This window comes from Actinoplanes campanulatus, assembly GCF_014647795.1.
Lineage (GTDB): Bacteria > Actinomycetota > Actinomycetes > Mycobacteriales > Micromonosporaceae > Actinoplanes > Actinoplanes campanulatus.
On record NZ_BMPW01000004.1, the window covers coordinates 172317 to 229987 of the forward strand.

Below are 57671 nucleotides of genomic sequence, written 5' to 3' on the forward strand. Positions count from 1 at the left end.
TCGTCGGCCGGGTAGCCGGTCATCTGCGACCAGCGCTCGTTGGCGCTGAGCACCCGGCCGTCCGGGGCGAGCGTCACCACCCCCTCGATCAGGGCGGTCAGCACGATGTCGTTGAAGTCGCGCTGGCCGCGCAGTTCGGCGATCACCGCCTGCCGGCGCTGGTCGGCCTCGTTGAGCATGTGGCCGGATCGCAGCAGCACCAGGTAGAGGGTGAGCAGCAGCAGGCTCACGATGATGTCGGCCCCGACGCTTTCGACGTCGACGCCGATCCGGGCCATGAGCGCCGGTGACAACGCGATCAGGACCACCACGGCCGCGACCGCCGGCGCCAGGCGGCGCACCGCCCGGCTGCCGAGCCACCGGCCGCCGAAGACCTGCACCGCGAGCGCGCCGGGCCGGCTCACCGTCACCCCGAAGGCCAGCAGCAGCACGCAGACCTGCGCGGCGGGCGGGGTCACCCAGACGAGGGTGTCCGAGTAGAGCGCCACCAGACCGAACAGCGACGCCAGCTCCGCCACTCCCATCACCAGCGCGGCGGCCGCGGCCAGCAGTTGCGAGGCCAGGTATCCGTGGCGGGGCCCGACGTCGAGCAGCACCAGGCTCATGCCGATCAGCAGGTATGCCACCAGGGCACGTATGGGCGGCGGCCCGGTGGGCGGCAGCATCGCCGTACCGGACAGCCAGTCGACGAGGGTGGCCGCACCGGACAGGGCCGCCACCAGCGCGGCGAACGCGATCGCCACCATCAGCAGGGCCAGGAAGCGGCCGGTCCGGGGGCGCCATCCGGCGGCTTGGACCGGGCCGGAGAAGAGCAGCGCGGCACCGCCGGTGATGGCCAGAACGGCACTGGTCGGCGACATCGACCACCATTCGAGGACCTGCGCCACATGACCGGCCAGTGTCGCCGTGCCGATCCCGGTGGCCGCCACCGCCGTGATCCGCCAGATCAGCACCCGGTGCCGCATGCCGGTCACCGAAGAAACCATCACAACGTCCAGCGTCACCAATAAAATGCGAATACAAGCCGCATCTAGGAAATTACCTCGCGGAGAAGATGTGGACCAGACAGCCGCCGTCGTGGCGTTGCCGGAACCCGGCGACCTGTTCGCCGGCAACGCCCTGTCCCGGCTCGGCCACGAGCTGCGCGGACCGCTCACCGGCATCATCGGCCTGACCGGCCTGATGACACGCAAGGCCGCCACCGGCACGGCCGATCCGGCGCAGCAGGCCCGTCAGCTCAATATGATCAACAACAGCGCGGCGGAGCTGCTCGGCACGGTCGAGCGCATCATCGCCTTCGCCCACAGCGCCACCCCGGCCGATGAGCGCCGTCTCGAACCCGTCGACTGCGTCACGGTCGCCGCCGACGCCGTCGCCGCGACCGAGGAGATCGCCGCGGCGAGAAACCGGCACGTCATCGTACGGACGCCGGCCGGCCCGGTCCGTGCGCTGGCCCATCCCGACGACGCCCGCCAGGCCGTGACCGAACTGCTCGCCAACGCCGTCCGGTACGCCGATCACCCGGACATCCACGTCACCGTCCGCCCCGGCGACGCGGCCACCGGCCCGGCTGTCGAGATCGCCGACCACGGCCCCGGCCTGTCACCCGCCGATCAGCAGCGGGTCTTCCTGCCGTTCGAGCGCGGCACGGCCGCCCACGACCACGACGAGCACGGCACCGGGCTCGGTCTGTGCCTGGCCCAGCACCTCACCCGCCGCTGCGGCGCCACCCTGACCGTACGGACCTCGCCGGCCGGAACCGTCTGCACCGTCGTCTTCCGGCCGGGTCCCGGCGTGGGGGAGCTCTGATGGCCACCGTGCTCGTCGTCGACGACCGCGCCACCAACCGCGAGGTCGCCCGCCTCACCCTCGACGACGGGGGCCACCACGTCATCGAGGCCACCGGCGGCCCGGAGGCGCTCGACCTGGCCCGGCGCCTGCACCCCGACGTGGTCCTCGCCGACGTGGTGATGCCCGGCATGGACGGCTACGAGTTCGTCCACCAGTTGCGGGCCGACGCCGGCACCGCCGACATCCCGGTGCTGCTCTACACCGCCAACTACCGGCCGGACGAGGCGTTGCCATTGGCAGCCGCGTACGGGGTCACCCAGGTTCTCGCCAAGTCCGCGGACCCGGACGCCCTGCTCGCCGCGGTCGAGCGGGCACTGCACGCCGAACCGGTCACCGCTTCCGCCTCCGTAACCGCCGGCGACGTGGGCGCCGAGCATCTGCGTACGGTGAACGCCAAGCTGTTGGAGAAGGTGCTCGCCCTCGACGCTAGCGAGGCCCGGTTCCACGCCCTCGCCGACGTCTCGCCGGTCGGCATCGTCTCCGGGCACACCGAGCTGCACGCGACCTACACCAACCCGCGCTTGGCCGACATCACCGGCTACGGACCCGAGCAACTGGCCGGGCACGGCTGGATGTGCTGCCTCGACCGGCCGCACCGTGAGGAATTGCTGCACGACGGCCTGCCGGTCGAGCCGGTCAGCTTCTACGGCGAGCAGGACCTGCCCGGCGGCCGCCGCTGGCTGCACACCACCATCCGGCAGATCACCGACGAGAAGGGCGGATTCGTCGCCACCGTCGACGACGTCACCGCCGTGGTCGAGCACGAGATCGCCGAGCGCCGCCGAATCGCCGAGCGCTTCGAGAGCCTCGCCCGGCTGTCCGGCGCCGTCGCCCACGACTTCAACAACATGCTCAACATCATCCTGTCGTTCAGCGAGTTCACCGCCGAGGCGCTGCGCGACGCCGTGGGCACCACCCTGACCGCCGAGCAGGCCGGCGACATGCTCGACGACCTGGACCGGATCAGCCAGGCCGGCAAACGCGCCGCGCACCTCGCCCACGAACTGCTCTCCTTCGGCGGGCGTGAGGTCGTCCAGCCCACCGTGCTCGACCTGCACGCCGTCTTCGCCGAGGTGACTGAACTGTTCGAACCGGTGCTCGGCCGGCACGTCACGGTCAGCGTCGACCTGCACCCGGACCTGCGCAACATAGTCGCCGACGGCGGCCAGCTCACCCGGATCCTGATCAATCTCGCCAGCAACGCCCGCGACGCGATGCCCGACGGCGGTGCGCTCACCCTGACCGCCGACAACGACGGGGACAACGTGCACATCGCCGTCCACGACACCGGGCACGGCATGAGCCCCGAGGTGCTGGAGCGCGCCGTGGAGCCGTTCTTCACCACCAAACCCAAAGGTCACGGTACGGGTCTGGGGCTCGCCACCGCGTACGGCATCCTCCGCCAGGCCCACGGCGAGCTGGTGCTGGAATCCTCGCCGGGCAACGGCACCACGGTGCACCTCTACCTGCCCGCCACCGACGAGCCCGCGGCCGGATCCACGCCACCCGCGGCCGCGTCCGCCGGCACCGGGCAGACCGTCCTGATCGCCGACGACGAGAACGGCGTCCGCGAGGCCGCCCGGCGCATCCTGAACCGGGCGGGTTACACGGTTCTGGCCGCAGGCGACGGGCGTGCCGCGCTGCGCGTCGCCCGCGACCATCCCGGCACCATCCACGCCCTGCTCACCGACGTGGTCATGCCGCACATGAACGGGCCGGAACTGGCCGCGGCGCTGACCGCGGAACGGCCCGGCACGCCGGTGCTCTACATGTCCGGGTACGCCGACCCGCTGATGACCGACCAGGGGCAGCTCGATCCGGACGTGACCGTGGTCGGCAAGCCGTTCACCGCCGACCGGCTGCTCGCCGCCCTGCACGCCACCCTCACCGCGGCCGCGCGACGGTAGGCGCCCCGGACAGCGCCTCGCCGACCGTGGTCAGCAACTCCACCGCGGTGGACACGGTCCGGGCCGCCGCCGGACGGCAGCCGCGTCACTCCGCGTCGAGCTGCCCCTTCGCGTCGTCGTAACCGGCCGGCGCGGGCGCCTCGGTGGGCGCGTAGATCACCCGGATCACGCCGGTCGGGTACGCCTCGGTGGCGATCACCCGCAGGTGGTAGGCCGCGTCGCCCTCGTCGAACAGCCTGCGCCCCTTACGGGCGGCCACCGGGTGCACCAGCAGCCGCAGCTCGTCGACCAGACCCGCGGCCAGAAGCTGCTGCACCACCGAGATCGAGCCGGGGATGAGCACGCCCTTCACCCCGGCGTCGGCCTTGAGCGCCGTCACGGCCGACAGCAGGTCGCCGTCGATCAGCTCGCAGTTGCGCCAGGAGAACTCCAGCCGCTGCCGCGATGCCACCACCTTGCGGGTGTCACCGAGCTGCTTGGCGAACCCGGCGTCCTCGCCGCCGGCGGCCTCCCGATCCGGCCAGGCGCCGGCGAAACTGTCGTACGTCTCCCGGCCCAGCAGCAGCACGTCGGCCGTCTCGTAGTCCTCGGTGACGGCCCGGCCCATGTTCTCGTCGAAGTACGGGAAGTGCCAGTCCGGGTCGATCTCGGCCACACCGTCGGCCGAGATGAACAGGGTGGAGATGACCTTAGCCATGGTGGCGCCTCTCTCGCGTCGTGTGTCTATCGATGGGTGGACCGGCGGACTGGCCGGAACTCATCGGCGGTTCAGATCTTTTTTCTGATCCAGGCCACGCATGTCTTGTCGACGACGGTGAAGGGCTTCCCGAACGAGGCACGTGACGCCGCGTCGACTTCCTCACCGCGCCGCAGGACCCGGTAGGCGAAGTCGAGCAGCTTGCGCTCACCGTACCGATCGGCGAGGCAGCCCGTGGCCATGTGGCTGTGCGCGTACATGGTGTGGACGGTCAGATCGTCACTCTTCCCGGTCAGCCCGGGCAGGACGATCGACTTCGGGGCGCCGCGCCTGGCGAAGGACCGGCGCAGCACCGAGGCGCTGCCGGTGTTCGGCGCCTCGGCCGGTGCGGACCCGATGTACTCGGCGATGCCCTCGACCAGCCAGTCCTCATCGTCATCGGCCCAGTAGACGGCCGGCAGCAGGGTGACGGCGTGCCCCATCTCGTGCTGGATCGTCTCGCGCAGCTGGCGGTCGGAGTCCAGCACCCTGCCGGCGTTCAGGACGAGGTCGCTTCCGGTCTGGTTCAGAGACTTGTGGTAGCCGGCCACCCATTTCCTCTTCTCCCCGCCGTACCAGGTCTTCCAAGCCTTGTCGTCGGCGAGATAGACCCGGTAACGCTTCGGCGGGGTGCCGGTGGCGGCCGCGAAACGGTCGGCAACCGCGGCGGCCTTCTCGGCGAGGCGCAGCACCCGCGGCAGCTGCTTCGCCAACTTGGCCGGCGCCGCGACGATGACCCGCGAGCCTCGGAGGAACCGCAGATCAGCGCTTTGCCAGGGGGCCGGTTCCAGATGATTGAGGAGGGGCGACTTCTCGACGGCGGTCGCGATGTAGGAGCCGTCGCGGCGCGCCATCGACAGCGTGTAGAACATCTTCGGTGGGCCGGAGCCGGCGCCGGAGACCCAGGACGCGCACTCGACAGCGCTCAGGCAGTAGCCGAGCTCCACACCGACGGACACCTGAGACTCGCCGTACTCCCGGAAGAGGAAGTCGATTTGGGCGTGACTGACCTCGAGGGTTCGCAGGTTGCGATAGAGCATCCGGAACCTGCCGTGCAGGGCCGGGTCGAGCGGCGCCAGCCAGCCTCGCTCGTCCCCGGCGACCAGCGCCTTCGCCTGTGCGTCGAAGGCCTCCTTGATGTCGGCCCGCGCCTCGGCCTCCGGGCTGTAGTAGGAGGGGCTGGCGCTCGGCTGCGGCGTCGCGGTGGCGGGCCGCTCCCGCTCCGGCCAGAACACCGCGGCCCCGGCGACGACGGCCAGCACCGTGACCGCGAGGGCGGCCGCCTTCTTCGAAACATGCAGATCCGCCATGATCGAGGATCTAAGCATCTACTCCCGCGGATTCACCGACCGGGTCAGTGGGGTGCAGCGCGTGCTCCACTGAGTCACCATCTGCGAATTATCGCCGGTCAACCTTTGTCAGGCGGCGTCCGATCCGGGGCCCGGCGGCTGTCAGGGACGGCAGACTGGGCGGGTGTACCGATCGGTAGGACAGGCGACGGCCCGCTGGCAGGCGGGCCGTCGAGTTGCTCGGTACCGGAAACGACCGTGCGAGGACCATCACCAGGGGAGCAACATGAGTACGTTATCCAATCGGCCGGGCCGCCGACAGGAGAGTCCCGATCATCGGGCCGGGGTCATCAAGACCTCGCTCACCGTCGCCGGGGCGTCCGCCGTGGGGCTGACCGGGATCATCGGCGCCGCGGCCTACGGGGCGATCCCCGCCGGTCTCGCGTACTCCGCGGTCGGGGCCTTCGCGTTGATCATGCTGTGTGCGCTGGGCGTGGTGACCGTCTACATCCGCCGCGGCTGAAGATCGTTCGTGGTCGAGGTCCGCGTTTGATTCCTTTTGCGGTACGCGTGACCTCGTCCCGCCTCATCTGGACCGTCCCGTCCGGTCGGCGCGAGCCCGGTGCCCGCTTCGGCCTTTGCCGCGCCCGCCGGGCTGAGTCCCTGCCGCTCCGCTGCGCGAAGCGGCCCTAATCGGGAGGAAGTAGGTCTACTTTCGAGTTAGATCGGTGCCCGGGCAGGCCGGGCGGGTTGCCACGTCCTCATGTGCCGCCGGTCCCGGCCCGTCGTCCCCACTTTCGGTCGCGCCGGGCGGGTGGTCGCGGTCCTATTAGGGCGGGCGGGTACGCACGGTGGCAGTGTCGTGGTCGCCTACGTGGCCTATCGCCGCGATGGCCGCTCACGTGGCGGGTTCCGTACGCGCCCACCTTCGAAACCCGACCGGCCGGAGCTCCGCGTGAGCGACGACCCCTTTCACCAGCTCATGTGGAATATCGACGCCGCCGGAGAGTCTCTTTCTCGGTTGTTGCCTGGGCGTCGATGTCAAGTCGCCTGCGCGCGTGTTTCCCGCCTTCGCCGCGAGATCCGGCCGGTCACTGCCGGCCGTTGGAGCCATCCCGCAATGATCGACGTGAATCTTGGGAAATCGCCGCCGGACGGCGCGATCTTGGCCGTCCGGGAGCCTCTTTCTTGGCTGTCCGCGCCCATTTCCGCGATCCGTCAACCGAGGGAAGGGCGGTGGGGCCGATCTTGGTGAGTTGCCCACCTGGGGAGGTGGTCAACTCACCAAGATCGCGAAAAGATGCCGGGCAAAGCACGCAAAACGGACTCCATGAGGTGCTGAAGTGAGGAAAAGAGGCGCTTTCAACGCAATATGCCTCCTTATTGCCTCGGCGGCGGTTCACCCGATGCGGTGCTTGACGTCAGACCGCGGTCAATCAAGCAAAGACTCCGGGCACCCAAGGCGTGCCAGGGAAAATAGATCATGGGCGATGATCTTCCGCCGGACGACAACCAGGAATCAGGATCGCCCCGAACGCAAATCACCCAAGATCGCCAGCGAGTCGGGATGACGCCGCAGCCATCCGAATGCGCGACGCGACATCGCGGCCACCCGCAACCAAGAAGCAGGTTCCAGTAACAAACCGGATTTACCGCGTGCCCTCACGCACCCACCATCACGGTCACCGCGAGTGACTTTTCGACGGGTTTCCCGCGGCGCGACCGGAGCGAGCGGCGTGACGGCCGGAAGCAGCGCCCCGGGTGCCTGGCAAGCACCATCGCAACCACCCACCCGGAGCGAGCGGCAGCACGTGCGGCGGTGTCCAACCGATCTGAGCCCGGCGGGGCGGCACAGGACGGGGTAGGCGGCAAGCGTGCGCCGACCGGACGGGCCGGATAGATGAGGCGGGACGGCGTCACGCGTACAAGAAAAGAACCGGAAGCGAAACGCGGGCCTCGACCACTATCCCGCCGGGAAACGGTCGCCGTGCGGGCCGTACAGGTGGAGGATCTCGGCGGGTGAGTCGCCCGCCGGGCCGAACCAATGCGGCGAGCCTGCGTCGAAATCGGCGTTGTCGCCGGGTTTCAGCAACCGCTCGCGGTCGCCGAGCAGCAGCCGGACCGTGCCCGCGAGCACGTAGAAGAAGGCGTGCCCGGGGTGCGTCACCAGCGTCGGCGTGGCGGTCGTGGGGCTCAGGATCTGTTTGAACACCTGGATCCGGCCAGGGTAGGTGGTCAACGGGATCACCACGCTGTCGATGCCGGTCCGGGTCTCCCGGTGGTGCGGGGTCAGGTGGGCGCGCGGGTCGCCGGTCTGCGGGGCGCCGATCATGTGCTCCAGCGACATCCGGTAGACGCGGGCCAGCGGCAGCAGCAGGTCCAGGGTGGGCCGGCGCTTGCCGGACTCCAGCCGGGACAGCGTGCTCACTGAGATGCCGGTGGCGCCGGCCAGTTCGTCGAGGGTCAGGCCGCGATCCTGCCGGACCCGGTTCAGCCGGGGGCCGATGTCGCCGATCAGTCGTTCCAGTTCCGCGTCCACCCGAGCATTTTGCGGCCTTCGCAAGACCACTGGGCCGGGGAGGGGTGCCGGCATGACGATCGGCGCCATGAGAGAGCAACGATGGCTCGTGCTGGCGATCTGCGCCACCAGCATCTTCCTGGTCGGTCTGGACACGACGGCCGTCAACGTGGCGCTGCCCGCCATCGGCGACGACCTGCGGCTCGCGATCGCCGACCTGGAGTGGGCGGTGGACGCGTACGCCCTGGTTCTGGCCGGCTTGATGATCACTTCCGGTGCGCTGGCCGACCGGATCGGCCGGCGCCGGGTCTTCCGGCTCGGGCTGGTGCTGTTCGGCGCCGGGTCGGTGGCGTGCGCCCTGGCCCCGTCGATCGGCGTCCTGGTGGCGGCCCGCGCGTTGCAGGGTGTCGGCGGGTCGATGCTGAGCCCGGTGGCGCTGGCCATCGTGGTAAGCGTGATCACCGATCCACGGGAGCGGGCCCGGATGATCGGCGTGTGGGCGGCGGTGTTCGGCCTGAGCATGGCGGCCGGGCCGGTGCTCGGCGGGGCGCTGATCACCGGGCTCGGCTGGCGGACCGTGTTCTGGGCCAACCTGCCGATCATCGCGGTGGTCCTGGTGCTGACCGCGCTCTTCGTGCCGGAGTCGCGTGCCCCGAAGGCCCGCCGGCTCGACCTGCCCGGCCAGATCCTGCTGGTCGTGCTCCTGGGCGCCACCGTCGCGGTGCTGATCGAGGGCCCGCGCCTTGGCTGGACGTCACCGGCGCTGCTGGCCGGATACCCGGTGATCGCGGCGGCCCTGGTGGCGTTCGTCCGAGTCGAGTCGCGGACTGCCGAGCCGCTCATCGACCTGGGCCTGTTCCGGCGGCCGCCGTTCGCCGCGGCGATCGCCGGCGCGGTGGCCGTCTTCGTGGCATTCAGCGTGACCCTGCTGCTCGGCACCCTCTACCTGCAGCAGGTACGGGGTCTCCGCCCGATCGAGGCGGGCCTGTTCACGTTGCCGATGGCCCTGGCCACCACGGTGTGCGCGCCGTTGTCCGGCCATCTGGTCGGCAGGCTCGGACCGCGGCTGCCGTTGCGGCTGGCCGGGACGTGCACCGTGATCGGCGGGGCGCTGCTGGTCGGGCTCGGCGACCGTACCGGGACGGCTCATCTGCTGGTCGCCTACCTGTTCGCCGGGATCGGGCTGGGGTTCGCGAACGCGCCGATCACCAACACCGCGGTCAGCGGCCTGCCGCCGGAGCGCTCCGGGCTGGCCGGGGGCATCGCCTCGACGGCCCGGCAGGTCGGCGCCGCGCTCGGCGTGGCGATCGCCGGGGGCATGGTCGCGGGGCTGGGGCCGGACCGGCTGGCCGGGGCGACCCGGCCCGGATGGGTGCTGGTCGCCGCCTGCGGGCTGGTGATCCTGGCCGTGGCCCAGGCGTCGCCGTCCGGCGTGGCGAGAACCACCGCGGCGCAGCCCGGCCCGGTCGCCGCACCGGCGCGGTGAACGAGGGGTGGCGGGACCGTGGTGGAGCTCGGTCCGGTTGCCGGGCCGGTGCGGTGAGTGGGAGGTGGCGGGAAGGTGGCGCAGCTTGGTCCGGTTGCCGCACGGTGCGGTGAGTGAGGGGTGGCGGGACCGTGGTGGAGCCTGGTTCGGTCGCCGGGCCGGGGCGGTGAAAGAGGCGGGGCACGCCGTCCACGACGGCGTGCCCCGCGGGGTGTGCCGCCCCGCCGCCTGGCGAAACGGCGGGGCGGCACACGTTCGGTGGATCAGCTGGCGAAGGTCTGGAACTCGGCGACCTTCGGGGTCGCCGTCGCGCCGGTGATGCGGAAGGTGACCTTGGTGGTCGAGGCGGCGGTGAAGGAGATGGAACCCGCACCGGTGCCCGACTTCAGCACCGCCCCGGTCGCGCCGTTGAGCACCTGCCACGCGCCGATCGCGCCGGTCGAGCCGGACGCCTCGACGATGTTGATGCGGCCGACCGTGGTGGCCGACGACCACTTGATCGAGATGTCACCGGTGGTGCCGCTCGGCGACCAGTACGTGCTGACGTCGCCGTCCTTGACGTTGCCGTAGCTGGTGCCGCTGGCCTTGCTGGAACCGTCCGCGCCGGCGCCGATGCTCAGGTTGGTGCCGGACGTCGCGGTCGGCGACGCGGTCGGGCTGGAGGTCGGCGAGGACGTGGGGCTGGAGGTCGGCGACGAGGTGGGCGAGGCGCTCGGCGACGACGTCACCGAGCAGGTGCCGGTCGACACCTTCAGGCCGGTGTTCGCGCCGGCGGTGGCCGCGACGATCGACGGTACGCAGGACGCGTTGTCGGCGGTGAACGAGTACGGGATGCTCACGCTGGTGTTGGACACGACGTTCGGGCCGGCCGGGTTGTTGTCGGTGCCCTTCGCCGACCAGGTCACGTTGTCGAAAATGTTCCCGGACACCTGCCAGTAGCCGGCCGCGTCGGTGTAGAAGGTGCCGAGCACGTCCTTCGAGTCCTCGAAGTAGTTGCTGTCCACACGCGCCTTGGCGCCGGCCCGCGAGTTGATGCCCGACTCGTTGAGGCTCACGTAGTGGTTGTTGTAGATGTGGGCGATCCCGCCGCGCAGCAACGGCGTACGCGAATCGATGTTCTGGTATTTGTTGTGGTGGAAGGTGATGTTGCTGTTGCCGGTGTCGGTCTCGCTGGAGCCGATCAGGCCGCCCCGGCCGGAGTTGCGCAGGATGCTGTAGGACAGCGTCACGTACTCGGTGTCGTCCTTCATGTCGAACAGGCCGTCGAAGCCCTCCGACTCGCCACCGGAGGCCTCGAGGGTGGCGTGGTCGACCCAGACGTTGCGGACGGTGCTCTCCATGCCGATGGCGTCACCGCCGTTGGAGGTCGGCGAGCCGGACTTCTTGACGTTCTTGACCGTCACGTTCTGGATGATGATGTTGCTGGAGTCCCGGATGTGGATGCCCAGCTGGTCGAAGGTCGCACCGGCCCCGACGCCGACGATCGTGACGTTGCTGATCTCCTTCAGCTCGATCTTGTCGGCCGCGGTGTTGCAGCTGTCGCCGGACACCTTGGTCGTGTTGCCGTGGTTGATCGTGCCCTCGACCTGGATGATGATCGGCGTGTTGCTGGCCGCCCGGGTGCACAGCGCATTGTGGATCTGGGTGCCGGTGGTGGCCTTGACGGTGGTTCCGCCCGCGCCGCCGGTGGTGCCGCCGTTCTGGCTGGCGAAACCGGTGGCCGCGTTCGCCGCCGCGGAGGCCTCGTGCTGCGGCAGGCCCAGGGCGATCGCGCCGGCCGCGCCGGCCACGCCCAGAACCGCGGAGAGTCGCAGAGCGACTGATCGTCTCATCTCGCTTCACCTGTTCTCGCGCATCGGGGTGCGCGCATGGGGGATGGGCGGCGGGTGGAACGCTGGGGATGACCGCCGCGGAGCGCCTCTAGATGCGGGAAAGCGCTTTCCTAGTGCGAGAATATAGAGCGACCCGGGTGAATGTGGCAAGCGCGTTACGCCGACCGGACAGCGCGACGCCCCAGCCGCAGGGGGACCGGCTGGGGCGTCGCTGTTCGGGTGGGGGTCAGTAACCGAAGTCCTGGGTGTAGTACGGGGTGCCGTGGGCTCACCGTTGACTTCGGCCTGGCGTGTGTGGGGGTGATCGCCGGGCCGGTGCGCGTGGGTCACCGTCCGGTTGCCGCAGCGCAGGCGCGATGTGTGTCAGTTCAGTGACGTACGGCAATCCGTCGGGCCGTTGGCCGCGAATCCCGTTCGCCAGCCGAGTTGTGATCGGGCGAAGGGAAGCCGACATGGCGGACAAGGGGAACCGGGGATCACTGGCCGTGATGGCCGGGGTCGTCGTGCTGTTGCACCTGGCCGGATTCTGGGCACTCGACGGACTGCCGCCACAGTTCCCACTCGGGGTCTTCGTCGTCGCCTACCTGCTGGGCATGCGCTGGGCCTTCGAACCGGGCAACACCGCCGCCGTCGACCGGGCCGGTGATCGCATCGCCGGGCTCGGGCGAAGCGCCACCATGGCCGCGTTCTGGTTCGCGCTCGGGTTCGCGACCACCGTCTACGTCCTGGCCGTGCTCTTCACGATCGGCCTGCAGATGCTCGCGTGGCGCGACCGGCCGGTGATCCTGGACGGCTCCTTCACCGGCGTCTTCCTGGGCATCTTCGGCATCCTCCAGTTCGTCGCCCTGATCGGCGCCGTACGGATGCGGCGTGACGGATCGTCGCCGCCGGTCCGCCTCGAGGGCTTCCTCGGCCGGGTGAGCAGCGCCTGGCAGCTGTTCCCGGTCGGCCTGCTCCTGGGCTTCGGCCTGTTCCTCGCCGTGGAGGTGGGCCTGCTGGTCCTGGCCGCCGGACAGTTGGCCCTGGTAGCGCCGATGTACCTGACGTGGGTCCTGCCGATGGTCTTCGCGGCCGGCATGTCCCTCGGAGCGACCCTGCAGGGTGCCGCCGGCGCCCGCATCGATGGCAGGCTCCCGGTTCTCAACATCGCGTTCACCGCGGCCGCCGCCGTGGTGGCGCTGATCGCGAGTGCCGTGCGCGTGCTGGGTCCCGTGCCCGACGGATTCCTCGGCCGGCTCCTCGGCTTTCTCGGCGACGTGTTCGTGGCCCTCTTCCGCCTGCTCCGCCGCCTGCTGAACTACCTGCTCGACCGCCCCGGCCTGCTGCTGCTCCTGCTGATCGTGCTGGTGGTCGTGGTGGCCCTCCGGCGGCGCAAGACCGACTCGGGGAGCGGCGCCGCGCCGGCCAAACCCGCCCGCACGGCTGCGTCTCCCGGCCCGGCCAAGCCCGGCCGGGCCGACCGTGTCCGAACCGCCCTGCGCGACCGCAAGGAGGCCGGCGCCCGCAAGAAGGCCGTCCGCGAGCAGGAGAGGCAGGCCCGGGAGCGGGAGAAGGCGGCGCAGAGGGCCCGTCAGGAGGCGGCCGCCCGCAGCGCCGCCGCCCCGCGCCCGGCCGTGGCCCCGGCCACCCAACGGTCGGCCCCGGCCCCGGCCACCTACGCCCGCGGTCGTGCCACCACTGCCGACCGCCCCCAGCCGGCGCGCGCCACCGCGCGCCCGGCCCAGGCCGCGCCGCCGCCGGTCGTGGCCGCAGCGCCGCCTGTGCGCGCCGCCGCAGCGCCGCGGCCCGCGCGAGCGACCGCCACCCCGCCCGCCCAGCCGGTGGCGGCCGCGGCGGTCAGCCCGGTGGTGCAGCCGGTGGTGGTGCAGCCGGTGGCGGCCGCCCCGGTCAGCCCCGCGGTGCAGCCCGTCGTCTACGGCCGGCCGGTCGTGGTCACCGACCCCGACTACACGGAAACGATCGTGGCGGAGTCCCTCCCGGGAGGACAGACCGGCATCGCCATCGTCACGGGAGCCGGCGCCGGCCTGGGCCGGGCCATCGCGCTGGGCCTGGCCGGCGCCGGGTACGGGATCCTCGCCGCCGACCTGGACGCCGACAGTGCCGCCGCCTGCGCCACGCAGGCCCGCGGCTACGGTGTGCCCGCCCAGGCCGTCCGCCCGGATGTCCGCCAACCCGGCTACCTGGAGCGGATCGTGGCGGTGGCCGACGAGTGGGGCGGCCCGGTGGTCCTCGTGAACGCGGGCGCCGGCGGCTGGCCCAGCCCGGTGACCGGCCGGACCGCCGAGATGCACCTGACCGACCTGACCAGGGAATCCATGCGGATCCGTGGCGGCGGCGCGATCCTCAACGTGGTCCCGTCGGCCTCCGCCGACACCCCCGCCCTGGTCCGTTTCACCGCCGACCGGTCCGCGGACCGCGACGGCGTACGGATCATGTGCCTGACCACCGACCAGCCGTTCACGACACCGGACGAGGCGGTGACCGCGGTGCTGGACCTGATCCGCCACGGCCGGGCCGGCACGGTGGTGGCCCTCCAGAGCTGGAACCCCACCCCCGGGACCGTCCCGCTGCCCTGAACCCCGGCCGGCCGCCCGGCGTGGCGGGCGGCCGGCCGGCTACCTGGTGAGTGGCGACAACTTCGGATCGTCGGCGTACGCCTCGGCCGCGTTGGTCTTGGTCACGATGACCGGCGGCAGCAGGTAGGCCGGAACCACCTTGACCCCGTTGTCGTACGACTTGGTGTCGTTGACCGTCGGCTGATTCCCGGCCTGCAACGTCTTGACCATGTTGACGGTCTCCGCGACAAGCTTGCGAGTGTCCTTGTTGATGGTCGAGTACTGTTCACCCGCCATGATCGACTTGACCGATTCGACCTCCGAGTCCTGTCCGGTGACGATCGGGATCGGCTTCCCGGCCCCCTTGATCGACGTGATGATCGCGCGCGCGAGCGTGTCGTTCGGCGACAGCACCCCGTCGAGCGTCTTGTCGCCCGCATAGGTGGAGTTGAGCAGCGAGTCCATCCGGCTCTGCGCGTTCTCCGCCTTCCACCCCTGGGTCGCGGTCTGCTTCACGTCGGTCTGACCGGAACCGACCACCACCTCGCCGCGTTCGATCAGCGGTTTGAGCACGTCCATCGCCCCGTTGAAGAACACCCCGGAATTGTTGTCGTCCGGCGATCCGGAGAACAGTTCGATCGTCCACGGCCCGGTGGCCTTGCGCGACTTCATCCCGTCCAGAAGCGCCTGTCCCTGCAATTGCCCGACCTTGAAGTTGTCGAACGCGATGTAGTAATCCACGTCCGGCGTGTTGGTGATCAGCCGGTCATAGGCGACGACCACGGCACCGGATTGTTTGGCCTGCGACACCTGTGTGGACAACTGCGCGGCGTCGGTCGCCCCGATCACGATCACCTTGGCGCCCTTGGTGATCATCGCGGTGATCTGCGCCTGCTGATCGGCCACGGTGGTGGACGCGCCCGCGTACTGCACGTCCGACTGGAAGCCCGCCTCTTTCAGACCGTCGGTGAACAGGTCACCGGCGAGCACCCAGTTCTCCGACGTCTTCGAGGGCAGCGCCACGCCGATCAGCGCGTCGGCCGCGAACCCCTTCTCGGGCGCCGTCGAGCCCGATTCCGAGCGTTCCGATCCACAGCCGCTCGCCACCAGGGCCGCGACAAATCCAACCGCCAAAACCTTGTGAAGAGGGGTACGCATGAAGCGATCACCTTCCTGGCAGAAATTCGGCTTCACGAGTCGAGGTGTCCGGCGCGGGGATCCGCGGCGGCTCGCGGCGGAACGGGCGCATCAACGATCCGATGACCGAGAAGCGCCCCTGTTTCTTGTTGTAGACGTCGAGCGCGACCGCCCCGAGCAGGAACAGCCCCTTGATGATCTGGACCATGTCGGCGCCGGTGCCGATGAGCTGGAGCCCGTTGTTGAGCACCGCCATGACCAGGCCGCCGACGATCGACCCGCTGACCGTGCCGAGACCGCCGGAGACCGCGGCCCCGCCGATGAAGACGGCCGCGATGGCGTCGAGTTCCCAGTTCAGCCCGTCCTGCGGCCCGGATGCCGCCGACCGGGCCACGAAGATCATCCCGGCGAGCGCCGCGAGGATCCCCATGTTCGTCATGACCAGGAAGTTCACCCGGCGCAGCTGCACACCGGACAGTTCCGCGGCCCGCGCGTTGCCGCCGACCGCGTAGATGTGCCGGCCGCCCGCCGTGTTGCGGGTGTAGAAGGAGTAGGCGATCACCAGGACCGCCAGGATGATGCCGGAGACCGGGAAACTGGTGCCGACCCGCCCGCCGGCGAAACGGAAGGTGGCGAACAGGATCACGCCGACCATGACGGCCAGCCGCACGGCGGAGACCCACAGCGGGGCCGGTTCGGCGCCCTCCATCCGCTGCCGGACCCGCCGGGCGTGCCATTCCCGCCAGACCACGGCCGCGCACAGCGCCAGCCCGAGCAGCAGGGTCAGGTTGTTGTAGCCGGTGTCCGGGCCGGTCTCGGGCAGATATCCGGCGCCGATCGTCCGGAATCCCTCCGGCACCGGAACCGTGTCGGCGTTGCCGATGTACTGGTTCCCGCCGCGGAACAGCAGCATCCCGGCGAGCGTGACGATGAACGCCGGTACCCCGATGTAGGCGACCCAGAATCCCTGCCAGGCGCCGATCAGCGCGCCGACGAGCAGGCCGAGGGCGATTCCGGCCGGCCAGGGCAGGCCCTGTTCGCTGATCGCCTTCGCGACCACGATTCCGGTGAACGCGGCCACCGATCCCACCGACAGATCGATGTGCCCGGCGACGATCACCATGAGCATGCCGATCGACAGGATCGAGATGTACGCGTACTGCTGGGTCAACGCGATCATGTTGCCCGACGTCAATGTCAGCCCGTCGGTCATGATCTGGAAGAACACGATGATCGCGACCAGCGTGAAGATCATGCCGAATTGACGGGCGTTGGAGGTCGTACCCCCGAAGAGGTTCTTCTGCAGGTCTCTGCGTCGGCTCATGCCGTCACCTCCGCTTCGCTCCGGCGCCGCCATGAGTTCATGGCTGAGCTGAATGATTCGCTCGCAAGCTCGCTCATGCGCTGCGCATCCTCTTGGTGGAGGTCATCTGCTTCATGAGCAGTTCCGGGTCGGCGTCACGCCGGTCGATCTCACCGGTGATCGTGCCCTCGAAGACGGTGTAGATGCGGTCGCAGAGCCCGATCAGTTCGGGCAGTTCCGAGGAGATGACGATGACGCCCTTCCCCTCGTCGGCGAGCCGCTGGATGATGCCGTAGATCTCGTATTTCGCGCCCACGTCGATGCCCCGCGTGGGCTCGTCGAGGATCAGCAGATCCGGATCGGTGAACATCCATTTCGCCAGGACGACCTTCTGCTGATTGCCGCCGGACAGCCGGGTGACGCCCTCGTCCACCGACGGCGTCTTGATCCGCAGAGTGCGCCGGTAATGCTCGGCCTCGTGATACTGGGCCGCCTCGTCCAGCACACCGCGCCGGGTGATCTTCGACAGTTTCGCGGCGACCACCGACGTCTTCACGTCGTCGAGCAGATTCAGGCCGATCGCCTTGCGATCCTCGCTGACATAGGCGAGACCGTTCCGGATCGCGTCGGCCACGCTTCTGATCTCTATCTCCCGGCCGTCCTTCACGATCCGGCCCCCGAGATGTACGCCGTACGAGCGCCCGAAAACGCTCATCGCCAACTCGGTGCGCCCGGCGCCCATCAGTCCCGCGAATCCGACGATCTCCCCGCGCCGGACCGTGAAGGAACTGTTCTTGCAGACCAGCCGCTCGGCCGAGACCGGATGCCGGACCGTCCAGTCCCGCACCTCGAAGAACACCTCACCGATGTTCGGGACGTGCTCCGGGAAACGGCTCTCCAGATCGCGGCCGACCATTCCCCGTACGATGCGGTCCTCGTCGGCGCCGGAGTCCGCCACCGTGATCGTCTCGATGGCGCGCCCGTCCCGGAGAATGGTGATCGCGTCAGCGATCGCCTCCACCTCGTTGAGCTTGTGCGAAATCATGATCGAGGTGATGCCGCGCTGTTTGAAACCGCGCAGCAGGTCGAGCAGGTGCCGGGAATCGGTCTCGTTGAGCGCGGCTGTCGGCTCGTCCAGGATCAGCAGCCGCACGTCCTTGGCGAACGCCTTCGCGATCTCGACGAGCTGCTGTTTTCCCACGCCGATGTCCCGGGCCAGGGTGTCCGGATCCTCGTTCAGCCCGACCAGGCGCATCAGTTCCAGCGCCCGGTGGTTGGCCCCCCGCCAGTCGATGCGCCCCCATTTCCGGGGCTCGTTGCCGAGGAAGAGGTTCTCGGTGATCGACATTCCGGGAACCAGCGCGAGTTCCTGATGAATGATCACGATCCCGGCGTGCTCGCTGGCCCGGATGTCGGCGAACCGGCATTCCACGCCCTGATAGAAGATCGTTCCCTGATAGCTGCCGTACGGATGAACCCCGCTGAGCACCTTCATCAAGGTCGATTTCCCGGCGCCGTTTTCGCCGCAGATCGCATGGATGTCGCCCGGCCGCACCACCAGACTGACGTCCGACAGCGCCGTGACGCCCGGGAACTCCTTGGTGATCGACCGCATTTCGAGCAGCGCGTGGCCCACGAATACCCCCCGAGTGCGTCTCCGTAAAGATCCACATCGATAAGTGGGATGTTTCCGCACTGTAAATCGAATTGTCAGCAACCGCCATGGTGAAGCGGCCGATCACGGTTCCGGAACTCCGGAAGGGCTGCGACGATGAGCCGGTGACCGACGATCCGGAGCACGACGAGCGCTGGGCCGGGGAACTGCTGCGCCAGGGCATCGAGGACAAGGACGTCGAGGCGGTGCGCCAGTCGGGCGCGCTTCTGGTCGAACTGCGGGACACCACCTCGCTGGCCGATCCGCGACAGCCGCACTGGACCCGGCGGCTCCTGGAGGTCTGCCGAACCGCCTATCAGATGACCGGTGACCCCGCCTACGGCCAGATCGCCCTGCACCTCGACCGCCAGATTCGTGCCGCGACCAGGGTGGCCGGTGACGAGCGGCTCCAGCGGCTCACCACCGCGGCGCACACCCTCCTGCGCCGGTACGACGAGGGCGGATCCGTGGTGGACCTGGAATCCGCCGTCGAGTCCGCCACCCAGGCGCTCTCCGACGAGGACCATCCCGGCCGGGCGGAGCTCCTGCACACCCTCGGCGTCGCGCTGCACCGCCGTTTCACCCACCGCGGGGACCTGGCCGACCTGCGGAAGTCCGTCGAAACGTTGACCGCGGCGGTCGCGGCGGTGCCCGGGGGCAACCCGGACGAGACCCGGTTCGGCGTGAGCCTGCGAGCCGCCACGCGCGAGCTGCACGGCCACGATCCGTCGCAACCACCCGAACCGGCCACGCGACGGCCGGCCGCCGACGACCCGCCGGAGCCGCCGGCCACCGCGGCGACCGGCGCCGTGGCCCTGCTGGAGCGGGCAGACCGGACCGGGGACGCCGAGGCGCTGGCCGCCGCCATCGAGTTGCTGGAAGTGTCGGACGAGCCCGGCGACCTGACCAACCTCGGCATCGCCCTGCGGATGCGGTTCGAGCACACCGGAGACCCCGCCGATCTGGACGCGGCGGTGGACACCGGGCACCGGGCCGTCGACCGGATGCCGGCGGACGACCCGATGAGGTACGTCGCGTTCGCCATGTACGGCGCCGCGCTCGGCGCCCGCTACGAGCACACCGGCTCGGGCGCCGACCTGGTCGCGGCCGTCGACGCCGGACGGCAGGCGGCGCAGATGCTCGACGAGGAGGACCCCGCCCACACCAGCATCCTGTTCGGCCACGTCCGGACCATCCAGACACAGCGCCCCGGCGGATACACCAGCCCGCCGTCCACCGGCCGGATGCTGCCGCCCCTGCCCGATCCCGCCGCCGAGTCCGAACGACGGGTCCGCACCGCCGTCGACCTGCTCACCCGGGCCCAGGCCATCGGCGACGTGGCCGTTCTCGAACCCGCCGCCGAACTGGCCCGCACCGCGGACAATCCGCACATGCTCAGCGCCGTCCTGCACACCAGGCACCGGATGGCCGGCGACCCCGCGGACCTGACGGAGCTCGTCGACGTCACCCGGAGCCTGGTGGCCGGGCTGGATCCCGGCGATCCGAACGCCGCGGGCCGGCACACCAACCTCGCGGGCGCCCTGTACAACCTGTTCGAGGCCGGTGGCGACCCGGCGGTCCTGGACGAGGCGGTCGCCGCCGCCCGCCGCGGCGTGGAACTGGGCGACGGCAGCGGCCAGTTACCCGCGCTTCGGCACAATCTGGTCAACATGCTCTACCAGCGCTACCGGCGCGGCCGGTCCGGCGCCGACCGGGACGAGGCTCTCGCCACCGCGACGGGCGCCGTCGCCGATCCCGCGCACCGCACCTGCGATTCTTGCCTGGAGTTCCTTGCGAGCCTGTACTTCGACCGTTTCGAGGATTCCTGGGATCCGGCCGATCTGGACCGGCTCGTGATCGCGCTCGGCGACCGGTTGCGTGGCGTCGAAGAACTGTCCGAGGAGGACCGGGCGCGTACCACCCTCAACCTGGTCGCCGCCCTGCGGATGCGCTACCAGCGCCGGGGCGCGCTGTCCGACCTGACCACCGCTCTCGACCTGCTGCGGGACCCCGGCGCCGACCATGAACACCGGGCCATGTACCTGGTGGAGACCGCGATCCTGTGGCGCCTGCGCCTGGAGGCGGGTGACGTTCCCGACCTGGATCGGCTGGACGCGGCGGTGCGGGACCTGCGGGAGGCGTTGCGGTCCTTCCCGCCCGGCTCGGCGCGGTGGGAGGGCACGCTCGCCACGCTCGGGCTCATGCTGATGCGGCGCTTCGAGTACAGCGGGGTCCGCGGTGATCTCGACGCGGCGGTGACCGCTTTCGACGCGGCCGCCCGGGTCGGCGCGCTGCCCGGCAGCCACTTCGGGCGGGCGCTCGTGCTGATGGCCCGGCACCGGGCGGGCCACGACCCGGCCGACCTCGACGCGGCGATCACGGCCGGGCGCCAGGCCGTCGCCCTGCTGCCGGACGGGCATCCGGAGCGGACCTCGGCGCTGTGCAACCTGGCGGTCAGCCTGAACCGGCGGGGCATCGACGGGGATCGTGCCGCGGCGCTGGCGGCCTGGGAGGCCGCGGCGTCGGCATCGACCGGGCTCACCTGGGCGCGGCTGCGCAGCGTGTACGGATGGGCCACCTGCCTCGCGGAGCGTGACGGACCGGCGGCGGCCGTGGACGTCTACGCCCTCGGCGTCGACCTGCTCGGACTGCTGGCGTGGCCCGGGATGGCCCGCGGCGACCAGCAGCACCTGCTGGAACAGGAGGAGTCCGGGCTCGCCCGGGACGCGGCCGCCACCGCTGTGGACGGAAGTGACCCCGGCCGGGCGACCGAATTCCTCGACGACGGGCGAGGGCTGCTCTGGGCCCAGGCGCTGCGGCTGCGTACCCAACTGGATCTTCTGCATCGTGTGCGGCCGGAGCTGGCGACGGCGCTGGCCCGGACGCGGGCCGCTCTGGAAGGCTGACCTCGTCAGCCGCAGTCGAGGCCCAGCGCTATTCGGCCGCGTCGCGTCTCGCCGAGGCCTCCGCTCCCTCCCGTGCCCCATCGGCGACCGCCGGGCCCGGATTCGCGACGGCGGCCGGTGTGCGCCTCGACCTGAGGACCGCTGGACCGAAACCGATCAGCGCGGCCGCCAGCGCGAGCCCGGCCGCGACGGCCGGCGTGACATAGCCCTCGCGCGCGCCCGCCGTCTCCACCGCCCAGCCGCCGATCGACGCGCCCGCTGAGACACCGATCAGCAGGCCGGTCACGGTCAGGGTCATACCCTCGTTGATCCGCGCCGGCGGCACCAGCTCGTGCACCAGGGTCATGCTCGTGATCATCGTGGGGGCGGTGGCCAGCCCGGCGACGAACAGCACCGCGGCCAGCGCCCACAGATTCCCGGCGAGCAGCACCGGCTGGATCAGCACGGCCATCGCCGCGACACACATCAGGAACCGGGCGGCCGCCGCGCCGCGAACCCGCAGCGTCCCGAACGCCAGCCCGGCCACCGCCGACCCGCCGGCGAACAGTCCCAGGATCACACCGGCCGCCGACGGGTGGCCGAGCGATTCCGCGTACGCCACGGTGACCACCTCGACGCTGCCGAAGACCGCGCCGGTGAACAGGAACGTCACCACGATCTCCGGCACGCCCCGCTGCCGCAGCGGCGACCGGCCGCGTTCCCGCACGCCGTGCACCGCGGGCTCGGTGCGCCGTTGCGCCGCCAGCGCCACCGAACCGGTCACGAACAGCACGATCGTCACGGTCAGGCCGGCCTGCGGCGCCACCGCCGTGCACAGGAGGGCGGCGATCACCGGACCGGTCATGAAACACAGCTCGTCGATGGTCTGCTCCAGCGCGTTCGCGGTGTGCAGCAGATCCGGCCGGTCCCGGTGGAGGGCCACCCATCTGGCCCGGACCATCGCGCCGACGTTCGGGTTCGCGGCCGCCACGATGTTCGCGGCGAACAGCGTCCACGCCGGGGCGCCGGCGCCGGCGCAGATCACCAGGGCCGCCGCGCCGGACGCGGAGAACAGGGCGGTCGGCACCACCACGCGGGACTGCCCGTACCGGTCCACCCACCGGGCGATCCACGGCGCGAGCAGGGCGGTCACCGCCAGGCCCGCGGCCGAGACCGAGCCGGCCAGGGCGTACGAGTCCCGCAGCGACGCCACCATGATCACGACGCTGACCCCGAACATCGAGATCGCCATCCGGGCCGGCAGCGCGGCGAGAGTGAAGGCGGCCGCGCCCGGAACAGCGAACAGGCGGCGGTACGACGAGAACAAGTGATCCCCCTCCAACGGTCCGGGCCCGCCGATGCTCGCCGCTGTCCGCCGGGGTGTCATCCGAATTTCCGCCTAGGATGAGTCAAATCGATTTGATGGAATGGGGATCTGATGTCCGGCACCCTGGCACGACGGCTGGGCACGAGGGACGCCGTCGTCATCGGCCTCGGCTCGATGATCGGCGCCGGCGTCTTCGCGGCCTTCGGTCCCGCCGCCCGCGCCGCCGGCAACGGCCTGCTGATCGGCCTGGTTCTGGCCGCGTTCATCGCCTACTGCAACGCCACCGCCTCCGCGCAACTCGCGGCCGTCCACCCCACCTCCGGAGGCACCTATGTGTACGGGCGGGAGCGTCTCGGGCACTGGTGGGGCTTCACGGCGGGCTGGGGTTTCGTCGTCGGCAAGACCGCGTCGTGTGCGGCGATGGCGCTGACCGTCGCCACCTACGCGATCCCGGGGCCGTGGTGGTCCCAGCGGGCGTTCGCGGTCGCGTGCGTGGCCGGGATGGCCGCCCTCAACTATCGCGGCGTCACCCGTACCGCCCTGATGACCCGCGTCCTGGTCGCCGCCAGCCTCACCGCGCTGGCCGTGGTCGTCGGCGGGATCGCGGTGGGCGGCCAGGCCACGGTCACCAACCTGGGCGACTGGCGGCATGCCGGCGCCTACGGCGTCCTCCAGTCGGCCGGACTGCTCTTCTTCGCCTTCGCTGGGTTCGCCCGCATCGCCACCATGGGGGAGGAGGTCCGCGACCCGGCCCGCACCATTCCCCGCGCCATCCCGCTCGCCCTGTTCCTGGCCGTGGCGGTGTACGCGGTCGTCGGCGTCGCCGCCCTGCTCGCCGCCGGTCCCGCACGCCTGGCCGCGTCGAGCGCCCCGCTGGTCACCGCGGTCGAGGCGGCCGGCGTGGGCTACCTGACCCCGGTGGTCCGCGCCGGCGCGGTACTGGCCTCCCTCGGCGCCCTGCTCGCGCTGATCGCGGGCATCGGGCGTACCGGTCTGGCCATGGCGCGAAACCGTGACCTGCCCACCTGGCTGGCCGCCGTCCATCCCCGATTCCGGGTCCCGCACCACGCCGAGATCGCCCTCGCGGTCGTGGTCTGCGCCCTGGTCGCGACGGTCGACCTGCGCGGCGTGATCGGCTTCTCGTCGTTCGGCGTCCTCGTCTACTACGCCATCGCCAACGGGTCGGCCTTCACCCAGCCCGCCGCCGAACGCCGCTGGCCCCGCTGGCTCAACGCCGTCGGGGTGGCCGGCTGCCTCACCCTGGTCGCCACCCTGCCCCGGCAGTCGGTGCTGGCCGGAATCCTGATGTTCACCATCGGTCTGGCCGGCCGCGCCGCCGTCCTGGCGGTCCGTTCGGGCACACGGCTGGGCTAGGCTCGGCTCATGGCGGGGTTGCGGGGCCGGCGGACCGACGCCGTCCTGGTGCCCGTGGTGGCCTTCATCGGCGTCGCGGGGCTGGTCGTGCAGTCGGGCGGACTCGGCACCGCCGCTGAGTTCGCGGCGCTCCTCGCCGTACTCATCTCGTCGGGTCTTCTGTTCCTCCGTCGCCGTTTCCCGGTCGTCGTGGGGGTCGTCGCGCTGGCCGCGGTCACGGCCTACGGGTTCCTGCTCCAGCAGCCGGGCCCGATCATGCTGGTCTTCGTCGTGGCGCTCTACACCGTCGTGGACGAGGGGCATCTCGCCGTCGCCATCGGGCTGGGCGTCGCGTCGGTGCTGGCCTTCGCGGCCGCCGACAGTCTCACCCGGACCGGCGTGTCCGGAAACGGCGCCACCTTCCTGCACGCCGGCTGGCTGGTCGCGGTCATCGCCGGCGTGACCCGCAATCGCCGGGCCTATCTGGCCGAGGTGGAGGCGCGCACGGCCGCCGCCGAGCTGCGGGCCGCCGAGCAGGCTCGGCACCGGTCCACCGAGGACCGGCTGCGGATCGCCCGGGAGCTGCACGACGTCCTCGGCCACCATCTGTCGCTGATCAACGTGCAGGCCGGCGCCGCCCTGCACCGGCCCGATCCGGTCCGGTCGGAGCAGGCGCTCGCCACGATCCGGGAGACCAGCCGGGAGACGCTGCGCGAGCTGCGCGCCGCGCTGAACGCGCTCCGGCAGGACGGTGAGGCGCCACTGACCCCGCCGCCCGGCCTGAACCGGCTGGGCGAGCTGACCGCTCCCGGCCTCGCGATCCGCGTCGAGGTCACCGAGACCAGGCCGCTGCCGTCCGAGGTGGATCTGGCCGCCTACCGGATCGTCCAGGAGGCGGTCACCAACGTGACGAGACATGCGGCCGCGAAGGAGGCGGTCGTCCGGATCCGGCCGGACGGGCCCGACGTCCTGGTGGAGATCGACGACGACGGCCTCGGCCCGCGCGGGGACGCCGGCCCGGGAAACGGGATCCTCGGGATGCGGGAGCGGGCGCGGGCGCTCGGCGGAACGCTTGCCACCGGCCCGCGGCCCGGTGGCGGGTTCCGGGTCAGCGCACGCCTTCCGCTGAGCCCCGACCGGGTGCCGTCATGATCAGGATTCTGCTGGCGGACGACCAGACGCTCGTCCGGGCCGGTTTCCGGTCGATCCTCGACGGAGAGGACGGCCTGGAGGTGGTGGGCGAGGCCGGTGACGGGGCCGAGGCCGTCCGCCTGGCGCGGGAGCTGCGGCCGGACGTGGTGCTCATGGACATCCGGATGCCGCGGCTGGACGGGCTGGCCGCCACCCGGGAGATCACCGGCGCCCGGGTGATCATGCTGACCACGTTCGACCTGGACGAGTACGTCTACGGGGCACTGCGCGCCGGCGCGAGCGGCTTTCTGGTCAAGGACACCGAACCGGCCGAGCTGATCCACGCCGTCCGGGTCGTCGCCCGCGGGGACGCCCTGATCGCGCCGGCCGTCACCCGCCGCCTGATCGCCGAGTTCACGGCCCGCGCCACCCACCCGGAGCCGGGGCCGAGGCTGAGCGCGCTCACCGGGCGGGAGCGCGAGGTGATGGCCCTGGTGGCGGCCGGCCTGTCGAACGACGAGATCGCCGCCCACCTGGTGCTCAGCCCGGCCACCGCGAAGACCCACGTCAGCCGGATCATGACCAAGACGGGCGTGCGGGACCGGGCCCAGCTGGTGATCCTGGCGTACGAATCGGGTCTGATCGTCCCGGGCTGGCTGGCGTCTACGGACCGCACTCCGAGCAGTGGACGTCCGCCGGCGGCCCCTCGGTGACCAGCTCGCCGAGCCAGTCGACGAACCTGACGCCGTTCACCTCGATCTCGTAGAACTTCTCGAACTCGAACAGCCCGTGGTCCGCCCCGGGCGCCGTGTAGCTGTGCAGGGTCACGCCGGCCGCCTCGATCGCCGCCTCGTTGCGGTCGATCGTCTCCAGCAGGCTGCCGCTCGCCCACGGGGTCAGCTCCACCGCCGCGGACGGGTCGTAGGCGAAGTCGAACCGGGACAGCACCAGCTCCGGGTGCCGCTTTCCGGCCTCGATCCAGAACCCGGGAACACCGGCCGCCGGCACCGGGCCGACGCCCCAGCGGTCCCGCAGGATCCGGGCGCTGAAGTCGGCGTTGTCCGGCCAGGCGCCGGACTGGGCGCCGAACACGGTGACCTTCGCCTTCGGCAGCCGGTCCGCGATGAGCCCGCCGTAGTACGGGGCGGCCACCGAGCCCGCCGTCTTGCCGATGAGGATCACCTGCTCGGCGCCCGGATAGTTCGCCGCGAGGTAGTCCATGGCCGCGGTGCCGTTGGCGAGGCCGTGGTGCTCGACGGTCAGCCCCGGCGCGTACTCCTGGGTCCGGTCTCCCAGGTGGGCGTCGCCGGTGCAGGAGCTGACGTACAGGAACGAGTGCTCGGCGAACGGGTTGCCGTCGTGGGTGAGGTCGAACATGCCCTCCCGGTTCGACGGCTCGACGCCGCTGATGCTCCAGTCGTAGAAGTCGTTCTCCCCACGGTCACCGGTGAACTCGCACATCGTGGCGTCCCAGCAGACGCCGGCGCCGTTCAGGAAGACGACGACCCTGGCCGTGTCGGCCCGCCGTTCCCAGAACGCGAACCGGCTGCCGTCGGCGCAGTGGCAGTCGCCCGCCGGCACGACCTTCGTCCACTCCATGGTCTGCGATGTGTCCTCGAAGTTGCATGCGGCCGTCGGCAGCGCCAGCAGGGCGGCCGCCAGCGCCGCCACGAAACGCGGAATCCTCATGGCGGGAAGCATCGGGGGCGACAGGTTTCCGCCCGGTCAACGCCTACACGCCGACCCGCCGCGAGCGGGCCAGGGCCAGGGCACCGACCACGAGGCCCACCACGCCGACCGCGATCGCCACATACGCTCCGCCGCGCCCGTTGCCGGTGCCGATGCCGCTGTCCGACGTGGCCGCCACGAACCCGCCGCCCACCAGCGCGACCAGGGCCGCGGCCAGCGCGAACAGGGCGGGACCGCGGGCCGGGCGGGCCAGGGCACGGCCGCCGGCGATCACCGCGGCCAGCCCGGCGACGGCGGCCACACTGGCGACGATCCGGCCGCTGCTCATCGTGTACACCCCGGCGGCCAGCACCTCTTGAACACCCATCACGTTCCCCTTCCACGAAACCGATACCGGGGAGCGTAGGAACGCAGAGGGTCACGGATCGTCAGGCCGGAGTTGGGACCTGGTGTACCACCACGGAGGTAGGGCGCGCGGACGGCGTACCCCCGTGGTTGTCCTCTAGGCGGGAACCGCCTGGTCGGCGAGAATGCGGACCTGGGCCAGCAGATCGCCGGGCGGGGCGGTCAGGTCGAGCGGCCGGCGGATGATCTCGATCCCGGTGTTCCGGACCGGCAGCGGGCCGGATGCGGCGCCCTGCGCGTAGACCAGCCAGCCGCGGGTCAGGCCGAGCGCCGTGCAATAGGCCAGCATTTGGTAGGCGTCCTCGTTCGGATAGGACATTTTGTACTTGGCGTCGAACACCGCGACCGGCCGCCCGCCGGCCAGATGCACCACGTCCGGCTTGATCAGGATCTTGCGCGAGGTGTCCAGATGGGTGTGGTATTGCCCGGCGGTGTGCCCCGGCCGGCCGGCCAGAGCCTCCCGCAACGCCGTGGTCAGGAAATCCTCGAACACCCGCGCCATGTCCACCACGAAGGCCGCCATGCTCTGACCGCCCGGGCCCGGCTCGGCGCTGTGCTGCCGCAGCACCAGGGCGGCCAGCCGCAGCGCCGGCAGATAGCGGGCGTTCAGGCGGGACGGCCGCCACTCCGGCGGGATCGCGCCGTGCGGCAGCACCGCCACCCCGTCGAGGCGCGCGTCCAGATGGCCGAGCCTGGCCCGCGCCGACTCGGGCAGCCGCGGCACCGCGCGCATCCGCCGCAGCGCCGTCCGCAGGATCCGGTTCTCGGCGATGTCCGGCGAATACTCGTCGTAGCGGACCTCGACCGGCAGCGGCAGCCCGGCCCGGTGCGAGATCTGATCGGCGAACCGGATCCGGCCACGAATCAGCGGCAGCGCCTCGTCGACCGAGACATACCCCTGCAGGACCCCGGCCGCCAGCGCCCGCTCAGCCTGCCGGGCCAGCGATTCGGCCAGCGCCGGCCACAGCTCCGTCTCCGCCTCCGCGCCGACGTCCTCCGGCCGGAACCCGGGATCACCGGCATAACCGAGCAGGAAGAGCAGCCGCGCGATGCCCACCTTGGGGTGCACTTCAACATCAAGACCATCGATGCGTACGGCGCCCGCGTACCCGTTCGGCCACAGGCGCCACCATCCACCGCCCTCCGGCCGCGGCTTCACCAGGCCGGTCGCGTCGAGCGCCGCCGCCTGATCGTCGGAGAGCTCGCAGCGGGCGCCGGTCCTGTCGAGCTCACCCAGGTCGACGCGGGTCACGGCAGTTGCGCACGGATGGCGTCGAGCCCGAACCGGTCGTGCACCTGCCGACGCGACATCCGGCCGTAGTAGTGCTCCTCCAGCAGCGGCAGCAGGTCGTGCCGCCACACCCGCTCCAGCGCCGCGTCCTTGCGCATCAGATAGGACGGCCCGATCTGGAAGTCGCGGTCCGCCTCGCCGATCGCCGCGTTGAGCGCGTCCAGCAGGACCGCCCGCTGGTCGCCCTCGGCGCCGTGCTCCTTGAGCCAGGCGGACAGCAGGCCGGACACCGGCGCCTCACCCGGATGCAGTTCGAGGAACGCGAACCGCCGCCGGATCGCCGCGTCGACCATGGCGATCGACCGGTCCGCGGTGTTCATCGTGCCGATGATGAACACGTTCGGCGGCAGGTTGAACGCCTCCGACGGCGAGTACTGGAGAAGGACCGCCTCGTCCCGGTACTCCAGCAGGAAGTACAGCTCGCCGAAGATCTTCGCGAGGTTGCCGCGGTTGATCTCGTCGATGATCAGCACGTAGGGGCGGCCGGGATTGTCCCGCGCCTCGGCGGCGATCGCCCGCAGCGGGCCGGGAGTCTTGGCGAAGGCCACCGACCCGGCCGCCCCCTCGGCGGGCCGGAAACCCTCGAAGAAGTCCTCGTACGAGTACGACGGATGGAACTGCACGAGCCGGACGGCGTCCCGTTCGGCGATGTGGTTGGCGACGGCCCGGGCCAGGAAGGTCTTGCCGGTGCCGGGCGGCCCGTGCAGGATCACCTGCCGCCGGTCCCACAGCAGGTCGACCAGTTCCTGTAGCCAGAACCGGTCGAGGAACAGTCCGTCCGCCAGGCCGGCGGTCACCGGGGGCAGGCCGAGCAGGGCGGGACGGGCGGCCACCGGCTGCGGCTCGTCGACCGGCTCGCTGGAGTCCATCAGCGCGGACAGCGCGTCCAGGGAGCCGGTCAGGTCGACAACCGTGCCCTGTTTGTCCAGCTCGGCGGGGAGCGGAGCGGGCAGCGACCCGATCGGGACGGGCGGCGTGGTGAGCCAGCCGACCGAGCGGCGCAGCTGGGCGTCGTCGTACTCGGCATCGCCGTCGACGACACCGAGGTACAGCTGATCGTCCACCAGGGTGACGACGATGTCGTCGCTGTCCATCCGGGACAGGACCGCGTGGAACTCGCTGACCAGGGCCACCTGCCGGGCGTAGTCGAGGTGCTGGTACCCGGCCTCGACGGCGGCCCGGACGTCCGGAACCGGGGCACCCGCCGGGATCCCGCCGAGGTGCGTGGCGGCCAGCGAGACGAACGAGTGCTCCCGCCACCGCGCGGCCAGCTCCGCCCCGCCCGGGCGCGGCCGGACCAGCCAGGCCCGGCGCTCACCGGGCGGCCGGGTGATGTTGCGCCACTGCGCGACGAACGGCGGCCGGTAGTAGTCGACGGGCTGCCCGGACTCCCGTTGCAGGCGCACGGTGATGTCGAAGAGCTCCCGGTCCAGGTCACCGCCGGCGGGGGCGCCCGGCTTGAAGAAGACGTTCCTGATCGCCTTCCGGTGAGCGGTGTTCAGGATCGGCAGGAAGTGGTCCGGATAGGCGAGGTAGAGCAGCGACGCCCGCAGCGACGGCATGATCCGGTAGTGATCGACGGCGGCCTGCCAGGCCCACGCCCCGGACAGGGCCTCCCGCCGCTCCGGCTCCGGGCGCTGGAACCAGCCGCACAGCACGTCGACCGCGTCGGCGAGCCACCGCCACAGCATGGTGTGGGCGCCGGTGCCGCCGTTCCAGGAGCCCTGGTCGAAGGCCGGCCGCACGTGCGCGGGGACGACGACCGGCCGATCCATCCAGCCGAGCACCGTGGTCACGCGCTGCTGGAGGGTGCCGCCGGACAGGTTCGACAGCGGCAGCCCGTGGAGCGTCAGCAGCTCGGCGAGCAGCTGTTTCGCGTCATCGGACGCCTCCTCCAGCTGCCGGGACAGTTTGACCAGGAAGGTGTCGGAACCGAGGTCGGGCCGCTCGTTGTAGCAGCGCCGCAACTCCAGGGCGGTCTCCAGGCGCCACACCGCCCGGTCCGGGGTGAACAGGGACGTCCCGTCCCGGAAACCTCGTTCGATCAGTTCCCGCCCCGCCTGGCGGACACGCTCGTCCTGACGGGCGGGAATGATGACGTCGTCGCTCACGCCGGCTATTCCATCACGGCCGCCCGGCCCGCTTCACGCGCCGTAGAGGTGGCCCCGGACCAGGTCGTCCTTCTCCAGGATGGTGTCGACGATCTTCCAGAACTCGGCGATCCGCGGGTGGGCGAGCCCGTCCGTGCGGCTCAGCTTCCGCCCGAACATCGGGTCGTCGGGCGCGGCCGAACCCCCGTCGACGAGCGTCGCGGCCGGTGTGGTCTGGCCCTCGACCGGGCCGACCCGGCAGCCGAACGTGATGTGGTCGTCGGTGCGGCCCTCACCCCAGGTGCCGAGGATCGCGTCGATCCACGCCTCGTGCACCCCGTTGTGGTGGTAGCAGCTGGCGAAGTAGACGGCCACCGCGTCGTTCTCGTCGTGGACGAACGCCCACGTCCGGTCGGCGGTGCTGTCGCAGCACTGGCAGACGAACTGTCCGCCGTTGCGGCTGTTCTCGTCGATCACAAGAGTCACGGGCGCCACCCTACGCTCACCAGGGCGACCCCAGCAGCGGGCGGACGATGTCGTCGACCAGGTGGACCACCCAGGCGTCGTCCAGCGGCAGGCCGGTGAGCAGCAGCCGGTGCCACAGCATCGCCTTGCACACCTCGACGACGACCCCGGTGTCCGGGGCGGCCGGCAGATCGCCGCGGCGGACGGCACGGTCGAGGACGATCTCCGCCTCGGCCGTGCCGGTCGCCAGGACGTGCTCGTGCAGCAGCCGGCCCAGCGACGGGTCGGCCCGGATCGCCGACAGCAGGGCCAGCACGTACGGGTGCTTGCGCTCGTACACCCGGCAGAACATGGTCAGGCCCGCGATCAGGTCACCGCGCAGCGTTCCGGTGTCCGCCAGCGCCGGGTGCTCCCGCATCATCCCGTGCAGGGCGGCGGTGACCATGTCGGGTTTGCCGGCCCAGCGACGGTAGATGGTCGCCTTGCTGGCCCGGGCCCGGCGGGCCACCTCGTCGATGGACATCCGGTCGTAGCCGACCTCGGTCAGCAGCTCCCGGATCGCGTCGAGGATGGCCTGCTCACGCGCCGGATCCAGACGGTGCTGGGCGGCGGGGGACTGGGGCAAACCGCCCTCCAAGACGGATCAATGCTGGACGAACGTACCGTACCGTACGCCGGTCAGCTCCTCGGAGATCGTCCACAGGCGGCGGGCGGTCTCCTCGTCGAGCCCCTGCTCCGCGACCTCCAGCCGGGCCGGCTTCCCGCGCCGCTCGCCGGGACCGTCCGGGCCGTAGAGTTCGCCCCCGCGCACGTCCGTGGCGATCGCGGCGTGCACCAGCGGAAGCGCGCCGTCCTCCGCCGACTGCGCCCCCACCCGGGCCGCGGCGATCAGCAAGGACCGAAACCTGTTTCCGGTACGGGCGAGATCGGTGTGCGCGACCCCAGGGTGAGCGAGCACGCTGGTCAGCGGAGTCCGGCGGCCCAGCTCCAGGGCGAACAGCACGTTGGCGAGCTTGGACTGACAGTAGGCGCGGAACTTGCCGTAGCGGCGTTCGCTCATCAGGTCGTCGAGGGCGATCCGGCCACGCCGGTGCAGGCCGCTCGTCACGGTCACCACCCGGGACCCCTCGGTGGTGAGCAGGGCGGGCAGCAGCAGGCCGGTCAGCGCGAAGTGCCCGAGATGGTTGACGCCGAGCTGCCGCTCGAAACCGTCGGTGGTCACCGAGCGGGGCAGCGCCATCACGCCGGCGTTGTTGATCAAGAGATCGAGACCATCGTACGCGTCATGGAATCTCTCGCTGAACCGCCGGACCGAGGCCAGATCGCCCAGATCGAGCTCCCACCAGGCCGTTTCCGGGCTGTGCCCGGCCGCCTCGGAGCGAATGCGCTCGGCCGCCGCCTCGCCCCGCCGCCGGTCGCGGGACGCGATCAGCACGCCCGTCCCGCGCCGCGCCAGACCGAGCGCCGTGTGATAGCCGATGCCGCCGGCCGCGCCGGTGACCACCGCGATTCCCGCCATGCCCGCACCCTCCTCGATAGCCGCTGTACGAAACGGTACCGTACACCTCGCGGCCATCCTTCGACCACCCGGCGGCGACCGCCATGCAGTGACCGGAATCAGGCGGGCACCCGCCCGAGATGCACGACGGCCGGACTGTCATCCGGTCATCGTGCCCGCAGGCTCGTGGCCAGCACCTCACGGGCCACCGCCCGGCCGATCTCCAGCCCGGCCCGGTTGCTGAAATCGAAGTGCAGGCCACCGAGGACCCGCGACCGTCCCGCCTCGGCGGCCGCCGCCGAGAAGCCCGGGTACGAGCGAGCGGCCCCACCCGGCGCCGAATCGGTGGCGTGGGAGAACGCGATCCGGTCGGTGTGGAAGAAACCGGCCAGCACCGTGGCGCCCGCCCCGCTGTACGAGCTGTGGCCCGACACGTACTCCGGGGAACTGCCCACACTGCCGGCCCGCGACACCCAGGCCGGATCCGGGGCGGTCGCCGACTCGTGGATCGCGGTGGTCGGCCGCCAATGCCGGTACGTGTACTTCGTCCCCACGGTCGCCACCGTCGTGTCCGCCAGCGCCATCGAGATCAGCGCGCCCAGGCGCACCTCATCGGCGAGACCGAGATCCCGCTCGGCCGCGACCGTCGACGCGATGCGCAACCACTCACCCGGCGGTTGGCTCGTCCCCGCCGGCAGCGACCAGAACTGGTAGGTGGCCAGCGACTCGGGCGCCGGAATCCGGCCGTCACCGACCACCGCGACCTCGGCGAACGCGGACGCGTAGGCAGCGCTGTCCAACGCCGGTGGCGGTCCCGGCACATACCGCCCGGGATTCGCCACCGCGAACGGCCGCACGTTGCGGTACTGCACGCCGGACCAGGCCGCCCGGAACACGCCCGCCCCGGACCCGGCCGCCTGCGACTCCACCGGCGTCGACCCGTCATCGGCACGCGCCGCCACGACCGCCTCGCCGACATGCCGTCCCCAGGCCGCCCCGTCGTTCACCCCGTGGCGCAGACTCCCCAGGTCGGCGGCGAGCTCGCCGTCGTAGGCCGCCGTCCGCGCCGGATCCGTCCGGGTCAGCACCGCGTGCGCCGCCGCCGCGGCGGCCGCCTGCCGATTCGCGTGCCGCGGCCCGTGACCGCCGATGAGCGCCGGCTCCCGCCGGCCGCCGATCCCGTTGACCGCATCGAACATCGCCACGTTCACCAGCGCGTACAGTCGCGCCGCGTCGGCGTCCGTCGCCCGCGCGGCCCGGACCGCGTCGAGCGCCAGCCCGTTCCAGGAGGCGACCACATCGATGTCCGGCTCCGCGCTCTGCGCCGCCGTGGGCGTGCCGGCCCCGGCTCCCACGAGCCCCACCAGGACGCTGATCAGTAGTTTTCGCATGGCTCTCGCCTCCCGTCGCTCAGCGTCCTCCACAAAGGAATCGCCGAACGTCCATGTGTAAGAGACCCGACTCGCTCCTGATAGAGTCCGGATAGTCGTTCGGACCCGCCTTGGCCCGAGCCGAGATCTCATCTCCGCCAGGCGATCGGGCCCCGTCCCTCCCCGACTTCGAGTGCCCGTGGCAGGTCCGGGCCGCGTCTTTCATTCGCGTCGAGGGACAGTCGTCCGGCGGCGACGAAGGACTCCCATGTCGTCCGCCGCGTCCGGCTACCGCACCCTCCTGCGCCTTCCCGGCGCCGCCGCCTTCTTCCTGGCCGCCGCGATCGGCCGGGTCGGCATCGGCATGACGGGCCTCAGCCTGATCTGGCTGGTACACGCCCGCACCGGCTCCTACGGCGCCGCCGGCCTGGCCGCCGCCGGATTCACCCTCGCCGAGGCGCTCATCGGCCCCTTCGCGCCGGCTCCGATGGCCGCCGTCATCCTCCTCCTGCTGGCCGTGACCGTCCGTCACCGCTCGGCGCGCAGTGGACTCACATAGGCCCGGACGAAGAAGTCACGCACGGTCGCCCGATGCAGATGACCGGCGACCAGGATGTCCTCCCCGGCGAGAGTGACGTGCAGGTGCACCCCGCCGTCGACCACCTCGCCGGTGCCGGTCAGCTCGAACGGCTGGTCATAGTCGCGCAGCCGGTCGATCATGGGGTCCTCCCGGTGCATGACGCTGACCGTCGCCGTCTGGACCGCCCCGATGAGCGTGATCGAGGCCGCTGTGACGCCCCGCTCGCTGACGGCCGCCTGGATGGTCCCCACGACCTCCTCGCCGCCGTCAACGGTCACCAGAAACATGGTCTGCTCCAGTCCTCGGCCGGGTCGGGAAGAGGGTGAGCTGCTCGGTGTGCGGGAAGGCCGCCAGCTCGTCGGCGCCCTGTTTGCGCAGGCAGCGGCGGCAGGTCACCGCAGCCGCGGTGGGCCGCAGCGCGGCCAGCTCGCCCCCGCTGACCCCGACGTGGCAGAGCGGGGCCGGCACCTCCAGCTCGCCGAGCCAGCGAACGGTGGCGACGGCGTGGACCGCGCTGCCGCCACGCACGAACGCGTTGCGGCCGGCGAAGTCCGCGACGGCGCGGGCGACGACGGCGGCGAGCAGATCCCCAGCTGATGGCGTCACGCCGTCATTCTGCCCGTCCGGTATGACAGAAACCGCCGCCCGCCCGGCTCACCGCCGGCTGCCCGGAAAGATCAAATCCCGACCGGATCCGGTACGCCGTCCGCGAACCGTCCGTGGCGGATGCCCCGATCACCGCTCCCTCCGGCGGGGAAGCAACCGGGCCACACCGAGCAGCACGCGCCAGAGCAGCGGTGGACGGGAACCGGACCATCCGTCCCCGTTGCTGCCGGTCTCGTAGGAGACGGGCGACTCATGCACCCACGGCGACCCGGTGCCGCGTTCGTAGGCCTCCGAAGCGACCGAGAGCAGCAACTCCGCCTCCCACTTCGCGAACCGCCGCAACTGCTTCGGGTCGTCGAGAACGGCCTGGTAGACGGCTTGTCCGGAGGCCACAGCCCGGCACCGAACGTAGAGGAACCAGTCGCCCCGAGCCCGCGCGGCCCGGGCATGAGCCTGGGTGTCCAGGGCGTGGAGCAGATACGCCAGGTGATCCTCGAACGCGATGATGTCGGCGACCGGCCGGGTGGCGAGCCGCTCGGTCAGCGCCTTGAACTCGTCGTCCTCGGGCGCCGGCCCCATGCTTTCGATCAGTTTCCAGAATTCCGCGAGCTCCATGATCAAGATGATGGCAGCCACTGCCCATCCACACGCCACCAGCAGCCATGACATCCCGCCGCCAGGCTGCCCGGTCGGCGCACACGCGGAACTCAGCGTGCTTCCTTGCGGGGCTTGTCGCCCGGGTGGCGCCGCACGTCATGGCTTCCGTGCGACCTCGCCCGTGTTGCGGGGTCTGAACACCTGCACGCCCCGTCTCGGATACGCCTGAATGGCGCGGCTCGGGTGGGATCACGAGCGCACACCCCGATTCGTGCCGCCCAGCGTCGTGCCGGGCGCCGAGTAGGAGAGCGGGGCGAGGCTCTCTGGACGTCAGTCGGGTAGGAGGGCGGGGCTGGTCTCGGAAGCGAGAGCGGGCCGGGAGCCAGGCCGGGCAGTGGGCTGGGAGGTACGGACCGCGCCGACGCTCGCGGCGATCACCAGGGCTACGGCGACCAGTTCGAGGGCGGACAGGCGCTGCCCGAGGACGGTCCAGCCGGCCAGTACGGCCAGCGCCGGGCCGAGGCTCATCAGCACCGCGAAGGTCGAGGTCGGCAGGCGGCGCAGGGCGCGAAGCTCCAGCGTGTACGGCAGAACCGACGACATCAGCGCCACCACCGTGCCCAAACCGAGGGTGACCGGCTCCAGCAGGTGGGGCCGGGCGCCCAGCGGCAGGCTGAGCAGCGCCGCCGCGCCCATCGCCAGGGCCAGCCCGTCGGCTTTCGGGAAACGCCGGCCGGCACGGGCACTGAACACGATGTACCCGGCCCACATCACGCCCGCACCCAGCGCGAACGCCGCCCCGGCCGGGTCGAGCCGGTCGAAGCCCTGACAGCCGAGCAGGGCCACCCCGGCCAGCGCCAGACCCGCCCACAGCCAGCTCGCCCGGCGCCGGGCGGCGACCACCGACAGGGTGAGCGGGCCGAGCACCTCGAGGGTCACCGCCGGCCCCAGTGGGATCCGGTCGATCGCCTGGTAGAACAGCGTGTTCATGCCGGCCAGCGCGATCCCGAAACCGGCGGCCACCGCCCAGTCGCCCCGGCTGTGCCCGCGCAGGCGGGGACGGCACACCACCAGCAGCAGCACGGCGGCGATCAGCAGCCGCAACGTGACCACCCCGGCCGCCCCGGCCCGGGGGAACAGCAGCGCGGCGACCGCCGACCCGAACTGCACCGACATCGCCCCGCCCAGCACGAGGCCCACTCCCGCCCTCATGACGCTGACGTTATGCGCCCGCCCGGCGGCCCGGAAATGCTGATCGAGCAGTGGTTATGCTTCCTGGTTATGACCGCCGAGTTACGGCATCTCCGCGCCTTCCTCGCGATCGCCGCCGAGGGCAGCATCACCCGCGCCGCGTCCCGGCTGCACCTCACCCAGCCCGCGCTGTCCCGCACGTTGCGCCAGTTGGAGGAGCATCTCGGGGTCGGGCTCGTCGACCGCTCCACCCATCACCTGGAACTCACCCCGGCCGGGGAGGCCTTCCGGGCGCGGGCGGCCGCGGCGGTCGCCGCCGTCGACGAGGCCCTCGACCCGGCGCGCGCCGGAACGTGGCCGCTACGACTCGGTCATGCCTGGTCGGCTCTCGGCGAACACACCACCACCCTCCTCCGTGCCTGGCAGCAGACGCATCCACACATCCCGCTGCGGTTGTTGCGGGTCGACGACCGCACCGCCGGGCTGGCCCAGGGCCGAACCGACGCCGCGGTGCTGCGCGACCCCGGCGAGACGCCCGGCATCCACACCGAACTGCTGACCACCGAAGAGCGGGTGGCCGCCGTCCCGGCCGACAGCGACCTGGCCCGCTGCCTCAGCCTGACGCTGACCGACCTGGCCGGCTGGGCCATCGCGATCAACACGGTCACCGGCACCACCAGCCTCGACCTGTGGCCACCGGCCACGACCCCGGCCGTCACGGTCGAGGTGGCCAACACCGACGACTGGCTGGCTGCCATCTCGGCCGGCCGCACCGCCGGGGTCACCAGCACCGCGACCGCGGCCATGCATCCCCACCCGGCGGTCACCTACCTCCCGCTGACCGGCGCGCGCCCGATCGAACTGCACCTCGCCTGGCGCGAACCACCGACCCATCCGGCCGTCCCCGCCCTGGCCACGCTGCTGCGCGATCTGCTGCGGCGCTGAGCGGGCGCACGCACTGTCCGCCGGGCCGCGGCCCGGTGGCTGTCTGCTCAGGGGTGGCCGGCCAGGGCACCGCGCCGCCGGTCGATCGGGGATGCCGTGAACAGTGACCATGCCGGGGCCAGGCTGCGCCGCTGGCGTCTGCGCCGGGGCCTCACCCAGCGAGTGCTCGCCGAGCTGGCCGGTTTCAGTCAGGGCTACGTCGCCCAGATCGAGAGCGGCCTGGCGCCCCTGGAACGACGGGCCACCCGCGAGGCGCTGGCCCAGGCTCTGCAGATCTCGGTCGGTGAGCTGACCGGCCGCCCCGGCGAGGAACATCCCGGTTCCCCGGTGAGCGCCGAGGCGATCGAGCGACTGCGATCGGGCGTCATCGCCATGGCGGTCCCCGAGGTCACGGCCGGTGACGAGGGCGGCGACGTCGACACGACAGTGCTGGACCGGTACTTCGAGGCGTGCCGGTACGACCTGCTGGTTCCCGCGCTGGCCGAGATGCTCACTGTCCTCGCCGCGCGGTCGCGGACCGTCACCGGCCGGGCGAAGCGGCTGCATCGGCGCCGCATCGTGGAGGTCTGTCACAGCACCGTCTGCACCGGCGTCCAACTGGGTCATCCGGATCTCACCCTGGCGGTCGCCGGAGTGGGCATGCGCGCCGCGGAGGAACTCGGCGAGCCGGAGTACCTGGGCCTGGCCGGCTACGCCCGCATCCGGGCGGTTTCCGCCGCCCCGGGCGCCGGCCGGGTCGCCGACGACGGCATCGACCGGCTCTCCCCGTACGTCGGCGCCGATCCCGCGGCCGCCAGCGCCTACGGCATGCATCACCTGATCAGCGCCGAGATGGCGGCCCGCTCCGGCCGTTCCGCGGTGGCGCGGGCCCACCTCGACGAGGCCGCCGCGGTCGCCGCGCACACCGGGGAGCGGCGCGACCGGTTCAACTTCGGCCCGACCAACGTGGGGATGTGGCGTCTCGCCGTCCTGGTGGCACTGGGGGAGGGCCGGGCCGCACCGTGGGACTTCTGCCCGGAGGCGGTGTCCTCGGCGCATCGCCGGTCCTCGTACTTCATCGATCTCTGCCGGGCCCTGCTCCAGGGCCGGGGGAGGGAGGACGAGGCGGCCGGCGCCCTGTACCGCGCCGAGACGATCGCGCCGCAGCAGGTGGCCACGTCCGCCGGCGCCCGCGAAGCCCTGCGCCTTCTGCTGTCGCGTCCCCGGTTCGGCCGGGACAGCCGTCTGCGAGGGCTCGCCGGCCGGGCCGGAATCCGCGATTGATTGCACTAATCCTCCCGGCCGCCGGGCGGGCTTACCGTTCCCGCATGATTCAGATTCCGAGCGGAACACCAGGGGAGCCGCCGTACCGCACGGTGGCGTTGGCGCCGGACCCGGACGCCGCGAGCCTGGCCCGCACCCTGGTCGCCGACGCGTGCATGGTCTGGCAACTGCCCGGCCTGCTGCATCCGGCCCGGCGGGTGATGTCCGAACTGGTCCTCAACGCCGTCGAGCACGCCGCCACCGCCCTCGTCGTCACGGTCACCCGCCACGGCGACGGCCTGCACCTCGCGGTCTCCGACGGCGACCCGCGCCTGCCCCGCCTCCGCATGATGGCCCGCGTCCGCCGCGGCGTCCCCCTCGACGAACGCGGCCGCGGCCTCCAGTTGGTCCAGGCCGCCGCCACCCGCTGGGGCGCCGACCGCACCGCCACCGGCAAGACCGTCTGGGCCGTCCTTCTCCCCAAACCCGCGCGGCAACCCCGGCCGACGATCGGCGCCATGCCCGTGCCATGACAACCCCCACAACCCATTCCCGGTACGGCCACGAGCACCCGATCACGGAGCCACCCGGACAGCGGCTGGCGGGCCGTCATCGCTGAGCGCGAGCCGAGTGGTTCGGCCGGCTGTGCGGGGGCTGCCTCAGGCGCTCCGAGACAGCCCCCGCAGTCAGCCGGACAAGATCGGCCAGCCTGCCGGCGGACGCCTACTGATCAACGTGGGACCGGCCGGACTAGGGTGACCACCGTGGACTCCCGCCCCCTGCTGGCCGACGCGCCCCGGCCGGTCCGGGAGGCGGTGGCCGGCCTGCTCGGTGGCCGCGTCACCCGGGAAGAACCCGCCACCGCCGGCTTCACACCGTCGATCGCCTCGCTGGTGACCGGCGGCGACGGCCGCCGCCTGTTCGTCAAGGCCGCCCCCGGTGGCGAGGGCCCCGCCGTTCCGCTGGCGGGTGCGGCCGGCGACCTCGGACCCCGGCTGATCGCCGCCCGGACGGTGGGGGACTGGTCGATCGAGGCTTTCGAGGTCGTCGGCGGCGACACCGTCGCCCATTGGACCGGCGACGACCTCGACCACCTGCGGCGGGTCGTCGAACGGATGCGTGACCGCATGGACCCGTCCCCGATCGGGTGCACCACCCCGTACGCCGAAGCCTTTGTGCCGTTGATGGCCGACTGGCGGGTCCTGGGCGCCGCGAAGCCGCCGCCGATCACCGTCCCGGTCGAGCGTCTCGCCGAGCTGGCGGACCGCTGGCTGGACGTTCTCGCTCCGGGGACCGCCCTGCACCACGGCGACCTGCGCCGCGACAACGTGATCCGGGAGCCCGGCGGCCGCCTGTGGATCGTCGACTGGACCCACCTGTGGACCGCGCCCGGCTGGATGGACCTGATCCGGCTCCTGCCCGATCTGGCCGCCGACGGGCACGACCCGGAACTCTTCCTGAAGAGCACCTGCTGGCACGACACGCCCGCCGACCACATCGATGTGGCCCTGGCCGGTCTCGCGAGCCGTGCCTGGCGCGACTGTCACCTGCCCGGCCCGTACCGCCTGCGCCGCATGCAGCAGGAGCAGGCCCACCACCTGCTGACCTGGCTGGACAGTCGCCTCAGCCGCGGCTGAGGCCGGTGGCGACCGAGGTCAGCTCGGCCGCCGTCAGTTCGGCGTTGCCGCCCACGTCGATCACCGTGCCGTCTGCCGTGGTGATGAGTACCTGATGTTTCGGCCCGTCCGTGGTCTGCCCCCGCATCAACCGTGCGCTCCCGGCCGGCACGGCGAAATCGCCGCCGACCTGCTCCATCCCGATCGTGGACCAGGCGGACAGCCACCGGGTGATCGTCGCCCGGTCGGCCCGCGGCGTGGTCCCCAGTGGCTGTAGGACGGTGATGAACAGGGAGTTTCCACCGTTCGCCTTCACGAAGATGCGCATCGTGACCACGGCGCTCGCCTGACCCGGTCCCGCTTCGGAGCCGTCGTTCACCAGCAGGTTCTCCGTCACCGCGTACACCGAGCTGCTGACCCGCGGATCCAGGCGCAACCCGGGTGGCGCGTAGCCGATCCGGAAACCGGCCACCTCGCCTACGGCGGGCGCGGCGGACTCCAGCGGCGCCCGGCGTGGCTCCGGCCAGGCCGCCACCGAGATCCCGGCCAGCCCGAGCAGCACACAGCCCACCACGGCGAGCACGCGCAGACGGCGACGCCGGCGGACCCCGCGCCGCACCCGCTCGGTGAACCCGGCCGGCACCGGCAGATCGAAATCGGACTTGGACAGCATTTCGCTCACCCCTGTGTCATCCGGCCGCGCAACGTCGTCAAACCGCGGGACAGGTGCGACCGCACCGTGCCCGTGGCACACCCCAGCACCGCGGCGATCTCCTCGTCCGGCAGGTCGCACAGATAGCGCAGCGCGATCGCGGCCCGCTGCGGCGGTGGCAGCCCGGCCAGGATCTGCCGGATCGCCGCTGATGACTCGATCGAGGCGAGCGCCGCGTCCTCCCGCGCCGTGTCGGGCACCGTGGCGACGGGGATCGCCCGGCGTCGCCTCCGCTCGTTCAGGAACAGGTTGATCATCGTGCGCTGCGCGTACCCCACCGGGTTTCCGTCCCTGCGCACCCGCGACCAGGACGTGCCCACGCGGATGAGGGTCTCCTGGGCGAGATCCTCGGCGGCAGCCGAGTCGAGCGTCAGCGCGTTGCCGAGCCGCAGCAGCCCGGCGGCGCTCTCCCGCACGAAAAACTCGAACGCCTGATCCCTCATACCTCTAATACACTCCCGGACGCCGGATCTGTTGCAGTCCCGGCAGAAGGGAGTGAGAAATGCTTCTCACCATGGTCACGGTCGCTCTCTCGCCCGAGGAGCAGGCCGCGTAACACGCTGCCCGGCCGGCTCCTCGCCACTTTTCTCTTTCCTGGCTTGAGGAGCTAGTTTTGCGTGCCCTTCTTTCCGCGCGAATCGGCGCGGACTTCAACCGTCTCTGGACCGCATCCGCGATCTCGAACATCGGCGACGGCGTCACCATGGCCGCCGGCCCGCTGCTGGTCGCCTCGATCAGTGACAATCCGTCGCTGATCGCCGGCGCCGTCTTCGTCCAACAGTTGCCGTGGCTGCTGATCGCCCTGGTCAGCGGCGCATGGGTGGACCGCCTCGACCGCCGCACCACGGCCGTGGTGGTCAACGTGCTGCGCGCCGCGGCCCTGACCGTGCTCACCGCCACCATCGCCACCGGCACGGTCACCATCCCGGTCGTCTACCTGGTGGTGTTCCTGCTCGGCGTCGGTGAGACGCTGGCCGACACCGCGATGGGCGCCCTGATCCCGGCGGTCGTCGCCCCCGAGCACCTGTCGAGCGCCAACGCCCGGCTCGGCGCCACGTTCAGCGTCAACCAGTTCATCGCCAAGCCGCTGGGCGCCTGGCTGTTCGTGATCTCGGCGGCGGTGCCGTTCGGCCTGGATGCGCTGACCTTCGCCGCGTCCGCCGCGCTGCTCGCCGGCATCCGCCCGGTCCCACCGTCCGAGCAGCACGAACGCACCTCGCTCCGCCGGGAGATCGGCGCCGGCATCCGCTGGCTGTGGCGGCACCGGTTGCTGCGGACCACGGCGATCAGCATGGGCGCCGGCAACATCGCGTTCTGTGCGGCGTTCGCGGTCTTCGTCGTCTACTGCCGGGACCGTCTCGGCCTCCACGAGGTCGGCTACGGGATCCTGCTGACCGCCTTCGCGGTCGGCGGCCTGTTCGGCGCGGGCGTCGCCACCCGCCTGAGCCGCCGCTTCGGCAACGGCGCCGTACTGCGGGCCGGGCTGGTCATCGAGGTGCTCGTCCACCTGACACTGGCCGTGACCACGTCACCGTGGGTAGCGGCCGCTGTCCTGATCGTCTTCAGCGTCCACACCATGGTGTGGGGCGTGATCACCGCGACGATCGGGCAGCGGGCCGTTCCCGACCACCTCCGTGGCCGGGTGTCCAGCGTCTACTTACTCATCCAGACCGGCGGGGCGGCGCTCGGCTCCCTGCTCGGCGGCCTCCTCGCGGGCGTGTGGTCGATCACCGCACCGTTCTGGATGGCAGCCGTCATCATGGCGCTCATCACCCTGAGTGCTTGGCGGCCGCTCCGGGAAGCATGAGCCGGTACGCGACACGCTAGAGGTCCTTCGTGGTCGAGGTCCGCGTTTCGTTCCTTTTCGGTACGCGGACCTCGTCCCGCCCCACTAGACCGTCCCGTCCGGTCGCGGTCCCGCTGGGCGGGTGGTTGCGGTGTTGCTTCCCCATCACCCGGGGTGCCTGCTCTCGGCCGTTGCGCCGGTCGCCGCGTTGTGGGCGAGCGCACCTACCGAGGGGATGGGCGCGCACGGTGGCGGTGTCGTGGTTTCCTGCGTGGCCTATCGCAGCCGTGGCCGCCCACGTGGCGGCTTGCGTGTGCGCTGACCTCCGAAAGCTCGACCGATGAATCTCGGCGCTCATCGCCCCCCGGTGGCCTTCTCGCGGCCGAGGCTAGCGGGACCGAACGCGCGATGATCATCCTCCGCTCCGGCATTTCCCAGCGACTTCCAGCGGATCAAAACCATTTCCGGTACGCGCGACCCCGTCCCGTTCAACCAGGACAGTTCCGCCCTGCCACGCGACCTGGCTGCCCACTCCCGCCTGTGCCGCGCCCGCCGGGCGCAGATCGGTGGTCAATCCGGGCGGCGCAGGCCCCGGTACACCGCGGTGATCGCCAGGAACAGTGTGGTGACCAGCGCGATCGTGATGGCCGCGTTGACCGGGATCGGCAGATCCTCCGCGTAGTGCTGCTTGCCATAGTTGGCTCCCGCGATGATGACCACATAGACCCACCACGGCGCCCACCTGCTGTTCTCCGGATTCTTCGCACTCATGGCTCCACGATGACGGCAGACGGCTGCCCGGCCGTCCGCCATCGGATCGACGCCGGCCTCATTCTTTAGTGGTACGAAGAGTCCGTGATCGCATTGCGGCGAGCGAGCGCCGGCCGCGCGGCACGGGGCTGAGCGTTACGGGAGGGCGGAGGCGGCGAGGGCCAGGTTCTGGATGGCGGCGAGGCCGTACAGGGCGGTGGTGTTGGTGTCGACCCAGGGGGCCTCGTCGACCGTGTTGAGGACGGCCGGGCCGGTCAGGTGGGTGGTCTGCCACGGGGAGGCGTCGGTGTAGCCGTCGGTGGCTGTGAACTCGGTCCAGGCCCGGGCGGCCAGGGTGGCGTCGCCGAGGCGGGCCGCCGCGTAGGCCGTCAGGCGGGAGTGGCCCTGCTTGAGGATCAGCGTGCCGAAGTGGGTGCCGCACTCGGCGGTCTGTTCGGCGCGGGTGGCGTTGTAGAGGCGGCAGTACTGCAACCACGCCTTCTCGAACTCCGGCAGGTCCACCAGGCCGATCAGTTCGGCGCAGACCTCCACCTGGCCGAACATGGCGCTCAGGTGCGACACGCTGACCGTCTTGGCGGCCTCAGCGAACTCGCCGGTGTCGATGTCGTAGAGGCCGCTTCCGGTGACGAAACCGTTCGGCATCCGGCCGATGGTCCGCATGGTGGCCAGCAGCTTCTTCTCGGCGACGGCCGCCTTCGGGCCGCGGCGTTCCCATTCGGTGAGCCACGCGGCGGCCAGGCCGCTCCAGTCGGTGCCGAGGCCGATCGACAGGGCGTGCGGGTCCGGCGTGTACGGCTCCGTACGGATCTTGCGCAGCGGGTCGAGCGCCAGGAACGTCTGGTCCGAGTCGACCAGCTCGTGCATGAGGTCGCCGACCCGCTCGTCGGCGGTCAGGAAGTAGAAGATCCGCCGGTAGACCGCGGTGCTGATCCGCTGCTGCTTGGCGCTGTCCGCCCAGTGCTGCACCCCGTGCCGTGTCCCGAGCCCGGCCCATCTACCGAGGTGGTAGACGTCGACCTCGCCGGTGTGCCGGGTCATCGCCTCGGCGAACCGGAAGATGTCGGCCCGCCCACTGCGCAGGTAGGCGAACCACAGCCACAGGTCGGGGGACAGTTCCGAGTTGTCCCACGCGTACCCGCCGACGTCGTAGCGCCACACGTGCCGGTCCACATCGGGGGTGTGCATGACGTCGCCGTAGTTCCAGAACCCGTACCAGTGGCGTTGTTCGGTCTGGTCGCGGTAGTAGTCGAAGAGGAAGTCGAGCCGGTCCTCGACCTTGGCGCGGGCCGGTGTGGACCGGTCGACCGGGCTGAACAGGCCGCCGAACGCACCGGACGCGGCCAGGTGCGCGGGCGGCGCGACGACCTGCGGCGGAGCGACGACGGTCCGGGCCAGCGCGGCGAGACGCTCGGCGGGCGGGGTCGCGGCCAGGGCGAAGAACATCAATTCAGTGGTACGGGCGATGCCGTACGGAGTCCCGAACCCGGGCTCGTAGTCCTCATAGGTGATGTTGAGGCCTTCGAGCTGCTCCGGGAACGTGTCCTGGCCCATCCCGTCGTGGTAGAACCGGGTGTCCATCGGCCCGGCGTCCGGCGACCACATCCAGATCGTCGCCGTGGCCCGGTCGGTGTCGGCGCCCCGGATGTCGAGCTGTGCCGGGTGCTTCTGCCAGAAGTCCCGCATCCCGAACCCGAGCCCACCGCTGACCCCGCCGACGTACCCGAAGCCGCTCGACCGCTTTCCCGAATCGACGCCGACCCACCCGTACCCCGTCTTGGTCCGTTTTTGAATGGTGTAACCCTCGGAACTCAGCTGGCTGAGCGTGTAGTCGCCCCACGCCGGGATGTACTGCAACCGGGTGGTGACCCGCTGGTCCCAGGTCGCCGGGTCGGGTAGCTTCTCCCCGGCGATCTGCGCCGCGCGTACCGTGGCTCCGGGGTCCCGGCGCAGGCCGGTGATGCCTTCGACCGCCTCCCGCAGAAGCCCGTCGCCGTCGCCGGACAACCGGATGTGCCGGTCGTGGAGCTGGTCGCGCATCGGCACCCCGACCCGCACGCCGAGCCCGGCGATGAACTCCTTCTGCCCCTCGCTGTCGAACAGGAACGTGTGCACCACCCGCACGTGCTCGGCCCCGGCGTAGAGGTAGAGGCGCACGATGAACGGCAGCCACGACCTCCCGCGCCGCCGGTGGTCGCCCTCGATCCGGACCACGGCCCGGACCGGCCCGCGCTGCTCGACCGTCACCCTGCTGATCGAGCTGGTCAGCTTCTCGCGGGAGGCGCGCCGCTCGTCGTCGTCCTCGATGCTGGTCTGCCGCAGACTGATGAGTTCGAGATTCCGCGCGATCTCGGCGCCGCCACGGGTGATCGACCGGATCAGCGCCGAGCCCCGCCGTCCCAGCACGACGTGGATGACGCCGGTGTCCACGGTTACCGTGTCCCGGTTCTCCGCGACACTCACCGAGGACGAGCCGGTCACACCAGCTGTCCGATTCAGCACATAGGAATCCGACAGCGGAGCATCGGCGGGAAGCGCGTGCGCGCTCCACTTCAGCGACCCGTCCGGCCAGTAGCCGATCGGCCAGCTCTGCACCGGGACAGCGGCCCCGTCGGCGGCGGCCAGCGAGAACGGCGAGTCGGCGGGAACCGCGCCCTTCGGCCACGGCACGCCCCAGGTGCTGCCGACGTTGGTGCCGGGCCTACCTTCGAGCCAGTTCAGCGTCACGGTCTCCGGCGCGGGGACGACGGCGGTGACAGCGGCGGGGATCGATTCGGGCGCCTTGAAAGGGATATAGGGCGCCATGGGGGCGGCGGCGAGACCGCGCACGAACGTACGTCGGGAGATGTCGGGCATGCTGCACCGGCTCCTTCGGGTGGGGGATCAGCCTTTGAGGCCCGAGGTGGCGAAACCTTCGACCAGCAGCCGCTGGAACGCGGCGAAGAACAGCAGGATCGGCACGATGGCCAGCGCCGACAGCGCCAGCATCGGCCCGAACGCGTTGTAGTCGGTGGTGTCGATGAACAGCCGGAGGGCCAGGGGGAGGGTGAGTTTCTCCGGCGAGGAGAGATAGATCAGCTGGGTGAAGAAGTCGTTCCAGGTCCAGATGAAGGTGAAGATCGCCGTGGTGACCAGGGCCGGCCGGATCAGCGGCAGCACCACCGACCCGAAGATCCGGATCGAGCCGCAGCCGTCGAGCCGGGCCGCCTCGTCCAGCTCGCGCGGGATCGTCCGCATGAACTGGACCATCAGGAAGATGAAGAACGCGTCGGTGGCCAGCAGCTTCGGCAGGATCAGCGGCCAGAACGTGTCGACCATCCCGAGTTTCTGGAACAGCGAGTACTGCGGGATCGTCACGATGTGCACCGGCAGCATGATCGTGGCCAGCGTGAAGGCGAACAGCGGCGCGCGCAGCCGGAACCGCAGCCGGGCGAAGGCGTAGGCGGCGAGCGAGCAACTGGCGACGTTGGCGATCGCGCAACTCGCCGCCACGATCGTCGAGTTCACGAAGAACCGCCCCGCGGACACCCCGGCCAGGTCGTCGCCGAGCGCCCGGTAGTTGTCCAGGATCCACTCCTCGGGCAGCAGCGCGAGGCTCTGCACGATCTCCGAACCCGACTTGAACGACGCGAACGCCAGCCAGACGATCGGGTACAGCAGCGGGATCAGCAGCAGGATCACGGCCGGATGCCACAGCCGCCGGCTCATGTTTCGTCTCCGCTGTAGAAGACCCAACCCTTGGCGGTACGGAAGAGCAGCGCCGTGATCAGGGCGATGATCAGGAGCAGGAACCAGGACATGGCCGAGGCGTAGCCCATCTTGAACTCCACGAACCCCTTCTCGTAGAGGTAGAGCGTGTAGAACAGGGTCGAGTCGCTGGGGCCGCCGGTGCCGTTGCTGACCACGTAGGCGCCGGTGAACACCTGGAAGGCGCGGATCGTGTCGAGCACCAGGTTGAAGAAGATGACCGGCGACAGCATCGGCACGGTGATCTTCAGGAAGGTCCGCCAGGGGCCGGCGCCGTCGACCGCGGCGGCGTCGTAGTACTCCTGCGGGATCTGCTGCAACCCGGCCAGGAAGATCACCATCGGGGCGCCGAACTGCCACACCGCGAGCAGGACCAGCGCGAGCAGGGCCCGGTCCGGGTGGCCGATCCAGTCGTGGAAGATCACCCGCCAGACCAGGGCCACGCTCACGCTAGCGCCGAGCAGCGACGGGGCGTAGAAGGCCGACCGGTAGAAGCCCTGCGCCCGGCTCCTGCGGTTGATCAGCATGGCCACACCCAGTGCGGCGATGAGCTGTGCGGGCACCGAGATGACCACGAACTTGGTGGTGGCCCAGACCGCGTTCCAGAAGTGCGGGTCGACCGTGAGCATTCGCACGTAGTTGTCCACGCCCACCCACTGCGGGGCGGTGAACAGGTCGTAGTCGGTGAACGACAGGTAGAGCAGCCACACCATCGGGCCGGCGGTCAGGAACACCGCCCCGACGACCCACGGCGAGAGGAACAGGTAGGCGATCGACGGCCTTTCCCCGTACCGTCGCAAAGATTTTGATCTGGTCTCGGCCTTGGCACGTGGTCGCTCGAGCACAGTGGTCATGCGCCGAGGGCCTGCTGGATCTCGCTCATCAGGCGCGGCGCGGCCTCCTCCGGTTTGGCCTTGCCGTGCATGACGTCGTCGTAGATCCGCTGGAACTGGGTCTTCACCACGCCGGCGCCCTTCGGCGGCGGCGGGGGAGCCGGCAGGAGCTGCGGCGACACCTTCGCCTCGTAGGCGGCGACGGCCTTCCACTCGTCGGTCAGCGTGGACGCCAGCGTTTCGCGGATCTTGAGGTTGGCGGGCAGGCCGCGGGCCATGCCGAGGATGGCGCCGGCCTCCGGGTCGTTGAGGAAGAAGTCGACGAACGCGAGCGCGGCGTCCTGGTTCTTGGTGCGCTTCGCGACGCTGAGCATCATCGGCGGCTGGGTGAACTGGCCGATGCCGGTGCCCGCGGTCGGGAAGTGGGAGAGGGCGAACTCGCTGCCGTAGGTGTCCCAGGAGGTCATCCCGACCGTGCTGTCCGGGCAGAACTCGGCGGTCGACTCCTTGCGCGGGAACGGGGTGAGCGTGGTGTTGGCGGTGACCTCCGCCGGGGTCAGGGCCTTGGCGGCGCGGAACTCCTCGCCCAGCTTCCACCAGGCGACGATCTCCGCCTCGGTGTAGCCGAGCTTGCCGTCCGCGGTGTAGAGGTCCCTACCTTGCTGGCGCAGCCAGTCGCCGAACCAGTCCTCGATGCCGAACGGGTCGCTCAGGCCGCTCACCTTCGGGCCGAACTTCGCGGACACCTTGGCGGCGGCGTCCTTCAGGTCGGTCCAGGTCCAGCCGTCGGCGGGCAGTTTCGCGCCGGCCTCTTCCCAGCGCTTGGCGTCGTACTGGAGCACGTGGGTGGTCTGGCCCATCGGCAGGCCGAACGTCTGGGCGCCGAGGTTGCCGGCCGGGAACAGCTTCTGCTCCAGATCCGCGGTCTGGATCTTGCTGCCCAGGTGCGGGGTGAGGTCGAGCAGGGTGCTGCGGTCGGCGTACTCACGCAGGTAGCGGTCGCCCATCTGGAGCACGTCCGGGGCGTTGCCGCCGCTCATCTCGGTGGCCAGCTTCTGGAAGTACGGGTCGTAGGCGGCGTACGTCGTCTTGATCTCGACGTCCGGGTGCTTGCTCACGTACAGGTCGACGACCTGCTGGGTGAGCTTGGCCCGCTCCTCGCTGCCCCACCAGGCGAACCGCAGCGTCTTCTTACCGCCGCTCCCGCCGTCGTCGCCGCATCCGCCGAGCCCGGCCAGGGTTAGCCCGGCGATACCGCCGCGCAGGAGTGCGCGCCTGCTGACCGACATGGTTCCTCCAGGTAAAACGTTTCACACACAGCCTGAGCTGCGATTGATTGCCCTCGATAGTTTCGGCAGCTTTGCACGTGGATCATCTGCACGTCAACGCCACACTTCCATAGGTAGTAGTCTTTGCGTAAGCGCTTGCGTGAAACGCGCGAGAAACCTTGACAGGTTCCAAGTTATCGCTAACATTCAGCGGATCGAACGCTCATCTCGGACATCCCCAATTTCCAGACCGGAGCACCCGATGCGTCCCCGTATCCCCCTGTTAGTCGCTGCCAGCGTGCTCGTCGCGTCCGGCGGCATCGCCCTCGGCACCGGAACGGCCAGCGCGGCCGACTGCGGCGCCCTCACCTACCAGGCCAGCGCCGTCCTCAGCGGCAGCACCTGGACCTCCAAGCTGGGCAGTTCCACCGTCTACACCGGCACCGACATGCGCGCCGCCGTCCAGGCCGCGGTCAGCGCCCTGCCCAGCCGCACCTCGAAACAGAACGTCCTCGTGCGAGGATCCGGCTCGATCAGCGCCGGATCGCGGATCTCACTGCCCAGCTACACGCTCATCGACGTGTGCGGCACGATCAACGTGACCGGCAGCGGCAGCGGCGACCAGGCCCCGATCTACACCCGCGGCACCACCGACGTCGAAGTCGCGCACCTCAACGTCACCGGGGCGCCGCTCTACGGGATCTTCGCCCGCAGCGTCAACAACCTCACCCTCGGCGTCATCGACATGCGGTTGTCCCGCGGCCTCGGTGTGCGCATCGACAACTACGGCAACACCGCGGTCATGGCCAAGAACATCAAGATCGGATCGGTGTACGTATCCGGCGCCAGCTCACACGCGGTGGAGACCTACGGCGTGGACGGGATCACGATCGGCACCGTCACGGCCCGCGGCGTCGGCGAGTCCGGGCTGCTGCTCAACCAGACGATCAACGCCACGGTCGGCACCGTCGACGCCGAGAACGCCGGAACCGGCACGGGCTACGCCGCCTTCCGGATGGCCAACCGCAACGGGCGGATCGGCAGCTCCTACCCGACGAACATCCGCGTCGGAACCGTCAAGGCCCGTGGTGGCGGGCGTGGCGTCTTCTGCGTCTCGGAGAGCGGTGGGGCGGTCATCGACCGGGTCGACATCGCCAACACCGGCAACAACTCGGTGCTCGTCGAGAACTGCTACAACGTGACGATCGCCGGGGTGTCCGGGACGATCACCGGCGGCGGGGAGGTCCGGATCTCGTCGCGGACCGAGTTCGCGCCGTCGGCCAACATCACCTTCAGGAACCTGACGGTGACCAACACGAACATCCGGTGGAGCCCGTGCACCGGCTCCAACAACGTCGTCACCAACGTCACCCGGGTCAACTCAACCCTGACCTGGTGCTGACGGGTCACTCTGGCGGATCGGACGCGAGTCGTCTCCGAATCCGGTCCGCCAGGTGACGGTCCAACTCGGCGAGCACGGCGTCTCTGAGTTCCTCGTCGTCGCGAGGGAAGATCGCCATCGCGATCGAGAAACTGGTTCGGTGCTGTACCAGCAGCGCGACATGTCTGGCGGGTAGCCGAAGGATCCGCCGTCTGACGAAACTCAGCAGCACCGGAGCGTTCAGCAGTTCCTCGTGAATGATCAGAGCCTCGACGATCTGCTGCTGGACGTATGGGAAAAAATGGGCCATCAGCTGCGTCAGCCATCTCCGTGATGGAACGGCCACGATCAGGGCCGCCGCCATGTCGATGTACGGGAGCCGTTCGAGGCGCTGGCTGGCCGCTGACGGCGACAAGTTGCCCAGTGTCCTGCCGAGGCGGCGTTCGGACTCCCCGATCAGGGACTTCTTCCGAGCCTTCGGTGGTGGTGGCGGCTCCTGCTCGTTTCGCCGCATGGCGTCGGCATCCGCGTGGCGGCCGGAGGCGTCGAGGAGATCCACGGTGAGAGTCCACGCCACAGACCTCAGCCGATCCTGGGATGCCGGATCGAAGTGGTCGGTGTTCAACAGGGTCGTCGCCTCGGTCAGCGCGCCGAGCGCATCCTGGTAGCGAAGCCCCGCATCCCGGCAGAGGCGGGCGAAGTCGATCAGCTCGCGGGCCAGGGCGGGGCCGTAGCGTTCCAGATTGATCCGGGACAGGCGCCGATGGATCGCGATCGCGTTCTCCTGTGCCGCCACGGCGCTCGTCCACCATCCCAGCGCGGCGTGGATCTGGGACTGCGTCTCCAGAGCCCAGGCGAGATCCTGGTCGTAGGCGATGTCGAGCCCGGCGAGATTCCGGAAGACCCGGACGGCCCCGGCGGCCGCGTGGTCGGCCTCCGGCAGGCGGCCCAGCGACCTCAGGGTCCGCGCCCGGCCCAGCAGCGCGGCGGCGAAATCGAGTTCCAGACCCGGCTCCGCGGTGGCCGTCAGCGCCCGCAACAGCTTCACGGCCTCGTCCAGCGCGTCGAGCGACGGGCCGGCGCGCTTGTCCCGGCGCAACTGGTCCGCCTGCTGGATCAGGGCCCGGACCAGCGTGATCCGGTACTGCGGGTGGTCGGTCACCAGACGGCGCAACTGTGCGATGGCCCGGTGCCGGGTGGACAGCGACGACGTCGTCTCGCCGGTCCGCCACAGCGCCAGGCTCAGTTCGGAGAGGCAGGTCGCGACCTCCTCGGGTGGCGGCGGCGAATCCAGGTCCCCGCTGCTCCACAGGCCGACCGCCTCGCCGAGAGCGCCGGCCGCCTCCGCCCAGTCCTCCACCCGCAGGTGTGCCCGGCCCAGCGTCCGCAGCGCGAACTCGAACTGCGCGGCGTGAGCGGCGCGATCCTCGGCATACAGAAGGCGGGTCGCGGCCGTCGCCTCGACGAGCATGGCGACACCATGGTCGATTCGGCCCGCGTTGAGCAGCCGCCAGCCCAGTTTCTGCAGGACCCGGGCGGCGCGAACCGGATCGACGGTGTGCCGCGACAGGTCCGCGGCCAATCGTTCGGTGACCGCGGCGATCCCCGCGTGCAGGTCCGGCGGAGGGTCGGGCGGGAGCATCGATTCGATGGCCGCCAGCACGTCCAGCGGAATCGTCCGGGCCGCCGCCAGCGCCGACAGCGCGACCGTGCCCGCCTCGACCGCCAGGTCCGGCCGTTTCCTCAACAGCGGCAGCAGGTGCCGTTCGGTGAGATGCGGCCACCGGGACGCGGCCTCGACCAGCAGCGGCAGTGTCGTCGCCACCGTTCGCGGGCCGGCGGTCATCAGCTCGGTCAGCGCCCCGCCGGCCCACGGGTCGGCGCGGAAGCCGCCGACCCCGTGCCCCGGTGTCTGGAGCGCGACGAAATCCTCCGCCAGGCGGTCCGGGTACAGCGGCTCCAGCCGGGTCTCCGGGTCGTGCGGCGGATAGCACATGGCGTGATCGTCGAGCGTCTGCGAGGCGCCCGCCGACGTGTCCGCCACGCCCGTCAACCGCAGTGCCTCCACCGCTGCCGGGAAGTCGAGTGCCCGGGTGAGCGCCGCCACGTAGACGGCCCGGCCGATCACCTGGGGACGGGACTCGATCCGGCGCTCGTTCTCGTACATCGCCAGCCAGTGGTTGCGCTCACGAACGAGCAGGTAGGCGGACAGCTCATCCGGATCCACCGGCGGCCGGTCGCCGTCGCGCGCCGCGAGGACCGTGGCCAGCGCGGCCATGTGAATGGTCAGCACCGACCCGCCGACCTCGGGGGGCGATGCCGTGATCGGCTCAGTGACCCCGAGGACCTTCGCGAAACACGTCCGCGCCACCTCGAACGCCGAGCGGGAATCCGCCCCGGAAGCGCCCAGCGGGGCCAGCTCGACGCTGTCCGGATGGATGCCGAGCGACTGCGACAACCGGTGGGTCAGCCCGTGCCACCAGTTGTCCAGCGGCCGGGCCAGCAGCAGGATCCGAAGCGCCGGGCCGCCGTGCAGCCGCTGATCGTGTATCAGCGCCAGCAGGTCGGACAGTGGCCACCGCTCCGCGTAGTCGACCAGCACCAGCAGCCGTGCCGACGCCACCACCGCGTTACCGGCCGGGACCTCGACCGGCCGGACCGCCACGTCCCGGCTGTGCCGCGCCCGGGACACGAGCCACCCGGCCCGCCGGGACAGTTCCGCGAAACGGTGGGCCAACCGCGTCTTGCCCTGTCCGGCGCCGCCGTGCACCAGCCGGACGGCCACCGCCGCGTCACCGTCGCGCCAGCCGGTCAGCTCGGCGATCTCGTGGTCCCGGCCGGTGAAGGCGACCACCCGGTTCTCCGCGCTGAGCAACCGGCTGGGCTGCTCACCACTCACCGGTGGCGTCGGGCCGAACTCCAGCTCCTCGATGAGATGGGTGCCGATGCGCTGGTGGATGTGCAGGTCGCCGTCCTGGACGGCGAACACCGTGCCGCTGTCGCGGGCCGTGTTCGTCTGGCGGACCGGGGTTCTATCGGCCATCGGGCGGCCGGGGTGCGTCGCCGATGATCATGTTGCCGTGCTGGACCCCGTACACCTTGCCCTGGTCTTTGGCGGTGTTGATCTGGGTTTGACCGGACGGCTCGGGTGGGGATGGCTGCGGGCGGGAGGCCAGGGCCAGCCACACGCCGGCGACGCCGAAGACGAGGGTGAGGACGGCGCTCGCCACACTCGACGCCTTGTCGGCCCGGTCGAGGCCGAGCCGCAGCAGGAACACCGTCCAGGCTGCCAGGAGCAGGCTGCCGGTCAGAAAAGCCGTCACTGTCCAGAAGCGGCGCCGCGTCATCCATTCAGTATGGATCGATGCGGCTATTTCTCCGGGTGGCCGCGGCGTAGGTATCGAGGATTTCCGCTAGATGGGCGGGCCGGCTCAACGCCGGAGTGTGGCCGCCGTCGATCTCGTCGGGGGTGATGCCGAGGCGTTCGGTGGCGACCCGGCGCAGGTAGGCGGGCGGGAACAGGCGGTCGTCACGGCAGAGCAGGACCCGGGTCGGCACGTCCGGCCAGGCGCGCAGCGGGGACGGCTCGGACATCCGGGTCTCGGACTGGCGGGACGAGCGGCGGACCGCCTCGGCGGCCAGATCCGGCGGGACGTCCTGATAGAACAGGGCGATCTCGTCGTCGTACCGGTCCCAGGCCTCGTCGGCGTAGCCGGTGGCGGTCCAGTAGTCGGCGGCGGACTCGCCCGGCAGCGGGATCATGGCGGCAACCAGGATCAGCATCCGCACCGGCAGGCGCTCGCCGACCAGCGGGACGACCAGGCCGCCCATCGACTGGCCGACCACGACCAGATCGGTACGGTCGCCGACCGCGGCCGTGACGGCGTCGGCGTACTCGGACAGGCCGGCGGTGTCGTCGTCGCACGGCAGATCGGGCGCCACCGTGTCGTGGCCCCGTTTCCGGAGTTCGGCTTCGACGAGATGCCAGTACCAGCCGACGTCACCGGCGCCGTGGATCAGTACGAATGTGGCCATCGATACAGGTTATGACCCGGCCCGCATGATTGAGTGATCATCATGGAATTCGACGACATGCGGGTAGTGATCACCGGAGCCGGCCGTGACACCGGGCTGCTCCTCGCCGAGACGTTCGCGGCACGCGGTGCCCGGGTGTTCCTCTCCGCCCGCGACGAGGGTGCGGCCTCGCGGGCCGCCGACGTGATCAACCAGCGTGGAGCCGGGCCGGCCGAGGCCTTCCGGTGCGATCTCGCCGACCCGGGCTCGGTGCGGGAGTTCGCGGATGCCGTGGCCGGGCGGACCGAGCGGATCGACGTGCTGGTCAACAACGCGGCGACGTACCGGGACGGGGAGATCTCCGATGTGGAGGTCGAACAGATCATCGCCGGTGCCGCCACCGGGACCGTGCTGTTGACGCAGCACCTGTTGCCGCTGCTGCGCCGGTCGGAGCGGCCGGACATCGTTAACATGATCTCCGGCTGTGGGGAGCCGGGGAATCATCGCTCCGACGCGCATCCCGCCTTCTACGCGGCGAAACACGCGCAGGCCGGGTTCGCCGGGATCCTGTCGCACCGGCTGCGGCCCGAGGGCGTCCGGGTGATCTCGCTGTTCCCGCCGGACTTCGTGCAGGAGGGGCCACGCACGGCGGGAAGTGCTCTCACCGCCCGGTCGGTGGTCGACTGTGTGATGTTCGCGGTCGGCCAGCCCCGGGACTGCTTCATCCGCGAGTTCCGCTTCGAGCAGGTGCGGTGACCGTAGGCGTCGGCGATCGACGGTCATCCGTAGAGCGGCGGCCGTTGGTGTATCGACGACCCTGAGTTTGCGTGGAGATAGCAGAGTGGGCGGCATGGCGATCACCAGGACGGATGCGGAAGACCTGGCGCGGAAGTGGGTCGAGGACGTCTGCCCGGGCGCCGAAGCGGTGCTGTACGAATTCGCTTGCGGCTGGGTGATCTCCGCCCGGACCCACAGCGGGCACGGGCCACCCAGCATGATCCTCGACCGGGACACCGGCGAGCTGGTGATCGGCGGCACGCTACCGCCCGCCAACCTCGCCGCGTGGTACATGCGTGACTTCCAGCCCGCGCCGGGCCCGGCCGGGCCGCGACGGTACCCGGCGACGATGAGCCGGCTCACCATCGCGGGCCGCGGCCGGGTCGCGCTCAGCCTGCGCTCCGACACCGACCAGCCGCTGCATCCCGCGGTGGCGACGTTCTTCGGCACGATGCCCGCCCACTATCGCGAGCGTGGCGCCGAGCGGAGTTCGGAAGCCGTGGTGTTCTCCGAACTGTTCCACGCCGAGGAGAACGGCCGACGTGCCGCCGGGCTGCCCCTGATGGCCCTGCCCGAGCTGCGGGAACTCGTACAGGGCGCGCGACTGGAGACCTACCGGATCCGCGAGGAAGGCGATCCGCTCAGCGGGAGCCGCCTGCGGTCCGGGCTGCCGGTCCTGCTGTTCCTCGACTACCTCGGGCTGGACCCCGACGCCGCCGCGCAAGGCCAGGAGGGCCTTCTGCCACGGTTCGTCCCAGGGCCGGGCCCGGCCGCCGGTGCCGGGCCGGCGTCGTCGTGGGGGTTCAGCGACGAGGTGGCCGAGGTGCTGCGGGGCGCGGGCTGGTCGGCGGAGCGCCGGATCGAAAACCATTCGGGGTACGGCGTGAGCCACCGGATCTTCGCGGCGGCGGCGCGGGCGCTGGCCGAGTTCGCCGGCCTGTACATCACGCAGGACGGGGCCGGGGTGGCGCTGCGGCGGCGGATGTTCGCCGTCGACCCGTCCATGGCGGCCGAGACCGTCGAGACGCTGGAGGCGTTCGGGCAGGTGCTCGGGGTGCCGTTGTTCCCGCTCGGCGTGGAGGGCGACGGCGAGGCCGTCCTCGCCATCGACGAGCGGGGCCGGGTGTTCTCCCTGGATCATGGCGGGGAGTGGTATCTCGGCGCGGACATGGGTGCCGCGCTCACCACGCTGATCACCGGCACGCTGCCGCCCCGCGTCCACGACGACGGCACCTGGTGACGGTCGCGTCCACATACGCTCGGACCTCGACCACGGAAGATCTCTGGCGACCGCCTTCATGTCATCGCCGGGACGTTGCCATCTCGGCTCTCGGCTCTCGGGCGACGGCGACTGGCGTGTGCCGGCGCCCTCGTAGCCCGGGCTGGTGGGCGCCCACGGTCGTCCTCTCCGGGCGGGTGGGCGCCCACGGTCGGCCTTGCGGCGGGTGGGGCGCACGGTCGGGCGGTCGAAGCCGGGGTGGCCGCCCACGGAAGGCGCCGTGTGTGCGGCCACCCCGGCTCTATGCCCCGTAGGCGACCACGACGCCGCCACCGTGTGCGCCCACCCACTCTCGCGGTACCGCGACCTCCCGCTCCGGGCGACCGGCGTTACGGCTGAAAGCGGGCAACCCGGGCGCCTGGCAGGCAAGGGCGCGACCACCCGCTCAGGGTGACCGAAGGCAGGGCGGCGGGACGCCGGCCGGCGGCGTGGATCATCGGCCGCGGAGGCGGATCGTGAGGATCAGGAGCGCGGCCGCCTGGCTTGCCGCGACAGCGATCACCAGGCCGGTGAGTGACTGCTGGTAGAGCAGGCCGGCCGCGGCGCCTCCGGCCAGT

50 protein-coding genes (2 of these 50 cut by a window edge) are annotated in these 57671 nt (G+C 71.0%); 18 read left to right on the plus strand and 32 right to left on the minus strand.

Annotated elements, in window-relative coordinates; translation table 11 throughout:
* Positions 1–1004 carry the 5' portion of a PAS domain S-box protein gene (locus tag IEZ13_RS09605; RefSeq protein ID WP_183220405.1) on the minus strand. 2905 nt of this gene lie to the left of the window's left edge, so only the first 1004 of its 3909 coding nucleotides appear in the window; it begins with the start codon at positions 1002–1004; its stop codon lies beyond the left edge, outside the window.
* Positions 1005–1056: 52 nt separating this feature from the next.
* Between IEZ13_RS09605 and IEZ13_RS09610 the strand changes: the two genes are divergently transcribed.
* On the plus strand, positions 1057–1809 hold the full coding sequence (locus IEZ13_RS09610) for a sensor histidine kinase (RefSeq protein WP_183220406.1): 753 nt from the start codon (positions 1057–1059) through the stop codon (positions 1807–1809).
* On the plus strand, positions 1809–3758 hold the full coding sequence (locus IEZ13_RS09615) for a hybrid sensor histidine kinase/response regulator (protein ID WP_183220407.1): 1950 nt from the start codon (positions 1809–1811) through the stop codon (positions 3756–3758). Before IEZ13_RS09610 ends, IEZ13_RS09615 begins: the two co-directional genes overlap by 1 nt.
* Before the next feature lie 85 nt (positions 3759–3843).
* Here IEZ13_RS09615 and IEZ13_RS09620 read toward each other — a convergent pair whose 3' ends face one another.
* Together IEZ13_RS09620 and IEZ13_RS09625 are read right to left on the minus strand one after the other, a co-directional pair.
* Complete coding sequence (locus IEZ13_RS09620; RefSeq protein WP_183220408.1) at positions 3844–4455, minus strand: dihydrofolate reductase family protein; 612 nt, start codon at positions 4453–4455, stop codon at positions 3844–3846.
* A gap of 71 nt (positions 4456–4526) precedes the next feature.
* The gene (locus IEZ13_RS09625) at positions 4527–5804 is read right to left on the minus strand and encodes a hypothetical protein (protein WP_183220409.1); all 1278 of its coding nucleotides are present in this window, start codon (positions 5802–5804) and stop codon (positions 4527–4529) included.
* Between the two features lie 265 nt (positions 5805–6069).
* On the opposite strand from IEZ13_RS09625, the gene IEZ13_RS09630 reads away from it, so the two are divergent.
* Positions 6070–6306: a hypothetical protein gene (locus tag IEZ13_RS09630; RefSeq protein WP_183220411.1), complete on the plus strand. Its 237-nt coding sequence runs from the start codon at positions 6070–6072 to the stop codon at positions 6304–6306.
* Between the two features lie 1440 nt (positions 6307–7746).
* On the opposite strand, the gene IEZ13_RS09635 is transcribed toward IEZ13_RS09630, so the two are convergent.
* Positions 7747–8322, minus strand: a complete 576-nt coding sequence (locus IEZ13_RS09635) for a helix-turn-helix domain-containing protein (RefSeq protein WP_183220413.1) — start codon at positions 8320–8322, stop codon at positions 7747–7749.
* 67 nt (positions 8323–8389) lie between these two features.
* Between IEZ13_RS09635 and IEZ13_RS09640 the strand changes: the two genes are divergently transcribed.
* Positions 8390–9787: an MFS transporter gene (locus IEZ13_RS09640; protein ID WP_183220415.1), complete on the plus strand. Its 1398-nt coding sequence runs from the start codon at positions 8390–8392 to the stop codon at positions 9785–9787.
* 263 nt (positions 9788–10050) lie between these two features.
* On the opposite strand, the gene IEZ13_RS09645 is transcribed toward IEZ13_RS09640, so the two are convergent.
* The gene (locus tag IEZ13_RS09645) at positions 10051–11619 is read right to left on the minus strand and encodes a pectate lyase family protein (RefSeq protein WP_183220417.1); all 1569 of its coding nucleotides are present in this window, start codon (positions 11617–11619) and stop codon (positions 10051–10053) included.
* Between the two features lie 452 nt (positions 11620–12071).
* Here IEZ13_RS09645 and IEZ13_RS09650 point away from each other — a divergent pair, with 452 nt between their 5' ends.
* Positions 12072–14195 (plus strand): HoxN/HupN/NixA family nickel/cobalt transporter, encoded by a 2124-nt coding sequence (locus IEZ13_RS09650; protein ID WP_183220419.1) that lies wholly within the window; start codon positions 12072–12074, stop codon positions 14193–14195.
* A 39-nt stretch (positions 14196–14234) separates the two neighbouring features.
* Here IEZ13_RS09650 and IEZ13_RS09655 read toward each other — a convergent pair whose 3' ends face one another.
* From IEZ13_RS09655 to mmsA, 3 genes are all read right to left on the minus strand, one after another.
* A complete protein-coding gene (locus IEZ13_RS09655; protein ID WP_183220421.1) occupies positions 14235–15332 on the minus strand; it encodes a substrate-binding domain-containing protein in 1098 nt (365 codons plus the stop codon).
* Positions 15333–15339: 7 nt separating this feature from the next.
* Positions 15340–16635, minus strand: coding sequence for a multiple monosaccharide ABC transporter permease (gene mmsB, locus IEZ13_RS09660; RefSeq protein ID WP_183220423.1), 1296 nt, complete (start codon positions 16633–16635; stop codon positions 15340–15342).
* Between the two features lie 73 nt (positions 16636–16708).
* Positions 16709–18229: a multiple monosaccharide ABC transporter ATP-binding protein gene (gene mmsA / locus IEZ13_RS09665; protein ID WP_183220782.1), complete on the minus strand. Its 1521-nt coding sequence runs from the start codon at positions 18227–18229 to the stop codon at positions 16709–16711.
* Positions 18230–18393: 164 nt separating this feature from the next.
* On the opposite strand from mmsA, the gene IEZ13_RS09670 reads away from it, so the two are divergent.
* The gene (locus IEZ13_RS09670) at positions 18394–21174 is read left to right on the plus strand and encodes a hypothetical protein (RefSeq protein ID WP_183220425.1); all 2781 of its coding nucleotides are present in this window, start codon (positions 18394–18396) and stop codon (positions 21172–21174) included.
* A 28-nt stretch (positions 21175–21202) separates the two neighbouring features.
* Here the strand turns inward: IEZ13_RS09670 and IEZ13_RS09675 are convergent, their stop codons facing one another.
* The gene (locus IEZ13_RS09675) at positions 21203–22480 is read right to left on the minus strand and encodes an MFS transporter (protein WP_229794579.1); all 1278 of its coding nucleotides are present in this window, start codon (positions 22478–22480) and stop codon (positions 21203–21205) included.
* 111 nt (positions 22481–22591) lie between these two features.
* Between IEZ13_RS09675 and IEZ13_RS09680 the strand changes: the two genes are divergently transcribed.
* Genes IEZ13_RS09680 through IEZ13_RS09690 form a run of 3 tightly spaced genes read left to right on the plus strand, consistent with a single transcriptional unit; the run spans position 22592 to position 25677 of the window.
* On the plus strand, positions 22592–23854 hold the full coding sequence (locus tag IEZ13_RS09680; RefSeq protein ID WP_183220429.1) for an APC family permease: 1263 nt from the start codon (positions 22592–22594) through the stop codon (positions 23852–23854).
* Between the two features lie 9 nt (positions 23855–23863).
* Entirely contained in the window at positions 23864–24985 is a 1122-nt protein-coding gene (locus IEZ13_RS09685) for a sensor histidine kinase (RefSeq protein WP_183220431.1), read from the plus strand.
* Entirely contained in the window at positions 24982–25677 is a 696-nt protein-coding gene (locus tag IEZ13_RS09690; protein WP_183220433.1) for a response regulator transcription factor, read from the plus strand. Before IEZ13_RS09685 ends, IEZ13_RS09690 begins: the two co-directional genes overlap by 4 nt.
* Here the strand turns inward: IEZ13_RS09690 and IEZ13_RS09695 are convergent.
* The 8 genes from IEZ13_RS09695 to IEZ13_RS09730 form a co-directional block, all read right to left on the minus strand.
* A complete protein-coding gene (locus IEZ13_RS09695; protein ID WP_183220435.1) occupies positions 25628–26653 on the minus strand; it encodes a pectin acetylesterase-family hydrolase in 1026 nt (341 codons plus the stop codon). The two genes, IEZ13_RS09690 and IEZ13_RS09695, sit on opposite strands and share 50 nt — an antisense overlap.
* Before the next feature lie 43 nt (positions 26654–26696).
* A complete protein-coding gene (locus IEZ13_RS09700) occupies positions 26697–27020 on the minus strand; it encodes a DUF6223 family protein (RefSeq protein WP_183220437.1) in 324 nt (107 codons plus the stop codon).
* 135 nt (positions 27021–27155) lie between these two features.
* The gene (locus IEZ13_RS09705) at positions 27156–28310 is read right to left on the minus strand and encodes an McrC family protein (RefSeq protein ID WP_183220439.1); all 1155 of its coding nucleotides are present in this window, start codon (positions 28308–28310) and stop codon (positions 27156–27158) included.
* Complete coding sequence (locus IEZ13_RS09710; RefSeq protein WP_183220441.1) at positions 28307–30460, minus strand: McrB family protein; 2154 nt, start codon at positions 30458–30460, stop codon at positions 28307–28309. Before IEZ13_RS09710 ends, IEZ13_RS09705 begins: the two co-directional genes overlap by 4 nt.
* 33 nt (positions 30461–30493) lie before the next feature.
* A complete protein-coding gene (locus tag IEZ13_RS09715; RefSeq protein WP_183220443.1) occupies positions 30494–30925 on the minus strand; it encodes a hypothetical protein in 432 nt (143 codons plus the stop codon).
* A gap of 16 nt (positions 30926–30941) precedes the next feature.
* Positions 30942–31529 carry a TetR/AcrR family transcriptional regulator gene (locus IEZ13_RS09720; protein ID WP_183220444.1) on the minus strand — a complete coding sequence of 196 codons (588 nt, stop codon included), beginning with the start codon at positions 31527–31529 and terminating at the stop codon, positions 30942–30944.
* A gap of 18 nt (positions 31530–31547) precedes the next feature.
* On the minus strand, positions 31548–32423 hold the full coding sequence (locus IEZ13_RS09725) for an oxidoreductase (protein ID WP_183220445.1): 876 nt from the start codon (positions 32421–32423) through the stop codon (positions 31548–31550).
* A gap of 146 nt (positions 32424–32569) precedes the next feature.
* Positions 32570–33793 carry a vanadium-dependent haloperoxidase gene (locus tag IEZ13_RS09730; RefSeq protein WP_183220446.1) on the minus strand — a complete coding sequence of 408 codons (1224 nt, stop codon included), beginning with the start codon at positions 33791–33793 and terminating at the stop codon, positions 32570–32572.
* A gap of 247 nt (positions 33794–34040) precedes the next feature.
* On the opposite strand from IEZ13_RS09730, the gene IEZ13_RS09735 reads away from it, so the two are divergent.
* Complete coding sequence (locus tag IEZ13_RS09735; protein ID WP_203833754.1) at positions 34041–34331, plus strand: hypothetical protein; 291 nt, start codon at positions 34041–34043, stop codon at positions 34329–34331.
* Here the strand turns inward: IEZ13_RS09735 and IEZ13_RS09740 are convergent.
* From IEZ13_RS09740 to IEZ13_RS09755, 4 genes are all read right to left on the minus strand, one after another.
* A complete protein-coding gene (locus IEZ13_RS09740; protein WP_372441855.1) occupies positions 34301–34630 on the minus strand; it encodes a PCC domain-containing protein in 330 nt (109 codons plus the stop codon). The two genes, IEZ13_RS09735 and IEZ13_RS09740, sit on opposite strands and share 31 nt — an antisense overlap.
* On the minus strand, positions 34620–34958 hold the full coding sequence (locus tag IEZ13_RS09745; protein ID WP_183220448.1) for a hypothetical protein: 339 nt from the start codon (positions 34956–34958) through the stop codon (positions 34620–34622). Before IEZ13_RS09745 ends, IEZ13_RS09740 begins: the two co-directional genes overlap by 11 nt.
* Before the next feature lie 129 nt (positions 34959–35087).
* Positions 35088–35573 (minus strand): DUF4240 domain-containing protein, encoded by a 486-nt coding sequence (locus IEZ13_RS09750; protein WP_183220449.1) that lies wholly within the window; start codon positions 35571–35573, stop codon positions 35088–35090.
* Positions 35574–35885: 312 nt separating this feature from the next.
* On the minus strand, positions 35886–36767 hold the full coding sequence (locus IEZ13_RS09755; RefSeq protein ID WP_183220450.1) for an EamA family transporter: 882 nt from the start codon (positions 36765–36767) through the stop codon (positions 35886–35888).
* A gap of 69 nt (positions 36768–36836) precedes the next feature.
* On the opposite strand from IEZ13_RS09755, the gene IEZ13_RS09760 reads away from it, so the two are divergent.
* From IEZ13_RS09760 to IEZ13_RS09775, 4 genes are all read left to right on the plus strand, one after another.
* Positions 36837–37691: a LysR family transcriptional regulator gene (locus IEZ13_RS09760; protein WP_183220452.1), complete on the plus strand. Its 855-nt coding sequence runs from the start codon at positions 36837–36839 to the stop codon at positions 37689–37691.
* 96 nt (positions 37692–37787) lie between these two features.
* Positions 37788–38954, plus strand: coding sequence for a helix-turn-helix domain-containing protein (locus IEZ13_RS09765; protein ID WP_183220454.1), 1167 nt, complete (start codon positions 37788–37790; stop codon positions 38952–38954).
* Between the two features lie 44 nt (positions 38955–38998).
* Positions 38999–39466, plus strand: a complete 468-nt coding sequence (locus IEZ13_RS09770; RefSeq protein WP_183220456.1) for an ATP-binding protein — start codon at positions 38999–39001, stop codon at positions 39464–39466.
* Between the two features lie 231 nt (positions 39467–39697).
* The gene (locus tag IEZ13_RS09775) at positions 39698–40570 is read left to right on the plus strand and encodes a phosphotransferase family protein (RefSeq protein WP_229794580.1); all 873 of its coding nucleotides are present in this window, start codon (positions 39698–39700) and stop codon (positions 40568–40570) included.
* Here the strand turns inward: IEZ13_RS09775 and IEZ13_RS09780 are convergent.
* Both IEZ13_RS09780 and IEZ13_RS09785 read right to left on the minus strand, forming a co-directional pair.
* The gene (locus IEZ13_RS09780; RefSeq protein WP_183220460.1) at positions 40557–41222 is read right to left on the minus strand and encodes a hypothetical protein; all 666 of its coding nucleotides are present in this window, start codon (positions 41220–41222) and stop codon (positions 40557–40559) included. The two genes, IEZ13_RS09775 and IEZ13_RS09780, sit on opposite strands and share 14 nt — an antisense overlap.
* A gap of 5 nt (positions 41223–41227) precedes the next feature.
* The gene (locus IEZ13_RS09785) at positions 41228–41704 is read right to left on the minus strand and encodes a SigE family RNA polymerase sigma factor (protein WP_183220462.1); all 477 of its coding nucleotides are present in this window, start codon (positions 41702–41704) and stop codon (positions 41228–41230) included.
* A gap of 170 nt (positions 41705–41874) precedes the next feature.
* On the opposite strand from IEZ13_RS09785, the gene IEZ13_RS09790 reads away from it, so the two are divergent.
* Positions 41875–43068 carry an MFS transporter gene (locus IEZ13_RS09790; RefSeq protein WP_183220464.1) on the plus strand — a complete coding sequence of 398 codons (1194 nt, stop codon included), beginning with the start codon at positions 41875–41877 and terminating at the stop codon, positions 43066–43068.
* Positions 43069–43617: 549 nt separating this feature from the next.
* Here IEZ13_RS09790 and IEZ13_RS09795 read toward each other — a convergent pair.
* From IEZ13_RS09795 to IEZ13_RS09815, 5 genes are all read right to left on the minus strand, one after another.
* Positions 43618–43818, minus strand: coding sequence for a hypothetical protein (locus tag IEZ13_RS09795; RefSeq protein ID WP_183220466.1), 201 nt, complete (start codon positions 43816–43818; stop codon positions 43618–43620).
* A gap of 135 nt (positions 43819–43953) precedes the next feature.
* Positions 43954–46671, minus strand: a complete 2718-nt coding sequence (locus IEZ13_RS09800; RefSeq protein ID WP_183220468.1) for an exo-rhamnogalacturonan lyase family protein — start codon at positions 46669–46671, stop codon at positions 43954–43956.
* Positions 46672–46698: 27 nt separating this feature from the next.
* On the minus strand, positions 46699–47523 hold the full coding sequence (locus IEZ13_RS09805) for a carbohydrate ABC transporter permease (RefSeq protein WP_183220470.1): 825 nt from the start codon (positions 47521–47523) through the stop codon (positions 46699–46701).
* A complete protein-coding gene (locus IEZ13_RS09810; protein WP_183220471.1) occupies positions 47520–48416 on the minus strand; it encodes a carbohydrate ABC transporter permease in 897 nt (298 codons plus the stop codon). The genes IEZ13_RS09805 and IEZ13_RS09810 overlap by 4 nt, the downstream gene beginning before the upstream one ends.
* Entirely contained in the window at positions 48413–49684 is a 1272-nt protein-coding gene (locus tag IEZ13_RS09815) for an ABC transporter substrate-binding protein (protein WP_183220473.1), read from the minus strand. The genes IEZ13_RS09810 and IEZ13_RS09815 overlap by 4 nt, the downstream gene beginning before the upstream one ends.
* 277 nt (positions 49685–49961) lie before the next feature.
* On the opposite strand from IEZ13_RS09815, the gene IEZ13_RS09820 reads away from it, so the two are divergent.
* A complete protein-coding gene (locus IEZ13_RS09820) occupies positions 49962–51065 on the plus strand; it encodes a hypothetical protein (RefSeq protein ID WP_229794581.1) in 1104 nt (367 codons plus the stop codon).
* Between the two features lie 4 nt (positions 51066–51069).
* Here IEZ13_RS09820 and IEZ13_RS09825 read toward each other — a convergent pair whose 3' ends face one another.
* Genes IEZ13_RS09825 through IEZ13_RS09835 form a run of 3 tightly spaced genes read right to left on the minus strand, consistent with a single transcriptional unit; the run spans position 51070 to position 55079 of the window.
* Positions 51070–54087 carry a hypothetical protein gene (locus tag IEZ13_RS09825; RefSeq protein WP_183220477.1) on the minus strand — a complete coding sequence of 1006 codons (3018 nt, stop codon included), beginning with the start codon at positions 54085–54087 and terminating at the stop codon, positions 51070–51072.
* Positions 54077–54391 carry a hypothetical protein gene (locus IEZ13_RS09830; RefSeq protein WP_183220479.1) on the minus strand — a complete coding sequence of 105 codons (315 nt, stop codon included), beginning with the start codon at positions 54389–54391 and terminating at the stop codon, positions 54077–54079. The genes IEZ13_RS09825 and IEZ13_RS09830 overlap by 11 nt, the downstream gene beginning before the upstream one ends.
* Positions 54392–54395: 4 nt before the next feature.
* Positions 54396–55079: an alpha/beta fold hydrolase gene (locus IEZ13_RS09835; RefSeq protein WP_183220481.1), complete on the minus strand. Its 684-nt coding sequence runs from the start codon at positions 55077–55079 to the stop codon at positions 54396–54398.
* Positions 55080–55121: 42 nt separating this feature from the next.
* Here IEZ13_RS09835 and IEZ13_RS09840 point away from each other — a divergent pair, with 42 nt between their 5' ends.
* Both IEZ13_RS09840 and IEZ13_RS09845 read left to right on the plus strand, forming a co-directional pair.
* Positions 55122–55814 (plus strand): SDR family NAD(P)-dependent oxidoreductase, encoded by a 693-nt coding sequence (locus tag IEZ13_RS09840; RefSeq protein WP_183220483.1) that lies wholly within the window; start codon positions 55122–55124, stop codon positions 55812–55814.
* A 94-nt stretch (positions 55815–55908) separates the two neighbouring features.
* Positions 55909–57075 carry an SUKH-3 domain-containing protein gene (locus tag IEZ13_RS09845; RefSeq protein WP_183220485.1) on the plus strand — a complete coding sequence of 389 codons (1167 nt, stop codon included), beginning with the start codon at positions 55909–55911 and terminating at the stop codon, positions 57073–57075.
* Between the two features lie 472 nt (positions 57076–57547).
* On the opposite strand, the gene IEZ13_RS09850 is transcribed toward IEZ13_RS09845, so the two are convergent.
* Positions 57548–57671 carry the 3' portion of an MFS transporter gene (locus IEZ13_RS09850; protein ID WP_372441860.1) on the minus strand. 1259 nt of this gene lie beyond the right edge of the window, so 124 of the gene's 1383 nt are visible here — the last part of the coding sequence; the start codon falls outside the window, past its right edge — the gene reads right to left on this strand; the stop codon is at positions 57548–57550.

Coding starts and splice junctions, on each gene's coding strand:
- IEZ13_RS09615 (WP_183220407.1), top strand. CDS start 1,809: ATGGCCACCGTGCTCGTCGTCGACGACCGCGCCACCAACCGCGAGGTC.
- IEZ13_RS09620 (WP_183220408.1), bottom strand. CDS start 4,455: ATGGCTAAGGTCATCTCCACCCTGTTCATCTCGGCCGACGGTGTGGCC.
- IEZ13_RS09625 (WP_183220409.1), bottom strand. CDS start 5,804: ATGGCGGATCTGCATGTTTCGAAGAAGGCGGCCGCCCTCGCGGTCACG.
- IEZ13_RS09630 (WP_183220411.1), top strand. CDS start 6,070: ATGAGTACGTTATCCAATCGGCCGGGCCGCCGACAGGAGAGTCCCGAT.
- IEZ13_RS09640 (WP_183220415.1), top strand. CDS start 8,390: ATGAGAGAGCAACGATGGCTCGTGCTGGCGATCTGCGCCACCAGCATC.
- IEZ13_RS09645 (WP_183220417.1), bottom strand. CDS start 11,619: ATGAGACGATCAGTCGCTCTGCGACTCTCCGCGGTTCTGGGCGTGGCC.
- IEZ13_RS09650 (WP_183220419.1), top strand. CDS start 12,072: ATGGCGGACAAGGGGAACCGGGGATCACTGGCCGTGATGGCCGGGGTC.
- IEZ13_RS09655 (WP_183220421.1), bottom strand. CDS start 15,332: ATGCGTACCCCTCTTCACAAGGTTTTGGCGGTTGGATTTGTCGCGGCC.
- mmsB (WP_183220423.1), bottom strand. CDS start 16,635: ATGAGCCGACGCAGAGACCTGCAGAAGAACCTCTTCGGGGGTACGACC.
- mmsA (WP_183220782.1), bottom strand. CDS start 18,229: ATGCGGTCGATCACCAAGGAGTTCCCGGGCGTCACGGCGCTGTCGGAC.
- IEZ13_RS09680 (WP_183220429.1), top strand. CDS start 22,592: ATGTCCGGCACCCTGGCACGACGGCTGGGCACGAGGGACGCCGTCGTC.
- IEZ13_RS09685 (WP_183220431.1), top strand. CDS start 23,864: ATGGCGGGGTTGCGGGGCCGGCGGACCGACGCCGTCCTGGTGCCCGTG.
- IEZ13_RS09690 (WP_183220433.1), top strand. CDS start 24,982: ATGATCAGGATTCTGCTGGCGGACGACCAGACGCTCGTCCGGGCCGGT.
- IEZ13_RS09695 (WP_183220435.1), bottom strand. CDS start 26,653: ATGAGGATTCCGCGTTTCGTGGCGGCGCTGGCGGCCGCCCTGCTGGCG.
- IEZ13_RS09700 (WP_183220437.1), bottom strand. CDS start 27,020: ATGGGTGTTCAAGAGGTGCTGGCCGCCGGGGTGTACACGATGAGCAGC.
- IEZ13_RS09725 (WP_183220445.1), bottom strand. CDS start 32,423: ATGGCGGGAATCGCGGTGGTCACCGGCGCGGCCGGCGGCATCGGCTAT.
- IEZ13_RS09730 (WP_183220446.1), bottom strand. CDS start 33,793: ATGCGAAAACTACTGATCAGCGTCCTGGTGGGGCTCGTGGGAGCCGGG.
- IEZ13_RS09735 (WP_203833754.1), top strand. CDS start 34,041: ATGTCGTCCGCCGCGTCCGGCTACCGCACCCTCCTGCGCCTTCCCGGC.
- IEZ13_RS09750 (WP_183220449.1), bottom strand. CDS start 35,573: ATGGAGCTCGCGGAATTCTGGAAACTGATCGAAAGCATGGGGCCGGCG.
- IEZ13_RS09755 (WP_183220450.1), bottom strand. CDS start 36,767: ATGAGGGCGGGAGTGGGCCTCGTGCTGGGCGGGGCGATGTCGGTGCAG.
- IEZ13_RS09760 (WP_183220452.1), top strand. CDS start 36,837: ATGACCGCCGAGTTACGGCATCTCCGCGCCTTCCTCGCGATCGCCGCC.
- IEZ13_RS09770 (WP_183220456.1), top strand. CDS start 38,999: ATGATTCAGATTCCGAGCGGAACACCAGGGGAGCCGCCGTACCGCACG.
- IEZ13_RS09780 (WP_183220460.1), bottom strand. CDS start 41,222: ATGCTGTCCAAGTCCGATTTCGATCTGCCGGTGCCGGCCGGGTTCACC.
- IEZ13_RS09785 (WP_183220462.1), bottom strand. CDS start 41,704: ATGAGGGATCAGGCGTTCGAGTTTTTCGTGCGGGAGAGCGCCGCCGGG.
- IEZ13_RS09795 (WP_183220466.1), bottom strand. CDS start 43,818: ATGAGTGCGAAGAATCCGGAGAACAGCAGGTGGGCGCCGTGGTGGGTC.
- IEZ13_RS09800 (WP_183220468.1), bottom strand. CDS start 46,671: ATGCCCGACATCTCCCGACGTACGTTCGTGCGCGGTCTCGCCGCCGCC.
- IEZ13_RS09805 (WP_183220470.1), bottom strand. CDS start 47,523: ATGAGCCGGCGGCTGTGGCATCCGGCCGTGATCCTGCTGCTGATCCCG.
- IEZ13_RS09810 (WP_183220471.1), bottom strand. CDS start 48,416: ATGACCACTGTGCTCGAGCGACCACGTGCCAAGGCCGAGACCAGATCA.
- IEZ13_RS09815 (WP_183220473.1), bottom strand. CDS start 49,684: ATGTCGGTCAGCAGGCGCGCACTCCTGCGCGGCGGTATCGCCGGGCTA.
- IEZ13_RS09825 (WP_183220477.1), bottom strand. CDS start 54,087: ATGGCCGATAGAACCCCGGTCCGCCAGACGAACACGGCCCGCGACAGC.
- IEZ13_RS09830 (WP_183220479.1), bottom strand. CDS start 54,391: ATGACGCGGCGCCGCTTCTGGACAGTGACGGCTTTTCTGACCGGCAGC.
- IEZ13_RS09835 (WP_183220481.1), bottom strand. CDS start 55,079: ATGGCCACATTCGTACTGATCCACGGCGCCGGTGACGTCGGCTGGTAC.
- IEZ13_RS09840 (WP_183220483.1), top strand. CDS start 55,122: ATGGAATTCGACGACATGCGGGTAGTGATCACCGGAGCCGGCCGTGAC.
- IEZ13_RS09845 (WP_183220485.1), top strand. CDS start 55,909: ATGGCGATCACCAGGACGGATGCGGAAGACCTGGCGCGGAAGTGGGTC.